The sequence below is a fragment of the Alphaproteobacteria bacterium SS10 genome, assembly GCA_019192455.1.
Lineage (GTDB): Bacteria > Pseudomonadota > Alphaproteobacteria > TMED2 > TMED2 > TMED2.
Window position 1 is genome coordinate 402541 of record JAHCML010000006.1, and the last position, 55122, is coordinate 457662.

Genomic DNA, 55122 nt, shown 5'->3' on the forward strand with positions numbered 1-55122 from the left:
CCAAACCAGCGCTGGCTCGATATCCGGGATATCGACGCCATTGCACCCATGATCCAGGGCCGCCTCGATCGCTGCCGGGATAAGGGTTTTGACGGTGCCCTGGTTGGCAATCTTGAGAATTACCTATTCCGTACCGGCTTCCCGATTGGCGAGCGCCAGCAACAGGCCTTTAACCGCTGGATTGCTGATCAGGCCCATCAACGTGGATTAAGCATTGGCCTGTGGAATAGCCGTTCCCAGATCGCGCCGCTCTCCATGGATTATGATTTCGTGGTTTTGAGCGGCTGCTTTGAGGATGGTTGGTGCAATGAGAGCCAACCATTCCTGGATCAGACCAAACCCGCCTTCCTGGTGGAGTTTGCTGAGTCCAGCCGGTCAGATTTAGAGTTTTGCCGCGCGGCGCAGAGTTTCGGCGCCATGGGCATTATCAAGCGGCAGGTGCTTGATGGTTGGCTGCGGCTATGCCCGCCGCCAGATATCGAATAAGATAATGATTATATGCGGGTACCTGATGCCATAGGCCGTCAACCGGTCGGCGTTTGGTGAACAGGTAGGCGGGAGCAATAAACATGGCAGTAGATCAGCAGCCCCAGCAGGGTGCGCAGGTACCCGAGCCTATGCAGGCGGAGATTATCCGGCTGCTTGAGGATGCGGTGAAGGCCGGTGCCTCCGACGTCCATATCGCGATTGAGAATAAACGGGCTGTCGTCCAATTCCGCGTCCATGGCGTGGTTATTGAGTTCAGCCAGATGGAACCCGGCATGTGTCAGGAACTGATGCAGGCTGTCTTCAACATGTCTGACACCAGTGACGCGACCTACAACGCGTTTGGTTATTCCTCCGGTCGTATCTCTCAGGGCGCCTTGAAGCTGCCGCAGCAGGTTGAAACCGTCCGTCTGCAGTTTAACCCGCTGGCCAATTATGGCCGCTATCTGGTGATGCGGTTGCTTTACCGTAGCCCACCATTTGGCGCCCGCGACCTATCGCGTTTTGGCTTCACCAAGTATCAGCAGCGCCAGATGCGCCGCCTGCGGGCAACGCCGACCGGGCTGATTATCCTCGCTGGCCCAACCGGTTCGGGTAAAAGCACCAGTACCCGCATCAATCTTGAGATGCTGTTCCAAGAACGACGGGGCGAGCAAACGGTTCTTTCTGTTGAGGATCCACCGGAGGCGCCCATCCGTGGCGTGCGCCAGATCCCCGTAACCAGCGCCCGTGGCGCGGAGGATCGCCGAACCAAGTTCGATGAGGCGATCATCGCCGCACTACGCTCCGACCCTGATGTCATCATGATTGGTGAGATCCGGGATTATGAGTCAGGCAACCTCGCTACCCAGGCAGCCATGACCGGCCACCAAGTTTGGTCGACCCTGCACGCACTTGATGCCATGTCGATCCCGAACCGCCTCCGCGATTTGGGCATCGATCCGTATAAGATTTATGACCCGTCGATCATGACCGGCATGTGGGCCCAGCGCCTGGTTAAGAAGCTTTGCCCCCATTGCCGTATCCCGTTTAAGCAAGCGGTGGCCGAGGGGAAGTATGACCCTGACTTCGTCAACATGGTCACAACCATCCTCAACCCGAATGAGTATGAGCTATACGCCCGTGGCCCCGGCTGTGTGAAGTGTACGCGCGGCGTAACCGGACGCATCCCTGTTGCTGAAATTATCATGCCTGATCAACGGCTTATGAATTATCTGCGCGATGGGGACACCGGTACCGCACGGGCCTATTGGACGCAGAAGTTGAGTGGCTTCACCATGCATGACCACGCGCTAACCCATGTGGCGCGCGGGATCATCGCACCGGAAGAGTATGAGGCCCTGCTTGGCCCCATGCGGCCACCAAGCAACCCCGCCTTCATCGCGAAGCTGAAGAAGACCAAGGGCACACCGGACGCCAAACCAGCCGCTGAAAAAGCGGCCGAGCAGGCCGATAGCGATGGTGAGGCCGTTACCGAACCAGCTGAGTAATTATTGCCAAGCAGCCCGCCCTAACCTACCAATTGCCGGGCTGATCACCTGCGTTGCATTGAGATCCTGTCATGAGTAGAGGCGCCGGAAAACGCGGCCATATTGAAGGCCGTTACGATTTCGTTCTGGAACCGGATGGCCGGTTATGGATTGCCATCATGGCCCGCGACACTGATGTCGATCGCCCGATGATGGCGATGAATGACGATGGCACGCTAACCCTTAAGCGGCGCCCCGGTGACCTCGTTCAGCTTACCGATATCCACCCTGAAGCTTTAAAACGCCTACCCAATATGGGTGAGATTGAGGTGGTTGAGGTGGATGAGGAAGACGGCCCAATCCGGACTTACAAAACCGTTATTCGCCGCCGCTAGACGCCTAGTCTTTGGCGCTTTCATCGTTGCGCATCATAAACCTGATTCACGATACCAATGCATCAGGGGATGATGATCGATGAGCACTGCACTACCGAGCGGCCCACGCCGCGATGACCGCACAGAGATTGGCCCTGCTGAGGGCCTTTGGGAATGGGCTAAACGTCGGCCGGGCTTGGCAGGCGCGGCAGTCGGCTTCTTCGCTGGCGGTGTTGGTGCAGTGCCCGGTTTCATTGTTGGCTCATTGGCACCCAGCTTTTCAAAAGACCTTCGCGTCATGCGCGATACGGCCCGGGCCCATTACCATGATCGGCAAGCCAACCGCTTTAGCGAGATGGGCAATGAGCGCCAAGCAGTAAACGCGAACAAGCAAGGCGACAAATATCGTCGGCGCCTAGCTCGGATGTAATTCGATTCAGCTACAAGACAGATAAAAGAGGGCAGTGGTAACAGACCACTGCCCCTTTTCTTTTATAGCCCCCGCTCCATCACCCGCGAGAAGCGGCTGGCGAATGCAGCGGGATCGGGGATCGTCTCGCCCTCCAAAATGCGGGCCTGATCAAGCAGTAGATGGGCGGCATCATTCAGTGCATTGGCCGCATCATCGCCGGCCGCCTGGGCCTGCTCAACGAGCTTTTTAATCAGGGCGTGATCTGGGTTCACTTCCAACACCCGCAATGGATTTTGGTTCAGCTGATTATTCGCCTTCAGCATACGGGCGATGTTCAAATCCAAATCGCCATCATCAGAGACGAGGCAAACCGGGCTATCGGTTAATCGCTTGGAGGCACGCACATCCTTAACCGCCTCACCCAGCGCAACCTTCAGCGTGGCCGCTAGCAGATCGACGGCGCCATCTGTTTTGGTCTCCTCGGCTGGCTTCTCCGCTTCACCCTCTTTCTTCTCAGCATTGATCTGATCAAGATCAGCGCCGGCACGGGTGACCGATTTAAAGGCCTTGTCTTGATACTGAATGACTGTGGGAATCCAGAACTCATCAATCGGATCGGTCATCAACAGCACTTCGACACCCTTGGCATTGAAGCCTTCAAGCTGTGGCGAGCGGCGCAGCGCGTCGTCGTCATCACCGCCGATATAGAAGATGTGATCCTGACCCGGTTTCATCGCATCGATGTAATCCTGGATCGAAATCAGCCCGTCACGAGTGGAAGAGCGGAAGCGCACCGTCTTCATAATCTCGTCGCGGTATTCGGCATCTTCGTAGAGACCTTCTTTCAGGACCGCGCCGAACTGCTCCCAGAACTTTGCGTACTCCTCCGGCTCCTTCTCCGCCTTCTTGGCGAGCTCGCTCAGAATGCGTTTGGTCAGGCCATTGCGGATGCGTTTGACCAATGGGTTGGTCTGCAGCATTTCACGGCTGACATTGAGCGGCAGATCAGCGCTATCCACGATCCCGCGGGTGAAGCGCAGATACGGGGCAACCAGCCCCTCGCAATTGTCGGTGATGAAAACGCGTTTAACGAACAGCTTCACCCGCTGTTCACGCGCCGGGTCGAAGAGGTCATGGGGCCGCGCGGTCGGCACAAAGACCAGCGCGTCATACTCAATCATCCCCTCGGCCTTGTAATGCAAGCGCATCCAAGGCTCATCAAAGGCATGGGAGACGTGGCGATAGAACTCCACATAGTCCGTATCCGAAATCTCAGACTTTGGACGGGTCCAGAGGGCTGACGCCTTATTGACCGTTTCGACCTCTTCAGGTGTGGCGCCATCCTTTGCCATGCCAAGGCGGATTGGTAGGGCGATGTGATCTGAGTATTTGTGGATGATCTCGCGAATACGGGCGTCTTCGGCGAACTCCTCCGCATCCTCACGCAGGGTTAGGGTGATGCGGGTGCCGCGCGGGGTGTCGGTGGCTTCCTTACCGGTCAGCGCTTCTGTCGTGTACTCACCCCGACCATCGGAGACCCAGCGCCAGACCTCATCGCTACCAGCGCGGCGGGACACCACCGCAACCTCTGATGCGACCATGAAGGCAGAGTAGAAACCAACGCCGAATTGTCCGATCAGATTGACGGCAGCATCCTTGTCATCCGCCTTACCGGCAACTTCCTTCATGAAGGCACCGGAGCCAGAGCGGGCAATCGTGCCCAGATTATCGATCAACTCATCCCGGCCCATACCAATGCCGTTATCGGCAATGGTCAGCTGCTGTTGCCCCTTATCAATCGTTACATGGATCTGCAGTTCGGTTTCCTGCCCCAGCAAGCTCTGATCGGTGATGGCCAGATAGCGAAGTCGGTCGCAGGCATCGGCTGCGTTGGAGATCAACTCGCGCAGAAACACCTCACGCTCGGAATAGAGCGAGTGGGCAACGATATCGAGTAGGCGGCTAACCTCCGCCTGGAAGCTATGGGTTTCGGTCGCTTCGGAGGAAGCATCATTCTGTTTTGTGGATGCGGTCATGGTTCAAAATTGGTTTCTATGATCGTCAGTAATGGCGTCCATGGCTTGGCCACAAACTGCCACGGGCGCTCAAAGGCGCCCGTTCGCTGATATGGTTAGATTGTTGGGGAATGCAATTCCAGCAGTAAGCCAGTTTGTAGCGCCTACTGATCCCCAGATGATGGAATGGTCAGCAATGTGGCCAGCAAGGAAGAGATGTTCTGGCGGTTGATGGTCACCCGACCATTGCTCTCAACCTCTAGATTATACTCGCGCGCACTTCGCCCGCCGATCGGGTCACCAACCTCACCCAGACTTTGAATCGTCCGAAGGCCAAGAATGATTGCTTGGCCCAAAGGATCATTGGTGCTGCTCTGCGCAACGCGGTTTAGCATCTCATCCATACCAATCAGGCGGACGTTAGCAGCGGCAACCATCTTATAATCTGCGCCATTATCAAAAAGCGCTGAGCCGGTCGTGCGGAGGTCCATCTCTTGAGAGTCGAGATAACCCTTATTCAAAACGATCTCTGTGCTCGCCTGAGCCAGGGCGTGCCATAGCTTCTCAACGCTGTAATTCACACCAGGCTGATTGCCATAGAGCGACATGTCTTTCGGAATGCCGGTGATGTGTTGCCAAAGCTCAGCATTGGGGATGTTATTCACCTCAATATCAAAAGAGGCGAGACGCGGCGTAACGTCGGGGCCGGAGGGCTCAGGCAAGACGCTGAAACCAGAATGCTCGTAGCCGATCTGAAGACGGCCAACATCTTGGTTAAAATTGCGCCCAACGATTGAGTAGATCAGCTGGTCGAATGAGAAGCCGGTGCTGATTGTCGGGTCATTGCCGACAACATTGTTAAGCGTCACGGCCATCGCGGCATCACCCACCAATGCGGGCAACGCCTGAAGCTCAACCTGCAGCGTGTTCAGCAGGAAATCTGAGGTATTGCGGTCTGGTAGCTCACCATCCGGGCCAGGTAAAAACGCCTCTGCCAGCCCCTGAAACTTTCGGCCAAAATTGTTGTAGGCGACCATATCGAAGCTGCGGACTTCAGATTCCACAAGACCCCGGCCGATGTAGAACAGGCGATTGCCGTTGAAGTCCTTCTGCTCAAACTCTTCAATCGTGATCACCGTTGGGCCGCTAGCGCGAAGCTGCTCATCAAGGGTCATCTGACCGGCTACAGTGATGCTGCCTAGGTTCATCACATCGATAAGCTGCTCACCTTGGTCCACACCGCCAACCATCGATGGCAGCATCCGCAACGCGATGTCTGTGACGCTATAATCCATATCCACCATGCTCTGCAGGCGGGTATCGAACACACCGCGTAGACGCTGGCGACCCAGATCAAGCTCACCAACCGTGCTGCCCTCATCATTCACCATCCGCAGCGGCTCAGGCAGCCTCAAGGCAACCCGATAGGTGACAGGCGTAACTGGTTCTAGGGACAGCGTGATCACACCAATGGGGAGGTACAGCCCCTCCGCCAGGGTCACGATGATGTCCGGCAGGGTAACGGCGAAGCGCTCACCCACCGGCTCAACCACAACCTGACCCTCCAGATAAACCACCTCAGAAAGCGGGCTGCCTGGCGGGATGTAGTCGAGTAGCCATTGCTCAACACCCTGGCGGATGCGGACGGCTTCAGCTTCAGTTGGGGTGGCCACGGCACCGGCGCCGCCAAGCTGCGCTGGAATTAGGCGCGCCTCTTGGGCCCGCGCATCCAAGGTCAGGGCCGACCATGACATGGCCACACCTAGGGCGATGGCACCGGCCCAGCGGCCAAACCGATTGATGATGAGTTGCTGCGAAACGCTCACGCCCGCTCTCCCATACTCGACAGTTGGTTTAATTCTCTTCAATACTGCTTAGCACCAGCATAGCGATAACGCCCATAGCAGTGCCAACAGGCATAATCATGGCGATTGGTATCGCATCCCAGCCCGTTGAGCCTATTTTATAGGGTAGAAGCCGCATTTTTATGCGCTAACCCCGCCGATTTGAGCCCGAAACCCGCCAAACTATGCCGATTTACGACGATCTGGCCAAAATAACCGCGGTATTGGGACCGACCAATACAGGTAAGACGCATTTCGCCATCGAACGCTTGGTTGCACACCACAGTGGGATGATTGGCTTCCCCCTGCGCCTGTTAGCGCGCGAAAACTACGACCGAGTCTGTGAGTTGAAAGGGCGCGCCGCCACCGCCCTGATCACGGGTGAGGAACGGATTATCCCACCTGGGGCCCGCTATTTCCTCTGCACCACTGAATCAATGCCGGTTGATAAACAGCTGGCCTTCGTCGCGCTCGATGAGGTTCAGCTCTGCGCCGATCCGGAGCGGGGGCATATCTTCACCGACCGCCTGCTGCATTGCCGGGGAACAGAGGAAACGATGCTACTGGGTGCCGACACCATGGCCGGCATCATCCGGACCCTGATACCAGATGCAGAGATCATTGGCCGCCCCCGCTTCTCCACCCTGACCCATAGCGGGTTTCAGAAGGTCACCCGCCTGCCCCGCCGGTCAGCGGCGGTCGCCTTCTCAGCCAATGATGTCTACGCGCTAGCCGAGCTGGTGAGACGCCATCGTGGCGGCACGGCAGTGGTCCTCGGCGCCCTTAGCCCACGCACCCGCAACGCCCAGGTTGAGATGTATCAGTCCGGCGAGGTGGATTACCTGGTCGCCACCGACGCGATTGGTATGGGCCTCAACATGGATGTCACCCATGTGGCTTTTGCCAGCCTGCATAAGTTTGATGGGCGGGGCCGACGGCGCCTGCACAATCATGAGATTGCCCAAATTGCCGGCCGTGCCGGGCGCCACATCACTGATGGCACCTTCGGCACCACGGCAAATGCCAAGCCGTTTGAGGAAGAGCAGGTAGAGGCGATTGAGAACCACCGCTTTGACCCCGTGCGCAAGATTGTCTGGCGCAACAACGACCTCGATTTCCGCACCACGGACCGGCTGCTGGCCAGCCTAGACCGCCCAGCCCAGGATGATGTGCTGATCCGCATGCGGGACGCAGAGGATCACCTTGCCCTGAAATCTTTGTCACAAGATAAAGAGATCGCGGATATCGCCTGCGACCCCGAACGGGTTAAGCAGCTTTGGGATGTTTGCCAGATCCCAGATTTCCGAAAAATTATGTCGGATGCCCATCTGCGGCTGTTGGCGCAGGTGTACCGGCATCTGAACGGCCCCGGACATCGGCTGCCCCATGATTGGGTGGCGGATCATTTGAGCAAGCTTGAGCGGACGGATGGCGATATCGATGCGCTAATGTCGCGTATTTCACATGTCCGCACCTGGACCTATATCTCCCACCGGGAGCAATGGTTGGACGATCCGGCACACTGGCAAGGCCGCAGCCGGGCGTTAGAGGACCAGCTCTCAGATGCATTACATGAACGTTTAACCCAACGATTCGTTGATAAACGGTCCGCATCTCTATTACGACACCTGCAATCGGGCGCGCCACTCACCGGCGCGGTCAGGCAAAATGGCGAGGTTATCGTGGAAGGCGAATTCGTCGGAGAGCTGAAAGGCTTCCGCTTCATTGAGGATCAAACGGCCGCGGGTGGTGATGCCCCTGCGATCCAAACCGCTGCGCGCCGGGCATTGACCGATGAGATCCAGCGCCGGGTTCAGGCCTGCGAGAACGATATCGACGGCATGTTCGCCCTCGCCCCCGATGGGTACCTAAGTTGGCGCCAGGCACCGGTTGCCAAGCTGGTTGCCGGTGAGCACGCGCTGAAGCCCAAGATTGAGCTGCTGCCGACCGAGCTGCTCGACGGTGGTCAGCGCGACAAGGTTCAACAGCGCCTTGAGAAGTTCCTCAAGACCCATATCGAAGAAATCCTCGGCCCACTGCTTGCCTGTGAGAGCCTAGAGGGCACCGGCCCTGCCCGCGGTATTGCATTCCAGGTCTTTGAAGGCCTGGGCGCCCAGCCACGCCACCGGGTTGAAGAACTGCTCGGCGGGATGGAGAAGGATGACCGCCGCGCCCTGCATAAGGCTGGCATCCGCCTTGGCCCGCTGCATGTCTTCTTGCCTAAGCTTGGCAAAACCCATGCGGTTAATCTGCGCGCCCTGCTTTGGTCGCTGCATCNGGGCCGCAACCTGCNGGCACCAACCCCCGCTAATGGCCGCACATCGTTGAAGCCGGAAGAGGGCGTGCCGCATGTCTTCTACAACATGATCGGCTACCCCGTTGTTGGCCCACTGGCAGTGCGGATGGAGATCCTGGACCGGGTTATCTCCAACATGCATGACGGCGCCACCGGTGCAGTTGTGACCATGGATAACGCCTGGGCCGAACTGCTTGGCTGCTCGCTCGACGATCTAAAGGCTGTTCTGACCGCACTTGGCTATCAAGAACTGCCACCAGAGACGGAAACACCCGAAGCAGGCGCAGCAGAAGAAGCGGCGGCAACTGAAGCAGCAGCGGCTGAAACCCCGGCCGAGCCCGCCGCCGAAACCCCTGCTGAAACGCCCGCCGAAACGCCTGAAGAAAACACTGGCGAGACCAAAGCTGACGAAGCCGCTGAAGCATCAGCAGAACCCGCCGCTGAGCCAGCCGCAGAACCAACCCCAGAGGTTGCGGCAGAAGAAAAGGCAGAACCAGCGGAGCCCAAAGCACCGCCGGTGCGCTTCCGCCTTACCAAGCCACGCCTCGGCGGAAAACCAAGCCAACGCCGCCAGGGCGGTAGCAAGCCACGGCAGGGCCATGGCAGCGGTGGTCGCCCCGACCAGAAAGCCGGTGGTAAACCCAATAAGGTCAAACGCCGGGATCAGAAGTTCCAAGGCGGTAAGGGTGGTCAACGGCAAGCTGGCGGCGGTAAAGGCGGTAGTAAGGGCGGCGACAGCGCCCCGCTCACCCACTCACCATTTGAGAAGCTGCGCGCCCTTCAGCAACAGACCGGGGACGAGTAAGCCTTGCCCAAGGCAACTGAAGAGCAGGCGCGCATGCGCCTGGATAAATGGCTGTGGCACACCCGCTTTTTTAAGACGCGCAGCCTGGCGGCCAAGCTTTGCCAGGGCGGTAAAGTTCGGGTGAATGGCACCGCCACTAATAAGGCCCATAGCCAGATCACAATCGGTGACACCCTGACCTTTGCCCAAGGGCACCACATCCGTGTGGTGAAGGTGCTAGAGCTGCCGCCAAGACGCGGCCCGGCACCAGAGGCGCAAGCCTGTTACGAGGACCTTGATCCCCCCTCGAAAGAAACGCGACTGCCAAGCGACCGAATTAGCGCTAGAATGCCCAAGGAAACCGCGGCACCACGACCCGAGGGGCGGCCTTCGGCAAAGGATCGAAGGGCTTTGCAGAAATTGCGCGGAAAAGACTGATTTTCCACTTCTGTTCCGCCTTCTATCAGCGCCCGATAATATCTGGTAATGTTACTGAAAAAGAACGAAAAAATTACGATTAGGCCGAACAACTTTCATCATTCGTTCCCATATGCAGGACATGGAAAGAAAAATCGGATGAAAGAAGGAGTAAAACACCGATGGCAAAATACTCGTATTTGGTGAACCGGGTTCGCCAACATGCCCTGCGCGATGCACGGGTAGGCGAGTTTGAGGACACCCAAATGGCCTCAGCTATCCTGTTGGTGAACGCAGCAAAGATGGATGGCCGGATGAGTGAGGCTGAGCGTCAAGCGGTGCTCGGCAATCTGCGGATTAAGTTTGGACTGCAAAAAGATGGCGCCGAACAGCTCATGGGCGCTGCTGAGAAGAAGACTGAGGACCATGTGAACCTCTACGACGTGGCGGACACATTGGAAGAGGGCATGAGCCTACGTCAGCGCCAGGAGCTGATGGCCATGATGCGCGATGTCGTCTTGAGCGACGGCCACTTGGACCCGCTTGAGCAGGCCTTGCTGGCCCAGATGGGCAACATGCTCAATGTGCCTAAGGGCAACCCAGCCCTCGCCCGTCAGCGGGTTGCGGCCGCACTTGGCATCACCCGTATGGCCCAAGACCACCAGAAAGACGTGGAAGCTGAGAAAGAGCTTGAGGAAGAGCAGCGCCTTGCCGCTCAACAAGAGCAGAAGAACCAGCGCAATATGGGGAACACCCTAAACGCCTAAAAACCACGGCCTTAACTGGGTCAGATTGGCCCGCTTCACCTCGAAATCGGCTGAAGCGGGTTGATCACACGCGAAAATATCGGTAACCGCTCCCTCTCAATGAGTTAAAGCCCTCCAAGAATGCGGCGGGCACCCTATATGGGTGATCGCAAGCAACCTTTACCGATTTTGCCCAGACGAGTTTGATCGATGACCTATGTGGTGACCGAAGCCTGCATCAAATGCAAATACACCGATTGCGTGGAAGTTTGCCCGGTGGATTGCTTCTATGAAGGCGAGAATATGCTCGTCATCAGCCCTGATGAATGTATCGATTGCGGTGTCTGCGAACCAGAATGCCCAGCGGAAGCCATCCTGCCCGATACCGATGATAAGGCAGAGCAGTGGCTTGAGCTGAACCGCGAGTATTCTGAGAAATGGCCAAACATCACTGGCCAGAAATCGCCACCTGCTGACGCTGACGAAATGCAGGGCGTCGCGGATAAGTTTAAAAAATTCTTCAGCGATAAGCCTGGTGACGGCGACTAGGGGGCGACTAAAGGCCCACTAGGGAAAGCCCCCGTCACACCGGTTGACGTGCCTAGCCTACGCATTGCACTGCACACATGGCTGGCATGAGCTTTCATTTGTGTTTCAGACTAGTTTCGCACTTTCGGGAAAATCTGCGATTATTAGAACATGGAGTTGGGCGGAAACGCCCGGTTCGCCTGGTCTAGACGCATGGACGGGCGTTGTCATTTTTTTGTAAAAAGCGTATATTCAATTCTGCTTTGGGATTGAAAGAACGTCTGCGAAGGAAGCAACGAACGAATCGTGTCCATGCTGCAGCCTGGTCCATTACCAGCCCTGGTAATCACCACCTGCCCGACCGATGCGAGCCGATCGCGCGTTCAAAGCCGATGCCCATCGCCTAATCGTTTCCAAGCTGGGACGACTGCCGTGACCGATTGATAATCGGACCTAACAAGGTCTTGTCACGACATTCATGCCGGTCTTTTGCGAGAACGCAAGATAGAGACGACGACCGTTATCGCGTGCCGCTAGGCAGTATGCTTAGGCCCCCATTTAGCACGCTCGGTCGACACGGGTTTCGCTTTTCAGCGATGCGCCTTCATGCGCGCAAATGCTGGGAAAAAGCGGGTGGATTAACGGGATGAGGCCCCCATATAGGGGTCGGTGTTGAGCGAGAGAGTTTTAAAATGAGCCAAGATCAAGAATTCAATCAGGGTGATATGGTTGTCTACCCTGCCCACGGCGTCGGTAAGGTCGAGGGTATTGAGACCACCACCATCGGCGGTGAAGCCCTGTCGCTGTACACCATCTCCTTCAAGCAAGAGCGCATGCGCCTCAAGCTTCCAGTGCAGAAGGCCAAAAACTCTGGCCTCCGTCGCCTGAGCTCTAAAGAGCGCCTGAAGACTGCTCTCTCCACCCTGCAAGGTCGCACCCGCGTCCGTCGCACCATGTGGAGCCGTCGTGCCCAGGAGTACGAAGCGAAGATCAACTCTGGCGACCCAGTGTCCATCGCAGAAGTTCTGCGCGACCTGCGCCGCAACGATGATCAGGGCGAGCAGTCCTACAGCGAGCGTCAAATCTATCAAGCAGCACTTGAGCGTCTTGCTCGTGAGCTGGCAGCGGTTGAGCAAATCGACGAAGAAGCTGCAGCGACCAAGCTTGAAAAAGTGCTGATGAAGGCCGCTGCGTAAGCACGACCAAGCGCTTTTAAGCCTAATATTGCCGATACGGCCTGTGAACCTGGGGTGACACCACCCCAGGTTTTCTTGTTTTAGGCTTGCGTGTTTTGCTTGGTCGACTCGCCACCCGTAAACTTAAAGCACTGGCAGAGAAGGTGCGCGGCAGAACCGCCGTGCACTCGCGTGGCGGCGCCGTTTTTCCGTTACGCATCAATGCTTTGGTCGTAAGGGGCACGGCTCTGGGTTTTATGGCAGGTACCGAACGAATCGCACGACTCGGGCGCCCAAAACGTATTTGGGCCATCCCCGCCATTCATGGCGCGGTCGATCGGCTGACCGCGCTACATACCGACCTGGCCGATTGGTTCCAGGCTGGCGACCGCATTGTCTATCTTGGCAATATGATTGGCCAACGCGATGAGAGCGGCCAGGACACCATCGCGACCATCAATGAATTACTGCGCTTCCGCCGCGAGATGATGGCCAAACCCGCCATCTTCAGCACCGACCTCGTTTATCTGCGTGGCGCCCAGGAAGAGATCTGGCACCGGCTGCTGCAGCTTCAGTTCGCCGCCGCACCGAGTGATGTGCTCGAATGGATGTTGAGCCATGGGGCCGCCCCGCTGGTCACCGCCTATGGCAGCGATATCCACGCTGGCCGTAATGCCGCCCGTTGCGGCGCTCAGGCCATCACCCGCTGGACCAATGGCCTGCGCCAAAGCATTGCCCGCCATGATGGCCACCGGCCCCTGCTCTCGGCAATCCAACGCGCTGCGGTGACTGAGTATCCCCATGTAAAGGGCCTGAACACGGTTCTGGTCAGCGCCGGCATCTGCCCCACAACCCCACTTGAAGAGCAAGCTGAGACCCTTTGGTTTGGTGGTCAGCGGTTCGACCAGCTTGATGCGCCGGTCCATGGCTATGGCCGCATTGTTCGCGGCTGGCGCCCACGCCGTGGGTTGGGTGAGCAAGTGTTCCAGCCGGAGATTGGTAAAGTTACGGCCTGCCTCGATGGTGGAAAGACCCTCAATCTCGCGGTGATTGGGCCGGATGGCAAAATCGAGATCGCTGGCCAATACCAAAGCGTGGCGGCCATCCAAGAGCAAAGCGTCGGTCAGCTGACCGCCTAACCGCCATCACCCTCGGTGACCGGCCCTGGCTGATCTGATGCCCGGCGCCCGCCCTGCCCCTCAGGCGACAGACGATCACTCTCCCGACGTGGCCCTTGGCGGCGATCCGGCATATCCGGGGACCAGCCAGCTTGGTCCGCACCCGCCGGCATAGTATCGGCCATCACCTCACTGTCGGCCGTCTTATCATCCCCACGATTAACGAAGTGCCCAATCATCGGTGAGTTGCGCATCAGGGCAACGAAGCGCTGACGTAAGAACACAGGCACCGCATCGCGAACCCGCATCCGCGCCACGACGAAGGCGATGAAGAATAGGTGCAGGACGCCGGTGTAGATAAAGAACACATGCGGTCCGAACATGTTGATCAGGCCAGCAGCGATCAGCGGTCCAATCGCCGCCATCGCACTGAACACCAGAATGAAACCGGCGCTAAGTCGGATGTAATCCTCAGGCTTCGCGAAGTCATAAGCATGGGCGACGGAGAGCGGGTAGAGCGGCATCGCAAACCCGCCAAAGAAGAACACCGCGATCAACGCCCATTCGGCGCTGACAAAGGACATGGTGATACTGGCAATGCCCGCCCCAGCGGTGGCGAACAGCAAGACGTTACGCCGGTCCCCCCGGTCTGAGTACCAGCCAAGCGGATACTGGAAGATTGCCCCGGCCAAGATCGCGGCTGAGATGAAGGAGGCGATGCCGGCGGCACCCAGGCCAATCGCCTCAGCGTAGAGTGGGCCAACGGTCCGGAACGCGCCATTCACCAACGCCACCACCGCCACACCGGTGATCGCCACCGGTGACAGCTTCCAAAGCCAACCGGGCGTGACCATGGCCACCTCAGGTGCCGGTGGGTTGATCAAGCGGGAAAGGGCCAGGGGTACCAGGGCCAAACTGAACAGCATCGCATTGATGATGAAGATATTGGCGCCGGTGGTGCCAAAGATGGGCAGCAGGAACTGCACCCCGGTGATCGAGCCCAGATCGGCAATCCTGTAGATGCTCATCAGGCGGCCACGCTTACCCGGCGTCACGGCCCCCATCATCCAGCTCTCAATCGTCATGGCGATGCCGCCAACGGCAACACCAGCCACCACCCGCATCGCGGCCCACATGATAGGGCTGTCGCTAAGCGCCATTACCATCAGGGAGATAGCGCCGCAGGAGGCAAGCCCAGCAAAGATCCGGATATGCCCGGAATACTTAAACATCGGTGGAATAACGAAGGCAGAGATGAACTGCCCGCTGTAATAGGCCGTGCCCATCAGGCCGATCAGCGTGGCGTCATACCCGGCAGAGATGCCGCCAACCGATGTCAGGGTTAGGGATAAGCCATTGCCCCCCGCCACAAGCGCGGCAGAGATCAGGATCAGGGCAAGGGTAGAAAAGCCGGACATATCCCCGGGGTGTGTTTCGCCACCGCAAAAGCGCAGCGGCACCCAATGACTATGAACCCAGTTTACAGATCGGGGAAGTGTAAGCCTTTGCTAATTAAGCATGGCAGACCGGTGTGGCATTACCGGCCCGACCTACCAATCAGTTGGCGAGATGGCTGGCGAAGTCGCCGACCAGCTTTGCGATCAGGTCCGGCCGCTCAATCTGTGGGAAGTGGGCGAGGCCCGGTAGTTCCTGATACTGCGCACCGGCGATTGCATCAGCGATGGCGCGGGCACCCTCTGGCGGGGTCGCCGGATCCTCGGAGCCGTTGAGCACGAGCGTCGGTAGGGTAAGGCCGCTGGTTGAGGCGGTGAGGTCCGTATCACGCAAAACCTCACAGCAGCCGACATAGCCATCAATTGGACAGCGCAGCAGCATGTTAATCCAGCCGCGCACCGTCTCCGGGCTCTTGGCCTTAAACTCATCAGAGAACCAGCGCTCGGCAGAGGCTTCAGCAACAGCGGCAATACCACCTTCACGCACCATATCGATGCGCTGCTGCCAGAAATCATGGCTGCCGATCCTCATACCTGTGCCGACCAGAACCAGACCAGAGAGCGCACCCGGATGCCGCGCCGCGAAGGATTGGGCAATCAGCCCACCGATTGAGAGGCCGCAAACAAGCGGACGGGTCAGCGCCATGGATTGGATGATTGAGGCGAGATCATCGGCCAGCCCCTCAATCGTGTAAGGGCCCATGGGAACATCGCTCAACCCATGGCCGCGATTATCAAAGCGGACAATGTGGAACCGGTCCTCAAGATACCGGGCGGTGCGGTTCCAAATCCGAAGGTCGGAGCCAAGGGCATTTACAAACACAATGGGCCGCGCCTCGGTAGGTCCGGCCGACATGGTGTTGAACAGGGTGCCGTCGCAATCAATGAATGTAGAGCTGCGCATGGTTAAACTCGGTTTGCCCTTGGTTTTGATCCCTAAACGGCCCGATTGATCACGCGCCGCTGATAATTATTTGTGGCGGCAATCTGGACCAGCGCTGACAAAATGTTAAGACGCATTGCGCATCGAACCCGCGAGCCTTGCCTTATCCATGCTGTTCTTTACCGAATTAACCCAGTCTGACTGGCCCTTAGCCGACGGCACTGTCGCCATCCTCCCGCTCGCCGCGGTTGAGGCACATGGCCCGCATCTGCCGCTCGGCACCGATCAGATGATCGCTGAGGGCATCGTCGATAAGGCGGCACTCGCCCTTGAGCTGATGGACCGGGACCGCGCGGCGGTTATGTTGCCAACCCTATGGCTTGGTGCCTCAGCAGAGCATGGCGATAAGCCCGGCACCCTGTCACAAGACCCGGAGCAGATGGCTGCCCAGATCGTATCGGTGGGCATCAGCCTGGCACAGGCTGGCATCGACAGGCTTGTTCTATTCAGCGCCCATGGCGGCAATCGGGCGGCGGCTGAGATTGCCAGCCTGCGCCTACGGACCGAGGCCGGGATGCTTGTGGCAACCCCGCATTGGTCAAATTTTGGCCTGCCCGAGGGCCTGAACCCACCGGCACCGAAGGCAGGTGACGTCCATGGCGGCTGGCAGGAAACCTCGATCATGCTGGCCCTGCGCCCGGATTTGGTTCAGATGGACAAAGCAGCGGACTTCACCGGTGCGCCACCGGCAAGCCCTCTCTTCCCCGCTGGCCCCATCGGCTGGGGTTGGATGACCAGCGATATCAACGAGACCGGCGCCATTGGCCGCGCTGATCTTGGTACACCGATGTTGGGGGCGGCCCTACTCGACTATTTCGGCCCGCAACTCGCGGATCTGATCGTCGCCATGGCGGATGCAGATTGGAATGGCGAGGCCGTTGAGCCGTGACCCAGCTGGAACAGGATTGGGCACAGCTGATCGATGATATGGCGGATGGCGGGGTTAAAGACGCTAGCGCCTATCCCGGCCTGGAGAGCCTATCGGCATTGATTGATGCCAAGCGTCGGGATGCACCCTTTGTCATTGGGCAACTAGGCCAGTCACTGGATGGCCGGGTCGCAACCGCCAGTGGTGATTCCCATTACATCAACGGCCCGGCAGCGTTAGAGCATCTGCACCGCTTACGCGCCCTGGTCGATGCGGTGATTGTTGGCGCTGGCACAGTGATCAGCGATGACCCGCAGCTGACCGTACGTCGGGTGCCGGGCCCCTCCCCCAGCCGGGTTGTCATCGACCCAAACAACCGAACCCCAAGCGATAGCCGTTGGCGCACCGATGATGGTTGCGGGCATCTGCAGCTGATCCGAGAAGATGATGGTGTTGAGGGGTGTGAGGTCACGATCCCAATTGGCTGTGATGATGATGGCCAGATATCTGTGCCTAAGATCATTGAAGCACTGGGCCAGCGGGGCATGACGCGGTTACTGATTGAGGGTGGCGCCATGACTGTCAGTCATTGGATGCAGGCCGGCGCGATGGATCGGCTGCACCTACTGGTCAGCCCAATCATCTTAGGTGACGGACCTGTCGGCCTAAGCCTTAACCCAAAGGGTGATCGGATCGCCGATGCCTGGCAATTAAACACCCGGCACTTCCCGCTGCCTGGCGGGGACTACCTGATCGATTGTGAGCTGAAGCGAGCCTAAGCCGGATAGGCGAACAGGTCGGTATGGCCGACCGAGAGCAGATCATCCGCCGTCCAATGGGCCTCACGCCAAGCATCAATCACCTGCGCTTCAACGCCCATCTCCGTAGCGACACCGGCCCAACCGGTGATCATCTCATGCCGCATCTGGGTGAAGCCCGGATCTAAATGCCAGGTGCTATCCCCCTCAACCAGCCTATACCCCGCATCAGTCAACCGATCCGACAGATAACGAGCGGCATTCGGGCCAAGCGCTGGACCAAACCCCTTATCCGTCTGTTGGTGTTGGTTAAAGGCATCGATTAGTACCTGATCGCCAGGATGTGCAGGTTCAAAACCCAATCGCCCATCATAGGTCAGCAACGCCAAAAGCGGCTTACCGCTGGCGGTCAGCGCCCCGATGAACTGGTCCAGCCATGCAGCCGATACCAAGTCGAATAGGGCTGACGCGGTGACGAAATCGGTATCCGCAGACCAAGGTGTCGGCTCGGACACCAAATCAGCGGTTCGCATTGAGAGTTCGATACTTGCAGCCACAGCCCCACCGGATTGCCAGGCCGCGGTGCGGTTGGCGGCGACATCCAAATGTGCCTGGTCCTGATCAACCAACACCCATGATTGGTGAGCGGGAAGGTAGGGCGCCACACCGCGCAGGGTTGCGCCGGTGCCAGCACCAAGGTCGGTCACCGAAATGCGCTCACGATCAGTGAAGAAATGCCGAACCGCCTCCAGCACGGGAAGGGAACGCGCGGCCTGATCCGCCGGCGCTCGCAGGTCGAGCCATTCGGTACTGAACTCACTCACATCGCCACCACTTTGTTGAGGACAGCTGCAACCTGGATGGCCGTCTCTGGCCATGTACTGAAACCCTGCCCCCGGGACCAGGCGGCATCGGCCAACTCTTCGCGTTGACTCTGATTATCAAGCAGTGTGGCCAGCGCCTGGGACAGGCCAGAGATATCGCCATCGGCAACCAACAGGCCCCCTGCCCCCACCGTGTCGCCGACAGCCCCGGCCCGGTAACCAATAACAGGCAGGCCGCACCGGACCGCCTCGGCAAAGGCCATCCCGAACCCCTCATATCTGGCGGGTAAGGCGAAGAGATAGGCGCGCTGATAGAGATCTGCCAACGCGTCGGCATCCATAATCCCGCCGAAGCTGAAGCGGTCATCCAGGCCAGCCTCCGAGAGCTGGGCCTGAACCTCAGCGAAATAGTTGGGATCGCGCGCGGTATCACCGCACCAAACAACCTGCCATGCCCGATCTTTTAGGGGCGACAGGGCGGCGATCAGATGGTCCACCGCCTTCCGACGCGTAACCGTGCCAACGGCCAGTATCAGTGGCAACTCACCATCCGGTCGGTTACGGGGTAGCGCCGGGATGCCAGGTTCCGCCACGGTGATTACCCCCGCATCAACACCGTAATCTGTCTCTAGAATGCTAGCCGTATGCGGGCTGGTGGCGATAACCGCCTCGGCGGCCGATAGGGCAACCCGCTCTTGCTCCCGATGCCTCGCCACAGACTCAGTCGATAGCCCCGTCTCTAAAGCCAGGGGATGGTGGACCAGGGCGATGATGGGGGCGACAATAGCGTCGGTTAAAGCCTTTGGAAATGCCCCATAGGCAAGCCCATCAACAATTAACGGCACATCGCCCGGTAAGCTGGAAAGCTTAGCCTGGGTCGCCGCTAGGGCCGTGTCGCTGGGGGTTGGGAAACTGCCATCCAGGGCAATCACCTCGGGCACCCAGCCAGCACCCGGCAATTGATCCAGCAGATGGCGGGCATAGGCATAGCCGCCGGTCTGGCTGTTCAAATCACCGGGGATGGCGACGTAGACATTTGGGGGCATGGGCGGGCTCAGGCCTATTGCGGCACTGGCGCTTCAAACCAACCACGGGCCACATGGCTTTCATTCATGGTGACGCGGATGCGCTCAATACCGCTCGCGTCTTCACCCAGCTTGCCCGCTTTAATCGCGGCACAAAGCTTATCGAACACCCATTTGGCAAGCTTCTCGGTCGTTGAACGACGATCAGTGAAATCCGGATGTTGGTCCAAATCCTGGTAATTGATCTCAGCCAGGATTGCCTTCAACTCATCGCTGGCAAGGCCGATATCGACCACGATGTCATTCTCGGTCAGCTCTGGCCGGAAGAAGGTGGCATCAACAACAAAGGTGGCGCCATGGGTCTTCTGCGCGGGGCCAAAGGCTTCACCGGCGAGGCTATGGGCAATCATGATGTGGTCGCGAACTTCAAGCGCGTACATAAGCAACTCTCAAGCGTTACGGTGGGTTTCAGCTGCCGTAATCGATAACGGTCATCAAGCCGGCGGTATCGCCGGTTAACAGCTGCGGTAGTTCGTTTGGGGCGGCGTCGAATAGCAGATCACCGGTGATCAGGCTATCGAAACGCTCATCAAGCAGCAGGCTCATCGCCTTGGCGATACGGCGGCTGTAGTCCCAGCGTGGGGCACGACCCGGCGGCAGGCTGCCCACCTGTGAGCTAACAATCTGCAATCGCTGGCTGTGGAAGGCGCCGCCGAGGGTAATCGGCACGGCCTTATCGCCGTACCAGCTGGCCTCAACCACCCTTGCTTCTTTACCGGCGAGAGAAAGCGCGGTTTCAAGACCGGCCGGAACCCCGCTGGTATGGATCACCACATCCTGCCCACCCAATGCATCATCTGGTGTTGCGAAGGCGGCGCCGAACAGCTTGGCCATGTTTGCCCGGTCAGTATTCACATCAACCAAGCTGACCTCAGCACCCGGCAGTTGGCTGGCTAATGAGAGCACCAACAACCCAACAACCCCGCCACCGACAACGGTAATCCGATCACCGGCCGAGGCACCGCTGTCCCAGAGAATGTTGAGCGCCGTCTCCATATTCGCTGTCAGGCAGGCACGGCGCGGCGGCAAGCCCGGAGGCAGCGGATTTAGATTATTGGCCGCGACCCGGATTGTAGTTTGGTGCGGGTGGAGCAGGAAGCCGTGCTGGCCAACCAGGTTATCCGGGCCCTCAACGCATTCCGCTACCATGCAGTAGCCATATTTAACCGCCTCACCAAACGCGCCCTCCTGATGCAGGCAGCGCATACGCTCATGCTCGCTGGCCGGTACTTGATTGTTCAGAACCAGCCGCTCGGTGCCCCGGCTGATACCGGAATAGCGTGCCTTCAGCAGTACCTCACCGGCGTTTAAATGGCTTTCCTTCACAGCGACTGAGCCATCGGGCTGATACCAAATCGCCTGGGCCGTGAGGTTAGATTTGCCCGCTAAGCCATTCATCACATTTGCTTTAATTCTACGTGAGGCGCTTGCCGAACCATTAGCAGCGGCGCATGTTACTCAAGATATTTTGCTCTGCACAATTTTTGCGGTATGCCGTCGCCGCCCAGCACGGTAAACCCGCGCGCTCAATCGCTGCCTGGCATTGCTTGATTTGGCCTAACACCCTCGCGGCGCTGAGATTATTGAGATTAGAGAAGCTTTGACAGACCTTTCATCCCGAGAAGCCGGGTCCAGCACAACAGCTGGTACTGCCAAGACAGAGAATGCACCCGTGGTAACCGCCGCTGATTATCGGCGGCGCCGGGTGCTGTTTACCCTTATCAACCTGGTCAGCATGGGCTTGCTGATCACTGCCATGGCCATCCTGCTCAACACGGGCGGGTGGCATTGGACAGATATGGTGATGCTGGGTGCATTCACCCTGACCCTGCCTTGGCTAACCATTGGCTTCTGGAATGCCATGATCGGCTTCGGCCTAACGGTGTTTACCCGTGACCCTGTCGCCCATGTTTCCCCCAGCCTGCTCGTGGATGATGCGACGCGGGTTAAGAGCCGCACCGCAATCGTCATGACCGTGCGGAATGAGGATGCGCAGCGCGCACTGGACCGGTTCCGGGCGGTTCAGCAAAGCGTTGCCCGCACCCAGTTTGCCAACCTGTTTGATTTCCACCTGCTCTCTGACACCGATCAGCCTGAGATTGCGGCTGAGGAAGAGCTGTTGGTTGAGCAATGGCGCGCGACCACCGGGCAGGATGTGGCGATCCACTACCGACGCCGGGACAACAACACCGGCTTTAAGGCCGGCAACGTCATGGCATTCGCGCAAGATTGGCGCGGGAAGTATGACTTCTTTATCCCGCTGGACGCAGACAGCCTGATGTCCGGCGATGCCATCATCCGGCTAGTTCGCAAGATTGAGGCGAACCCACAGATCGGCATCCTGCAAGGCCTGGTGGTTGGCATGCCATCGGATAGTGCCTTTGCCCGCCTGTTCCAGTTTGGCATGCGTCATGGCATGCGCGCCTACACCATGGGTTCGGCCTGGTGGCATGGCGATTGCGGCCCGTTCTGGGGGCATAACGCTGTCGTCCGGATGTCTAGTTTTGTCGACCATGGTGAGATGCCAATACTGCCCGGCAAGGCACCCCTGGGCGGCCATATCCTTAGCCATGATCAGGTTGAGGCAGCCCTGATCCGCCGTGGCGGTTTTGAAGTTCGCGTTTGGCCAATTGAGGATGCGAGCTTTGAGGAAAACCCACCCAGCCTGCCGGATTTCATCAAGCGCGATATCCGCTGGTGTCAGGGCAATATGCAGTATTGGCGGCTGCTTGGCCTGCCAGGGCTTAAGCCAACCAGCCGTGTTCAGCTCGCCCTCGCGATCCAGATGTTCCTGGGCGCCCCGGCTTGGATGTTGTTCGTTCTAACGGGCGCCTATCAGGTGGCGTTTGTTCCAGGCTTTGGCATCTATCCGGTTAATCTGGGCATCGGCCTGTTCTTCACCATCTTGTTCACCAATATGGCGCCGCAAATCATGGGCACGGCCAGCGTGCTATGCAGCCGAGTGCGGCGCGAGCAGTATGGCGGCGGCTGGCGGGTTGCCCTCGGCACCTTCGCGGTCTTCATCGTTATGACCCTATTGGCGCCGATCATCGCCCTGACCCAAACCGTGTTCCAGGCCGGTCTACCCTTTGGTCGAATGATCAAATGGGAAGCGCAGCGCCGCGACGGCCGCCAGGTTAGCTGGCGCGAGGCCACCATCAATTACTGGCCGCATATGCTATTCGGCCTCGCCATTGGTGCGGTCATCGCCTTTAACAATCCGGGCATCCTGCCCTGGGCGGCACCAATGCTGCTCGGCTTCTCCCTCGTCATCCCAATGACCGTGATCACGGCAGCGCCCGCGCTTGGGGCCTGGTGCGTTAAGCATGGTGCCTTTGACATCCCGGAAGACCGGGACATGCCGCATATCCTGCGTACGGTCCGGTGCCGGGGCCGCTCAACACCTGCCCTGGTTCAAGACAGCGATATCGGCGGCATGGTGGAACCCGGCCTAAAACCGAAGACAGAGGCGGCGTAAGCACCGCCTTACCAGCTCATCCTCTTTCGGGTTTTTGCTGCGGCCATCCGCCGGGCTTGCTAGGTTGCGCCTAAGCCCAATATGGCATTGCAACCATTTGCCCGAGAGAGATTTGCCCCATGTCTGCCGTTCCTGAGAGCGCCCCAACCCTCAACACCGTTAAGCCAAGCGACAATGTCCGCCCTGATTTTCAGTGGGAGGACGCGCTTCGCCTCGACGAGCAATTGAGTGAAGAGGAGCGCATGGTGCGTGATAGCGCCCATGCCTACTGTCAGGACAAGCTGATGACCCGCGTGCTGGAAGCAAACCGGCATGAGGTGTTCCACCGCGAAATCATGAATGAGATGGGTGAGCTTGGCTTACTCGGCTGCACCCTGCCTGAGGAGTATGGCGGCGCTGGCCTGAACTATGTCAGCTATGGCCTCGTCGCCCGTGAGGTTGAGCGGGTGGATAGCGGCTATCGCTCGGCCATGTCTGTGCAGTCCTCCCTCGTCATGTACCCAATCCATGCCTATGGCACCGAGGCGGTGAAACGCCGCCTGCTGCCGAAGCTGGCGAGCGGCGAATATGTTGGCTGTTTCGGCCTGACCGAGCCGGATGCCGGTTCTGATCCTGCGGCCATGACCACCCGCGCCCGTAAGGTTGACGGCGGCTACGTTCTCAAAGGCGCGAAGATGTGGATCACCAACTCACCCATCGCTGATGTGTTTGTGGTCTGGGCCAAGGATGATGAGGGCCAGATCCGCGGCTTCGTGCTTGAGAAAGGCATGAAGGGCCTCACCGCCCCGAAGATTGAGGGTAAATTCTCCCTCCGCGCCTCCATCACCGGTGAGATCGTGATGGATGATGTTGAGATCCCAGAAGAAAACGCGTTTCCAGAAGTGCGAGGGCTAAAGGGCCCGTTCTCCTGCCTCAATAACGCCCGCTATGGCATTGCCTGGGGTGCGATGGGTGCGGCGGAATTCTGCTGGCATGCCGCCCGCCAATACGCGATGGAACGTACCATGTTCGGTAAGCCGTTGGCACAAACCCAGCTTATCCAAAAGAAACTCGCCGATATGCAGACCGAGATCGCGCTTGGCTTGCAAGGTGCCCTCCAGCTTGGCCGGATGAAGGATGCCGGCGCTGGCGCGCCAGAGGCGATCAGCCTGATGAAACGGAACAATTGCGGTAAGGCGCTTGATATCGCCCGTGTTGCCCGTGACATCCATGGCGGCAACGGCATCGCAGACGAGTATCACGTGATCCGCCATGTGATGAATTTGGAAGCCGTGAACACCTATGAGGGTACCCACGATATCCATGCCCTGATCCTAGGCCGTGCCCAAACCGGCCTGCAGGCATTTAGCTAAGCCCCGTATCCGCTTGTCCCGGGGCCTTTGACTTACTGCGCCCCTTGGTGCCCAGGCCCATTTCCCGAACCCGCCAGGGGTTTGGGTGACCGCTATCAAGTTCCTTGTGACGGCGTGAGCGGGTGGGCGGCGTGTAGTCGAAATCGATGCCCATCTGGGTTTGGATCGTCTTAACCCGCTGATCGATCGGTGGATGGGTTGAGAACAGCCCCATGAACCGCTTGCTGTTATCAAACAGCATCATCCGCATCTCATCATCGAAATCAGCGATATGGGAGCGGGCCGAAATCTTGCGCAAGGCGCGGATCATCGGCTCACCCTTTTTGGTTAGCTGCACCGCACCGGCATCGGCCATGTACTCCCGGCGACGGGAGATCATCATGCGCAATAAGACCGATAAGAGGTAACCGACCCAAAGCACCACCAAGATGGCCAGGATGGCGGCACCCGCGCCACCCCCACCGCTGCTACTGCTACGGGAACTTCCACGAGAGCGGCTGAGACCGGCCGCCCTACGCACGCGGCGCTGGGGGCGCATCATGGAGCGGCTAAACCCCTCGGCCAGCAGTGCCAGAATGCCGGTGAAGATCGCCGCAATCATCATCAGGCGAACATCGCGATTGATGATATGCGAGAGCTCATGGGCCAGCACGGCCTCCAGCTCCTCATCATCCAGGACCTTCATCAGGCCGCTGGTCAATGTGATGCGAAATGTCTTAGGCGTTAGACCACTGGCGAAAGCATTCAGCTTGCCACTCTCAATCAACCCAAGCTTGGGCATTGGCAGGCCGCGCGAGATGCAAAGGTTTTCAAGCAGGTTATAGGCGCGGGGAAACTCCTTCCGCGTCATTGGCCTGGCATTGGCAAAGCTATCGACCAACCGCTCCTGGAAGAAGAAGGCGAAGATGTACCAAATGGTAACGAGGGCAAACACACCGGCCGCGACGCGTAAGGCCAGAACCTCAAACGCCGTCGGCAGCCCATCGGTCAGGACCTCCACCGGCCCCGGAATTCGCAAGCGCTGACCATCGATCAACAACTCGTTCCAACCGAGGAACTGGGCCCCAACAATCGCAACGATGAACAGCACCACATAGATCAGCACCGGGAACATCAGAAGCATCGCAAAGCTGCGAAGATTGTTGTTCCAGATCGCGGTTTGTAAGCCGACGGTTTGCATGGGTTCCGCTCGCTAGCCTTAGCTAAACGATACCTCGGGCGGCTTGTCGTATTCGGCGCGGCTATCCTCCGGCAGTTCAAAGAACTCGCGCTTGTGGAAGCCAAAGCTCGCGGCAAACAGGACAGCGGGGAATACCTCAACCGCCGTGTTGAATTCAGCCGTCGCGTTGTTGAAGAAGCGGCGGGCAGCGGCGATCTTGTTCTCGATATCGCTCAGCTCATCCTGCAGCTTTTGGAAATTCTCATCCGCCTTCAAATCTGGATAGGCCTCTGCCACGGCCTTAAGGTCGAACAGTGCCCGGCTGACCTGGGCTTCAGCAGCCATTTGCTTCTCCAGGCTGCCACCAGCCATGGCGGCGGCACGGGCCTCGGTCACGCTTTGCAGCACCTTCTCCTCATGCCCGGCATAGCCCTGCACCGTATTCACCAGATTAGGGATCAGATCGCGCCGCTGCTTCAGCTGCACATCAATATCGGCAAAGGCATTCTCACAATTCTGCCGAAGGGCAACCAACCGGTTGTAGATACCGATAACGATAAACGCCAACAGGCCAAGCACGCCGAGCGTGATTAAGATTTCCATGCGATTTATCCCCTAAAAACAAGCACCTAGGAAAGGATGCGGTAAGACTATAAACCTTTCGCATCACCCCATCACCGATGCGCTGGCCGGATGATTTTCCGGCGCGGATCACGGTGCGGATCAGGTACAGTGCCAAGATCACTTGCTAATATGACGTCAAACAGACCATGACTCTTGGCTATGAAGCTGGGGCGGACAGCACAAACCGCTATAACGACAGCCAAATCAAACCGCGTATGGGCCGCAGTTTCTGGGGCGTCTCCCTCTCACGTCACGATTTCGATGTGACTAAGAACGGGGAGCGCATGACCCTGAAGGGCAATGTGTTTGGCACCCTGGCGCTTGGCCTGTTTATGGCCGCATTCCTGGCCTTTCCCGGCTTCATGCATCTGGACCAGATCATGACGAGCGAGGGCAAAGATGGTGCCATCCTCTTCATCTTGCCCGCCATTATCATCACGATAACCGGCATCTTTGCGACCCTTGCCGTCTTTAGACGGGCCGAGGTGACGGTCATGGATAAGGCGCTGGATATTCACTGGCGCAGCATCACGGGCAACCGCCACCGCACCATCTACTTCACAGAGTTCGCCGGCGTTTTAAGCCGGGAATATGTGGTGAAGCGGAAGAACAGCTCGACCACCTATCAGATCCTTGAGCTCGCGCATCTGGAGGAAAAATGGTCGGTGCCCATCAAGGTAAAAACCGGCCGCCGTCCCTTACGTGATGAGGCTGAGGCCCTATCCAAAGAATTGGGCATTCCCCTCCTCCGCCAGGATGGCAACAGCATCACCGCCCGGGCCAGCGACGCGCTTGACCAAACGATTAGTGAACAGGTGGCAAGCGGCGGCCTGGCCGATACTTTCGACCCCAACTCTCAACCACCTAAAGGCTTAACGGTTGAGTATGAGAGAAGCGGCGGCAAACCCCATATCAAGGTGCATGTTGAGGTCTCCCGCCTGCCGCGGGTCTTCCTCTCAATCTTCCCGGTGGTTGGGATCATCGCCGGGGGCGCCGCCCTTATGGAGGGCGATAGCGATGCCTGGTTCGCCGCTGTCTTGATGGGCGTGATGTTCGTCGCCCTGCCGATCTTCATTATGCGGATGGAAGCGAAACACTCACGCCACTTGATGATCACGCCTGAGGGGTTGGAATGGCATGATGCTGTCGGCCAGAACTTTGGGGTGAAAAGCCCTGTTGAACGGCTTCGCATGGGTGATATTGAGGAAGTGCGGGTGCTGACCGATAACTTCATGAACCCGGTCATCATCGCAGGCGATAAGGGCCAGATGAAAATCGCCCATGGCCTTAATAAAAAGGCCGCCGAATGGTTGCGTGGCTATCTAATTTCAGCGATCGCAAACGCACCGAAGGCTGAGAAATCCTAGGACCCAAGAATGAGTGAGAACGGCCTAATCATTGGTGATGACGGCAAGGCGCGGTGCTGGTGGCACGGCGGGCATGCCGATTACATCGAGTATCACGACTATGAATGGGGGCGGCCGACCACCGATGACCGCACCCTGTTTGAGAAGATCTGTCTGGAGGGGTTTCAGTCGGGCTTGAGCTGGCTAACCATCCTGCGCAAGCGGGAGAACTTCCGCGCCGCCTTCGCCAATTTTGAACCGGCTGAGGTGGCCAAGTTTGGTGATGCGGATGTTGAGCGCCTGCTTCAGGATGCCGGAATCATACGCCATCGCGGGAAGATTGAGGCGACGATCAACAACGCACAACGCGCACTTGAGTTGATTGAACAGGAAGGCTCAATCGCTGCCTATGTCTGGCGCTTTGAGCCACCGGCATCCGAACGGCCTAAGCGGTTTGACTACGCGACCCTGTCAAAGATTACCAAAACACCTGCCTCCATCGCGTTATCGAAGGACCTGAAGAAGCGCGGCTGGAAATTCTTTGGCCCCACGACGGCCTATGCCTTCATGCAGGCGATGGGGCTGGTCAATGATCACCTTGAAGGGTGCTGGTGCCGGGAGGTGGTTGAGCGGGAGCGCGCCGCGCTAAAGCGGCCAACCTAACCCTGTTTCGGCACTGTCAGCTGCTTGGCAAAACGCCAGGCAAACTTACTGCGGTGGAAGCTAAGCAGGGCGATACCGCCATAGACCCACCATAGATGGGCAAAGATCATCAGCGTCCCGAAATAGACCTTATACCGGGCTGGCAAGTGGTTATAGGACCCCATATCAACCGCGAGGCGATATCGCTCGCCTTCCCGGTGGAGGACAAACTGCTTACCCCGAAGGTCGAGATCCAGTGCGCCGACAATCTGTGCCTCGGCATGGGTGGCGGTTTCCGATTGTCCGGATTGTAAGCGACCGAAAGCCTGCACGATGGCCTGATTAATGGCGGGATCGGCATTGGCCGGGGGCGGACCCGTCATATCACCCACCACGCAGTTGGTCGCACTGACCGCACAGAGGCGCTCAAAAGTCCCCTCATCCGGCACAGTGGCAATGGCGCTCAGGTGCTGGCGATGGATCATCCGCTCTTGATCAATCGCCGTAACCAAGGCCCCGTCGAGCAGTAGCTGATGGAACAGGGTCGTCGTGCCCAGGGTCGCTGTCATGATCAGCAGCAGGAATATCCGAGAGATACTCCGGCGCGCCTTAATCAAGGCGGATACCACGAGCCCCAGATAGACGATCAGATAGGCAAAGCTGATCGGGATTTGTGAGTTCACCGCCTGGCTTGGGTCGCCGCGCCGCAGAGACAGCGGGTAGAGATCATTCTGATCTAGGAAGCGGTGCAAGATGCCATCGAAGAAGTCGAGGCTGTTCAAGCCAAAGGCAATGGCGGTGGCCAGCAGCAACATCCGCAAGCCAAGGTCGCGGGCGAACAGCGCCAGGAAGCCGAGGACTAAGGGTACGCGGAAGATGAACTCCTCCGCATAGATGACCTCGACACCCAAATCGTAAATGCTACCCGCGTGCAGGGCGCCATAAAGGCCAACCCCATGGACCGCAAAGGCATGACCGGTAATGGCGGCCAGCAGCATCAGCAGCCACGGGCTGTTCCAAACAGCGCCAAGGCTAAAGCCTGGCTTTTTCTGATCCTGGGTAAGCCCAGCAGCGGTTTCAGAGGTGACGGCCATCGCTCGTCCGACATTACGCTTCACAACAACGCTAACCTACCATGTCATCGGCGTGGTTGAGCAGCACTGCGCCGATCGGCTACAACGCGGGCATCATGCGTTGGATTGTTGCCGCCCTTTACCAGTTTACCCGGTTCGAAGACCCGGAAGCCTTACGCGCGCCTATGCTTGAGCTGTGCGAGGCAAATGGCGTCGTCGGCACGCTCTTGCTGGCGCCTGAGGGGATCAACGGCACCATCGCCGGCAGCCGGAAAGGCATCGATGCTGCCATCGCCCATATCCGCACCCTGCCCGGCTGTAATGACCTAATCTGGAAAGAGAGCGGCAGTGCCGATCAACCCTTCCACCGGATGAAGGTGCGGTTGAAGCGTGAGATCGTGACCATGGGTGTTGAGGGCGTGACCCCAGCCGCCCGGGTTGGCCACTATATCGAGCCGAAGGATTGGAACGACTTCATCGCCCAGGATGATGTGGTGCTGATCGATACCCGCAATGATTTCGAAGTCTCAATCGGCAGCTTTGACGGGGCGGTGGACCCAGACACCCAAAGCTTCCGCGAATTCCCCGATTGGTGGCGTGCCAATGCGGAGCGGTTTGAGGGTAAGAAACTCGCCATGTTCTGCACCGGCGGCATCCGGTGTGAGAAGGCGACATCCTGGCTGGTTGATGAGGGGCTCTCAGATGTCTTCCACCTAAAGGGCGGCATCCTGAAATACCTTGAGGATGTACCGGAGGATGAGAGCCGGTGGCATGGCCAATGCTTTGTCTTTGATGAGCGGGTATCCGTCGGCCAGGGGTTAGAGACCGGCGATTACGACATGTGCCGCGCGTGCCGTCGCCCGGTGTCCCAGGCCGATAAACTCCATCCAGCCTATCGGTTGGGTGTCAGCTGCCCGCGATGCATTGATGAGTTCACCGATGAAGACCGCGCACGCTTCGCTGAGCGGCAACGGCAGGTTGAGCTGGCCCAGAAGCGCGGTGATAAGCATATGGGCGTGCCAAAGCCTGATGATGCTGAATTGGCCGATACCGATGGCTAGGCGGTGCGGCTGTCCCATTGCCCTATCACTGATGCTGATCCTGGCGCTGATGCCGGTCAGCAAAGCCCGCGCCCATCCCCATGCCTTTATCGATATTAAGGTTACCGCGGTCTTTAATGCGGCAGGTGAGCTTAGTGCCCTGAAACAACTCTGGTTGTTTGACCCGGCCTATACCGCCTTTGCCCTCTTCGACCTTCGTGGCGCCAGCGCTGACGAGCAGCAGCGGGCCTTGGATGAGATCATGGGCCAAAACCTCTCAGAACTGGCGGCCTTCGACTACTTCACGGAGGTTAGTCAGGGCGACAGGCCGATTGGGATTGGTGAGGCGGTCAAAGGCCAGACCATGCTGATCAACCAGCAAATCCAGATGCAGTTTACCGTCCCGGTCACCGGCGGCGCTGCGGGCCTACCCATGACCTATAAGGTGTTTGATCCAACCTATTACATTCAGATGCGGCACAGCCTAGACGGCGATGCCATCGTGATTGAGGGCCTGGATGATCACTGCCATCACGAGTTGATTGAGCCAACCCCAACGACGGAGCAGATCCTGTTCGCCGCCAGCATCCCACCACAGGTCACCGCCCCGGAAGGCCTCGGCCGGTTGTTCACGGAGACCGTCACCATCACCTGTGACGAGGTCTAAGCGCCCATGTGGCAGGATCTTATCCTCACCGTGTTTGAAGCCCAGCGTGACCTGCATGAGCGGCTGATCGCTGGCTTTCAGCAGGTCAGTGGCGATCCCGCGGCCGCCTGGTGGGTTGTGGGCCTCAGCTTTCTCTACGGGCTTTTCCATGCCGCCGGACCCGGCCATGGCAAAGTGATCATCACCACCTATCTGGCAACCCAGCCCGCCTGGCTGGCCCGTGGTGTCTTACTCGCCAGCCTCGGCGCCATGGTGCAGGGGGCGACGGCCATCATCTTGGTTTACGGCGTCGTTCTGGTGGTTGGGTCCCTGGTTGGTTACACCGATCTCGCGGTGGATTGGAGTGAGCGGGTCAGCTTCGCACTCGTGCTCTGCCTCGGCCTCTGGCTATTGCTACGTGGTGGCCGGTCTTTACGTGGCTCCCTAGCCAAGGCGTCGCCTCACCATCACCATGGTGATGAACATCAGCATCACCACCATGATGGGTGCTGTGACCATCATCATGTCGCCGATGCGGCGCAGGTGGAGAAATCGCGCCAGGGCCTGGGCGCCATGGCACTGGTTATCCTATCCATGGGGTTACGCCCTTGCACCGGTGCCATTCTTGTCCTGGTGTTTGCCAGTGCGATTGGTCAGACAGCGCTCGGCTTCTTTGCCGTGCTCGCCATGTCCAGCGGGACTGCGATTGCGATCTCACTCTTGGCCATTGTGACCATCCTTGCCCGGGATCAAATCGGCCAGTTCGCTAGCCGCCACGGCAGTGCCAACCTCATCGGCCTTGCGAGTGCCACCCTGCTTATCGGTGGTGGCCTACTGCTCACATGGTTTGGGGGTTCGCTGCTCTACTGGTCGTTCAGCGCACCGGCACACCCGCTGCAATTGTAGCGGCCGGCTTAGGCTGGGCTCATCGCCGTTTTAGGGGCGGTGATGGTGATGCCGCGATCTTGGGTGATTGGCCGCTCAAAGCTCGTGCTGACCGTCACGTTCTGGCTGTCATAGCCGCCATGGACCACACCGGCATTACCCTCAATCGTGATGTTGTGACCTGAGGTGTAGCCAGCAATGGTCACCGCCGGGGTCGTGCTATCGGCATCGAACAGGCCTTGCGGGTTCCAATCGACGTTGGTTTGGGGACGCAAGCTGATCGTGGTGCCGCCATTCCCGTTTGGCACCGGGGTCGGCACCATAACGATCGACACGTCTTTCTCGTGAGTTTCTGGCAGGTAGCCCTCAATGGTGAGGTTGCTTGCCTCCACATCGCCGCCGATCTGCACCTGGCCACCCAGCACGCGATTGCCATCACCATAAATGCCACCATGGACAACGATGTCACCACCCAGGCTGACCTTATAGAGGTCGCCATCGATATGCTGTTTATCCAAGCCGAACTGGGTGTTCAGCGTGATGCGGTTACCATCAACCCCGCCATCAAGTGTGATGGCATGACCGTTGAAGGTCAGGTTGTTACCGGCGGCCCAACCAGCCAGGTTGATCTCACCCGCGCGCAGCTCGCTATCCGTGCCGGTTAGATCATTGGCAATATTAATCTGGGTCGTGTGGCGTGAGCCGATACGGCTATCGGTCATCTCAACCCCGCCCTCGACATCAACGGTGCCAAGCCCGGGACGTTCAACCGCGTCTTCTGGTGCTTGGCGGGCTTCCAACACCACGCCGGTGGCGTCGATTGAACCATCGACGATGATCTGGTCAGCACTTAGGCGGAAATTGTCGGTGGTGATGTCACCGGCAATGACCACAATTCCAGGATAGGCATAGCGCCCCTCTTCCAGCTGCCAACCATTGATTTGTAGGACTGCCTCCTCACCTGGCGAGGTATCAATGACCTGCTCATATCGCACCTCACCCTGCATCCAATCAGCGGCGGCCCCCGGACCAAGCTGGGTGGGGCCAAAGTTCACCGTGTTCATCAAAATGGCCAGGCCAGCAATACCGGCAACGGCACCAGCGGCGAGGCGTTGCTTGTTGCGATCAACCCAACGAAGGAAGGGAGAAGCGTAGGGGTCATCGTTCCAGCCCATGGGCAGGTTACCTTTCATATCTAAGACCTAAGGGAGGTCTGGGGGAGATTGGGAGAGTTAAGGCCCGTGGCGTTGCCCAACGGGCGGGCGGGGCGGCTTTACCGCTTAAACCGCCGCAAACCTGCGCGGTGCACCACGGTTTCTACCGTCATGCTGCCACCGGTCATGAGGCCGCTAACCGTCTTATCCAGCTCGGCCTGGCCCAGCGCATGACGGACACCATAGGTAAGCGGGTCGAGGGAGATCAGCTCAGCCTTCGCCGTTTCGCCAAAGCGATCAACGGCGACCGTGATGACGTTCTTAGCCTGGGCAATGATGTTGGCGAGAGCCCCGGTCACCGGCACTTGCTGCGGGCGTTTGCGGGGGTTGGGGTTTGCGAGTTCCAGGGTTACTGACCCGGTGACGCGATCAATATTGACCTTAGTCATCAGCTTCATATCAGCCTCATCACCGAATATGGCTGGAGTCGATCCCGGCCGCCCGACGATGTTAAATGCCATGGTCAATAAACCTCGCTGTTTCATTCGTTCGCTAAGGATTATTGAGCGCCTGTTAATTGAAAGCTGAAAGGAAACAATGAGGCCATATTGTCGATTATTATCAATTAATGCGCGCTTTCAAGCCCATCTAGAAAGCCCAATAACTAAATATTTTCAGAAAGTTACCAAAATTCGGCCATATGTTTGGGCTGGTTGAAAAAATTTTTGCGATTGATCGGGATTTTTTGGATTTCCTTAACCGTTGGGGCGGTATTTTTTGCGATTGGCACCGCCAGGTTTTGCGGCGCTTTATGGCTACTTACTGGACCTGATTGTTCTCGCTTATGGCTTGGTACCCGATCCCCTCGGATGAAACCGAACGCTTGGCCGCGCTTCGCCGTTACCGTGTTTTGGATAGTGAGGCAGAGCAATCCTTCGATCACATCGTCAACCTGGCGAGCCACCAATTCGGTGTGCCCACGGCACTGATCACCCTGGTCGATGCTGAACGGCAGTGGTTTAAGGCGCGCTGTGGTTTGGACGCGACTGAGACTGATCGCGACGTCTCCTTCTGCACCCATGCGCTGATGACTGAGGAGGTGATGGTGGTGCCGGATGCGCGGCGCGACCCACGGTTCAAGACCAACCCCTTTGTCCTGGAGGGGCTAAAGATCCGCTTCTACGCGGGCGCGCCCCTGATTGTGCCCGAGGGGCATGCCATCGGGACCCTCTGCATCATCGATGAACTGCCCCGCCCCTGCTTCAGCCCAGAAGACCGCGCCCTGCTTCGCGCCCTTGCCGATGTGGTCGTCGACTTCCTGGTCGCACGGGGTCAGTTGCTGGACGCACAAACCCTAGCCTTTGCCGCGTCATAGACGGGCGCCGGGAGGAATTTGAATAGGGAAAGTGATTGGAGCGGGTGATGGGATTCGAACCCACGACATTCAGCTTGGGAAGCTGACGCTCTACCCCTGAGCTACACCCGCTTACCGGTGCCGGTCGGCACAGCGGTTATTTAACAGCTGACCGGGGCCTTGGCCAGCTTAGGCAGTTATACACTTTTAAGTTGTATCGTGTTGACAAATTATCGCGTCATGAGAGTATTGGCGCCATGAGGATTATTTTCCTGACACTAGGTCTGGCGCTGATTTGGGTAACGAGCGCATCACAACCGGCAATCGGGGCGGAAAGCCAGATTGCGGCGCTGGTTACCCGTGTCATTGACGGCGATACGATTGAGGTTGAGGCGATGCCATGGCCCGGCATGCGCATCGACGCCCGCATTCGCCTACCGGACATCCAGGCCCCGGAGACATTCCGCCCAGCCTGTGAGGCAGAGCGTCAGCGGGGAGAGGCGGCGACACGCTGGCTGCGCGACCGGGTTGAGGGGCAGACCGTTTGGCTGACTAATGTGCGGCCCGGTAAGTATGGCGGCCGCTTCATCGCCGAGGTTCATGACGGTCGGGGCGACTTGGCCACGGCGCTGGTCACGGCCGGCATTGCCGAGCCATGGGATGGCAGAACCAGCACCAAGCCCCAGTTTTGTCAGGTATCGGCCCGCCACTTGGTGGAGTGAAGCGGCATAGCACCGGCGTGCATTCCCTTGACGTGGATCAATGTGGGGGTGCGGTGATCCGGTCATTATCCTGCCCATGATGCACCAGACACCCTCCTCACAGCCTCCCTCAACCGAGGCCACATCACCTAAGACCCCGTCGCCCGGGGCTTCTGTTGTTGAGGCGCCAAGCACCGCGCCAACGGCGGATATCGCGTCCATGGCCCGGCCCCTGCCCGCCCATTTGATGCACTATGCCGAAGCCCGGGTGCCGCGCTACACGTCCTATCCGACGGCGCCGCATTTCACCGATGCGGTGGGGCCGGACACCTATCATGAGTGGTTGGGTGCGCTGACCCAACAGGATCGGTTGTCGCTCTACCTGCATATCCCGTTTTGTAACAAGCTGTGCTGGTATTGCGGGTGCAACACCAACATCACCACCGATGAAACCCGGGTCGCCGATTACGCCGATCTGGTGACCGAAGAGATTGCCCTTGTCTACCGCACGCTCAACGAACGTGCCCGGGGGGTGGGGCCGGTGGGCCATCTGCATTTTGGCGGTGGCTCACCGAATATGCTGGCGCCGGCCGACCTTGTCTCAATCCTCCGCTGTTTGCAGCTGGGTTTTGATTTTGAGGCGGGTGCCGAGATTGCCTGTGAGTTGGACCCACGTGATCTAACCGATTGCTTCATCAGCGCCCTTGCCGTGGGTGGGATGAACCGGGTTAGTCTGGGCGTGCAGGATTTGAACCCAGCGATCCAAGAGCGGATCAATCGGGTGCAGCCACTATCCCTGATTGAGGAGTCGGTTAATCGCCTCCGCCGCGCCGGGATTAAAGCGATCAATCTCGATTTGATGTACGGCCTGCCTGGGCAAGAGGTGGCCGATGTCCTGCGCACGATTGAGCAGGTGCTGCCGTTACAGCCCGACCGGTTGGCGGTGTTCGGCTATGCCCATGTGCCGTGGTTCAAGAAGCATCAGAAACTGCTCGAAGACCCAACGGTTGAGGATAAGGGCCTGCCCGGTATCGGCGAACGCTTGAGACAGAGTGAGGCGGCACGGCTCGCCATCCTGGCTGCTGGTTATGTTGAGGTGGGGCTCGATCACTACGCCCTGCCCCATGATCCACTTGCTGAAGGTTGGAGCGCTGGTGAGCGGCAACGGAACTTCCAGGGCTATACCTCCGATCAAAGTGAGGTACTGCTCGGCTTCGGTGCGTCATCGATTAGCGCCCTACCCCAGGGTTACACCCAGCACCTCACCCATATTGGCGACTATCGGAAAGCGATCCAGAATGGCCAGCACCCAATCGCGAGAGGTGTGAAATTGNGCCCAGAGGACAAGCTGCGCCGTGGGATTATCACCGCCATTATGTGTGAGCAGACGGTGAACCTGGCCGAGCATTGCCGCAAGGCGGGCCTCGACGCCAACCACTTTGACCGGCTGCTGCCAAGCCTCGACCATTTGGCAGAGGATGGGCTGATCCTGGTCAGTGATAACTGCTTGCGCCTAACGCCAACCGGCCGCCGGTTAAGCCGGAATGTGGCCGCGGTGTTCGATGCTTATCTTGACCCCACCAAGGATAAGCACGCCCCAGCGGCTTAAGCCCTAAATCCCAGCCAGCGCCCGCAGCAGCCCCGCGCTAGCCATACCGACCAGTACGACGAGTGCGGTGTGCAGCTTGATGGCCGCGACCAACACGATGGCGGCCGCAATGGTCTCCGGCCAACCGGTGGCGAGTGCAATCGGTGCGATCACCGCGATCAGGATGGCGCCAGGCATCGCCTCAAGCGCAGTCGCAAGGCGCCCCCGGATCGGCACATATTGGATCAGCAGCACCCCACCAATCCGGGTGAGATAGGTAGCAATGGCCATCAGCAAGATGGCCGCCAGCGCCGCGGTGCTAATCGTCATGATGACACCCCCTCATCCGCAGTGGCTTTGGGCACTGGTGGTTGGATCAGGGCGACGAGTAGGCCAGCGACGGCACCCGCCGCCACATACCAGGGGCCAGGGAAAATCTGATGCACGGCGACGGCCACCAACGCGCTGGTGACCCAGGGCGCTAAACTAATCCGCGGGCCCTGCCAGAAATCCTTCAGCAGGGCGAGGAAGACCGCCGCGAGGGCGAAATCGAGGCCATAATCATGGGCCGCATTCTCCGGCAGGAAGCCACCACCAATTGCCCCGATCACGGTCAGCGCCACCCAGGCGGGACACAACACAATGGCAAGTCCAAACCAATAACCCGGGGTCAGCGTGGCGACCCGACTGCGTCGCAGGGCCAGGGCCCAAAGCTCATCCACCATCAGAAACAGGGCCAGATACCGGGTGCCGGGCGACCAGCCTTTGACCTGCGGGGCAACGGTGGCACCCATTAGAATGTGGCGAGAATTGACGAGTAGGGCCGAGAGGCCAAGCAGTAGGACGGGCAGCGGATCGGCCCAAAGCTCAAGCGCCACGAACTGTGAGCCACCGGCGATCACCAGCCCACTCATCAGCCCAACCTCAAGCGGTGACATGCCGCGATCAGCGGCCAGCGCCCCAAAGACGAGGGCAAATGGCACCAAACCGATGAGGAGGGGCGCCATATCGAGCACGCCCTTACCAAACTCTCGCCAGGTGTTCGGGCTGTCTTGGGTTGTGTTTTGCGCGTGTTGGTCTTCTGCCATTGAACCAGACCTTCAAAACCGGTGGATCATGCCGATCAGCATGTCGTCACCAGAACTTAAGGTCTTGGAAGATATTGCAGGTTATTCAGCGCGAGGCTCGGCCAGCTCGTCACCCTCATCGAGGAGGTCATCATCCCCATCCTCAGCAGCCATCATCGCGGCATCGAGGGCGGCCTCAATCTCATCCAGCAATGCGGCCTCGGTCTCATCAACCACACCGTCAGATTCCATCAGGTCATAGGCGAATTCGACTAAGCGTTCGCAAGCCTCTTCCCCGGCCTCTTCAAGCCCGGCTAGGCAATGCCCCAGCAAGGCTGCACCCGGGCGCTGACGACGGATGAACGCAAACATCGCTGCGTCATCTTCCTCACCCCAGGCCATGCGCAGTAACTCGCATTCAGAGCCAAGATAGTCGGTGATCACGTCGACTTCCCGGTCATCCATAAATCCATCGGCATGGGCAATGGCGGCCAGAATACGCCAGCCATCGGCAAAGCGGCGCCGTGCCTCAACCCCAGCGCCAGCCTTGTCCCCTGTCTCAAGATCAACCTGCAGCGCATTGCGCAGGAACTCTGGTGCGCTTGCCGCCTCTCCGGTTTTCTCAACCACCGCATCAATGGCGGAGACGGGGAAGTAGCGCGTTTCCGCCACTTCAAAACAATGGGCAACGATTACCACCCCATCATCCGGGTGGCGCAGCAGCAGCATGACCCGCACGCGGTGCTGCGCACCATCGGCGAAGCGCAGCATCATCTCCGTGCCGCAAAGGTCACCATCGGTTGCGGTCCAACCATCACTGAGTTGAACATCCACACCATTGATGCCGCACAGATCAACCGCGCCTAAATCGATTGGTGGCTCGGCATAAAGCGCGCCATCAGACATCGGTTTTGCGGCCTGTTGGCCCCAAACCGGTGGCTCATCGGTATGCCCGATTAAGGTCGTGATTTTTGACAGGATGCCCAATCTGGCCTCCAGAGCGCCCATGCTCCCTTGAACGGGCGCAGCATAGACCGAAGCGGCCAGAATACGAAATGCTGAGATTGATCGCGGGTGGCTAGAGTGCCCGATACCGGGCTGGTGTCACACCCACCCGGGCCTTAAAGGCGCGGTTCAGATGGCTTTGGTCATAGAAGCCGCAATCAGTTGCCACATCGGCCGGTGCCTCACCCGCCGCTAGACGCTTACGCGCGGCCCGCACACGGCAGTCGATCAAATAGGCATGAGGCGTAAAACCATACGCCGTCTTGAACCGGCGCAGGATCTGGTACCGGCTAACCCCGGTTGCCTGAGCTAGGTCATCCAACCCGATATCATCGGCGAAATTCGCGTCCATGTAGGCCCGCGCCGTTCGGCTTGCCTTATCTGGGTTGAAGTTTGCCTACCAATCCTCGGTCGCCATTTGCCGATCAATCAGCATGGCGAGCATCTGCTCCAAGGCCTGATCGATCGCCATGCTGTCTGGCTGTGCCTCCAGCCGTTTATGCAGTTCAACCGCGATATCGGCCAGGATTGGATCGTCGATCACCGGGTTGGCAAAGGTTGGCATGTCATCACGACCATCACGCAGCTCATAAGCGCGGTTGGTCCGCAAGCTCACCGACGGATAGAACATTCGGTAGGTGAAGCCACTATCGGCCGGGCCGCCATCATGCACCTGACCTGGATGCACCAGGCAAAGTTGCCCGGGCTTGGCCACATATTCGCGGCCATCGCACATAAATCGCTCAGTCCCCGCGGTGATCACGCCAAAGGCAAAGGTGTCATGGGTGTGCAGATCGTATTGATGATCGGTGAAGTTCGCGCTCAAGCATTCCAGATTGTCGTAATCATGCCGGCGCCAGAAATGCGCTTTCTCACCACCCTGTAGGCGATCGGTATCGACGGTCTCAGATTGAGGAACTGCTTTAGTCATCGTCACAACAGCCTGCCATGACCCGTGCTTTGGGTCTTGGATAAAATTGCACAACCAATTTTAAGAGGTGATGGACAGGGCCGAAATCAAGCGCCTAAAGTGCGCGCCAACATGTCCGACAATCGTACGCTCCAGCAATCAGGCTAGCCGCCCGCATGATTGATTTTACCCCCACCCCCGAACAGCAGGATTTGTTCGACCGTACCCGCGACTTTGTCGTGGAGAAGATCATCCCGTTTGAACGGGATGAGCGTTGGGGCCAGCACGGGCCGAGTGACGATCTACGCCGAGAGATGAATGCCCTGGCAAAACAGGCGGGACTGTTTGCCCCCCATGTCTCAAAGAAGTTTGGTGGCCTTGGCCTAAACCATCGGGGGCAGGCCCTGGTATTTGAGGCGGCGGGTTACTCCCCCCTTGGGCCGACCGCGCTGAATTGCATGGCGCCGGATGAGGGCAACATGGCGATGATGGAGAAGATCGCCACGTCAGAGCAGCAGGCAAATTACCTGAAGCCATTAGCAGCGGGTGAGCAGCGCTCAATCTTCTGCATGACTGAACCCGGCGGTGCCGGTGCCGATCCGGGCCTGCTACAGACCACCGCCGTGCCAGACGGTAATGAATGGGTGATCAACGGCCGCAAATGGTTCATCACCGGTGCTGATGGCGCCGAGATTGGCATCGTTATGGCCATGGTGCCGGAAGGGGTCGCCGACGCCCATGGCGCCACCATGTTCCTATTCGATCCAGCCGATCCGGCTTTCCGGGTTGAGCGGATCATGGATACCATCGATCGCAGCTTCACCGGCGGCCATGGCGAGGTGGTATTCGATAACCTGCGTGTTGGGCCTGAGGCCATCTTAGGTGAGTTGGGTGAGGGCTTTCGCTATGCGCAGGTGCGTCTGGCGCCCGCCCGCCTAACACATTGCATGCGTTGGTTGGGTGCCGCCCAGCGATGCCATGACATTGCCTGCGATTACGCCGCACAACGCAGTGCCTTTGGCCAGAAGCTGGCCGAGCATGGCGGCCTATCATCCCAGATTGCGGATAATGAATTAGACCTTCACCAGGCACGGTTGATGGTCTGGCACACGGCCTGGATCCTCGACCAGGATCGCAAGGGGCGACATGAGAGCAGCATGGCCAAGGTCGCGGTGTCTGAAGCGCTCTACCGCGTTACCGACCGCTCTGTGCAGATCCTTGGTGGGACCGGTGTTAGTGACGATACGGTGGTCGCCAGCATCTTCCAGGATATCCGCGCCTTCCGTATTTATGACGGCCCATCCGAGGTGCATCGCTGGGCCATTGCTAAGCGCGTTATGAAATCACGCCTAGCCGCCGCTTCCGATAAAACTGCCAACAAAAACTAGGGACAAAAACCATGGCGAGTTTTGCCAAGATCAACACGGCCCCCACCTATCGCCGCCTCTATGATGCGATTGAAGGCGAGATCATGAAGGGCCGCCTCAAGCCCGGTGCCAAGCTGCCGACCGAGACCGATTTGGCTGGTCAGTTCGGCGTTAATCGCTCCACGGTTCGTGAGGCTATCCGACTGCTGGAGCAGACCGGCCTGGTTGAGCGGGCGAGCAGCCGCCGCCTGATCGTCAGCACCCCATCGAAAGATCAACTCGCCGCCGGGATGAGCCGCGCGCTCACCATGCATCAAGTCACCTTCATGGAGCTTTGGGGCGCGATGATCACAGTGGAACCAGCGATTGCTGAAGCGGCGGCCACCAACATCTCCGACGATCAGCTGGACGCGCTGGAGGCCAATATCGAAGAGGCGCGCGCCGTGGTCAGCCAACCCAAACAGTCGATTGAGTTGGACCGCAAATTCCATGAGATCATTGGCGAGGCATCAGGCAACCGTGTCCTGATCCTAGCGCGGGAGCCGATCAATCTGATGTTCAACCCGGCGGTCAGCAAGGTGATGAGCCAACTGTCCCAGGCCACCACCCGGAACGTTGAAGCGCATGAGCACATTCTGGGCGCCATGAGACAGCGCGACCCGGGCGAGACCCGCCGCTGGATGCAGAAGCACATCGACGATTTGAAGCGTGGCTATGAACATGCCGGCTTTGACCTGCACGGCCCGGTACAGGTAAGCCGCGCCTAACCTAAAGGATCAGCCCATGACGACGCCGGATGATTATCAACCCGCTGCCCTGCCCGAGGCCCGCAACGCGGTTGAGGAGGCCATCACCTCCCGCCATTCAACCCGCGCGTTCAAATCTGATGCGGTCGATCCCGAGCTGATTAAGCACATCATTGAGGTGGCCGCCCGCTCACCCAGCGGAACCAACACCCAACCCTGGCACTTGCATGTCTGTACCGGTGCCGTGCGCGACGCCCTGGTTGCCGAGCAGCACGCCGCCCATATGGCAGGGCAGAAGCCAGATGCCCCGGAATATGCCTACTACCCCGATGAGCTGGGCGATCCCTGGAAATCCCGGCAGCGGGCGCTCGGTTGGGACCTCTATGGCCTGCTAGGCATCCAGAAGGGTGAGAAAGAGAAGATGATTGCCCAGCATGGGCGCAACTTCCTGCTGTTCGATGCGCCGGTTGGCCTATTCTTCTCAATCCACCAGAAGCTGGAATATGGCTCTTGGATTGATCTTGGCGCGTTTATGCAATCGATTATGGTGGCGGCCCGCAGCCATGGCCTCGACACTTGCCCGCAGCAAAGCTGGTGCAACTACCATTCGATTGTGAAGAAGCATTTGAGTATCTCAGCCGACCACACCTTGGCCTTCGGGATGGCCATGGGCTACGCGGATACAGATGCCATCGCGAACAGGCTGATCAGTCGACGCGAAGGGTTAGACACCTTCGCCAGCTTCCACGGGTTCGACTAGGCGCGGCCTTGATTAGGCACCGGCTCGCCGCCGCGGTATCGCGAGGCCCAGGATAAACAACGTCACCGCCGCCACCACAATGGACGGACCAGAAGGCGTGTCGAAGGTCAGGGAGGCACCAAGGCCACCGGCCACAGACAGGCACCCCAACCCCGCCGCCATCATGGCCATCATCTCAGGGCTTTTGGCGAAGGGTCGTGCCGCGGCCGCCGGGATGATCAGCAGCGATGTGATCAATAGGATGCCCACCAACTTCATGGACAGGGCGATCAAAACGGCAAGGGCCAGCACATAGACAAGTCGCGTGCGCTGGGCGGGCAACCCCTCCGCCGCCGCGACATCAGGGCAGACCGTGATGGCTAACAAGGGCCGCCACAGCTTGATCATAAGCCCCAGCAACAGCGCCGCACCGCCCCAAATGACAACAAGGTCAGACCAGGCAACAGCCAGAATATCCCCGAACAGATAGCTCAACAGATCAATCCGCAGACCCGAGAGCAGCGAGATCGCCACCAAACCAACCGCCAATGCGGAGTGGGAAAGGATACCGAGCAAGGTATCAGTTGCGATTTGCAACCGACCTTGAAGCGCGAACAAGGTCGTGGCCACAACACAGCTGGTGGCCAGAACGCCGAGGGTAAGGTCGACCTCAAGGATCAGGGCCAGACCAACCCCAAGCAGGGATGCGTGGGCGACGGTATCGCCGAAATAGGCCATGCGCCGCCAGACAACGAAACAGCCCATGGGCCCCGCCACCAGGGCAACCCCAATACCAGCCAACAAGGCGCGGATCAGAAAATCATCCATATCCGCTACTCCCCGGCCGCTGCTTGCTTTGATGGTTCATGGCCATGGTCACAGCCATCATGGTGCTGGCCTGCAATTGGCCGACCATCGGCATCATGGTGATGATCATGGGCATGCTGATAGACGGCATAGGCCTCGCGCACCCGATCACCAAACAGACGGTGATACTCGGGATGCACATTCACCTCCCGGGGCTGGCCGGAACAACAAATATGACCGTTCAGGCAGACCACCCGATTGGTTGAGGCCATGACCACATGCAGATCATGGCTAACCATTAAGATACCGCAGCCCAGCTTGTCCCGCTGTGCCCCGATCAATTGGTAGAGCGCGGCCTCCCCCGCGTAATCCACCCCCTGCACCGGTTCATCGAGGATCAGCAGCTTTGGCTTATGGACCAGAGCACGGGCAAGCAGGACCCGTTGTGTCTCACCGCCAGAGAGGGCCTGAACCGGCCGATCAATAAGGTGGGCAACATCAGTTTCGGCCAACGCCGATTCCACCTCTGCGCGGCTTGCGGGGCGCATTAGGGTCATTAGCCGCCGGACAGTAAGCGGCAGCGTCGGGTCAATGGAGAGTTTCTGCGGTACATAGCCAATGGTTAGGCCAGCCTGGCGCTCAATGCTGCCCGCATCGGGCTTCATCAGGCCCAGCAGGGCACGGATCATGGTCGTCTTACCGGCGCCGTTGGGGCCGATCACGGTGACCACTTCACCCGGTTCGATACTCACATCGATATCGTGGATCAGCCAGCGACCGGCAGCCTTGATCCCAAGGCCGGTGGCAGAGATCAACGCGTTGCTCATTACCCGGCATCCCGGCATTTCGGGCAAACGCCCATCAACTCAACCGTCGCCGACCGCATGGCAAAACCCGCGTTCTCGGCGAGGGTCGTAAGTTGCTTGCGCAGTGTGTCGCCGGTGAGTTCGGCCGCACAATTACAGCGCTCACAAATTAGGAAAGCGGTGCCATTGGCACAATCAGAGGCACAATCTTCACCACCATGATCAAGGCCACAGGCCATAAAGGCGTTGAGGCGATCAATGCGGTGCACGACGCCAAGCTCTTGTAGAAACTCAAGGGCACGATAGGCAATTGGTGGGGCTGGTGTACTGCCATCACTATCGGCCATCCGGTCCAGGATCTCATAGGCACCCAGTGGTCGATGATCGGCCAGCAAAATCTCAAGCACGCGACGGCGTTGTGGTGTGAAGCGCTGACCACGTGCCATGGCCCGCGCCTCAGCCAAAGCCATACCGTCAGCGATGCACGCCTTATGGTCGTGATCATGCGCTGGAAAGGCAGTCTGAGAGTGTTCTTGCGCCATACTAGCCGGTCCGAAACGAATTGAATTGTTACAACATAACAATTATCACAGCCGGCACCAGATACCGCCGATCCTGGCAGTAATAATTGGGGATTTAGACCATGGCCGCAGCACGTTTCACAATCACCACCGCATTGGCCTTAAGCTTAAGCGGTCTAGCCGCCACCAGCATGGCCCAGTCAGAGACGCCAAAGCTGGTGACGACCATTCCCCCGCTAGCGGCAATTGCAAGTGATGTTTTTGATGGTGTGGGTGAAACCAGCCTGCTGATCCGCAATGGTGGCTCCCCCCATGCTTATAGCCTGCGCCCATCAGATGCGGCGACCCTGGCCGATGCTGATTATGTGCTGTGGGTTGGTGAAGGCCTTGAAACCTTCCTCGCTGGCAAGCTCGACACCTTGGCGCCAACGGCGGTTCAGATTGAAGCGATGGAACTGCCGGGCCTAACCCTGCTTGAGTACCGGCCAGAGGCCCATGGGCATCACGATGACCACCATGGCGACCATGATGATCACGGGCATGACGATCATGGCCACGACGATCATAAAGACCATGATGACCATGAAAAACATGCCCACGATGACCACGGTCACAATGATCACGGGCACGACGATCATGGGCATGACGATCATGGGCATGACGATCATAAAGACCATCACGATCACGAAGAGCATGCTGGTCACGATCACCATGGCCACAACCATGCCGCCGGAGATGATGACGTCCATATCTGGACGGATCCAGAGAATGCCCTGGCCATCGCCGTGGGTCTGGCCGGTGCCGTTCGCCCAGACCTAGACGCGGATCAACAGGTCAAACTTGATGCCAATCTGGCCGCTGTCCGCGCTGCCTATACCGCACTGGATGAAGAAGTTGCGGCCAAGCTGGCGCCGGTTTCAGACAAGCCGTTCCTGACCTTCCATGATGCCTATCAGTATATGGAAGTGGCTTATGACATGAACTACCAGGGTGCGGTCACCGTCAGCCCTGAGGTGAAGCCAGGTGCCGCAAGCCTTCGCGCCCTGCGCCAGGAAGTGGCCAATGACGGCATCGTTTGCATCTTCGCCGAACCACAGTTTGAGCCGCGGGCGATTAACACCATCGCCGAGGGCCTGGAGGTCAAGAAGGGCATCCTCGACCCGCTCGGCGATGCCGAGTTCGCAACCAAGGGCGGGTATGAGAAATTCATCCGCCAGTTGGTCGCGGGCTACACCGACTGCCTAGGCTAAGAGCTAGGATCGAGATTGGGTTGGGCGTTACTGCCCAACCACCTCGGTAAAGATGCTGAAGATCGCCTTATCCATGCCCTTCAATTGCGGCAGGGTTTCAGGCAGGCGATAGGTCTCTTGGTAATAGGCTGGCTCATTGGTCAGCAGGATCGTCTGACCACTCTCATCCTCCATCACCAAGACCCGCAGAGGCAGATCAAATGCTGCCTTCTGATTGGCAATCATGATCGGCGTACCCAGCTTTGGATTGCCAAAGATGACAGTGGTGGTCGGGCGGAGAGCCTTACCCACACTCTCTGCACCCGCCGCGTGATCAATTACCGCGAACACTTTAGCGCCGCGCTTCTCAATCGCAGCCTTTAGCCGTTGCACGGTGGTTGGCACGTCATGCGGGCTGCTCATCGTCATCTGATGATGGCCATAATCCCGGTTGTGAACATCGTGATCAGCCTGGGCAGCGAGCGGCACAACCATTAGGGCAGCGGCAAGCAAAGCAGCAGAAAGCTTCATCAACTAAATCCTTTTCTAAGCGTCGTTATCGGCAAAGGGATCATTTGCCTGGGTTGTGGTGGTGACGACCGGTGTTTGCGGTCGCTCATCAACATGAAGGCGGAACACATCTGGCCGGGCGTAATGCCCAACCGCATCGAAATCATACTTACCGCGCGCAATCTCATCGAGGTCTAGCTCAGCGGTCAGGATAGTTTCAGGCTCATAAGAAGGCCCGGCGAGAACCTGACCCAGCGGCGAGATAATCATCGACCCACCACGCATCAGCACTGTTGAGGGATCATCCCCCTGGATCGCATCATAATCATCCGGGCACTGCCCACGGGTCAGATGCTGGCACGCGCTTAAGACGAAACACCGTCCCTCCAGCGCGATATGGGTCATGGTTGCGGGCCAGCTATCCCGGTCATCGGCGGTGGGGGCGCAGTAGATGTTCACGCCCTTCGCATACATCGCCATCCGCAAGAGCGGCATATAGTTTTCCCAGCAGATGACACCGCCCAGCTTGCCATGGGGGGTGTCAAACACCGGCAGGGTCGAACCATCGCCGAAACCCCAAACCAGGCGCTCAAGCGCGGTGGGCATCAGCTTCCGGTGTTTACCGAGATAAGTGCCATCGGGTCCGAAGTTTAGGATCGTGCAGTAAAGCGTGCCACCATCGCGTTCGATGACCCCCATGACCAGGTAAACGCCATTATCCTTAGCGATACCCGCCAGCCGGTCGAAATCCGGGCCAGGGACATCAATCGCACTCTCAAAATACCGGCGGAAATCCTCCCGCCCCTCAGGCAGCCGCATGCCCAGCCGAGCCCCAAAATCCAACCCCTTGGGATAGGCCGACACAAAGGCCTCAGGGAACACCACAATCTTAGCGCCCTGCCCCGCCGCCTTAGCGGTTAAATCGGCCGCTTTATCGATGGTTGCGGTTCTGTCGAAAACCACAGGTGCTGCCTGCACAACGGCGGCGGTAACTTTACCGGTAGGGAGTTGGCCAGTTGGAAGATTGGTCATCAGATTGGCTCTGTTTTCAAGTTGTTAGAGCCTATCTGCTGCCTAGCCGGTCACCAAGGGGAATTCGCCCCCGATGACGGTAATGTGGTCGGCAGGTTATCGGGCGATGGGGCCCGGGCGACGATCCGCTGCACGACCGCTTGGCGGGGTGAGGACACCTCCCCCTGCTCAAACGCCACCACTTGAAGCCGCTCACCAAAAGCGGTCAGCAACTCACCCGGCTCCAACAAATAGGCGGGGCTCGAGGGTCGGCCAATCCGTTCATGCCCGACCATGAAGGTTTCATAGATCAGGACACCGCCAGGGCTGATGACATCGATGATGTTGGGAAATAACGGACGGTGCAGATAGTTGGTGATGATCACGCCACCGAACTGTCGGCCCGCCAGCGGCCAATCACTGCCATCCTCAAGGTCGCGCTGTATCAACTCCAACGCGGGTTCACCCAGAATATCGGCAAGGCCGGTTATCCGTTTATCCAATCCCGTTGCCTTATACCCCTGACCGATCAGGAGGCGCAGATGCCGCCCCTCACCACAGGCGAGGTCGAGCACAGGCAGCGGCCCGCGGGGGATGAGTGGCAGGAAACGTTGAACCCAGGGCGAGGCAGCAGCGAACATCAGGCTAGAGCCCTAAAATCAGGCATCTTTGCGGGCGCAGAGGATGTAGTTCACATCCAGATCACGCGGGTTCTCGCTGAAGCTGCGGCTCACAGGGTTGTAGACGAGACCCGTTTTCTCAACCAAGGAGAAGCCGCGCTGGCGCAACTGGCCCACAACCTCAGATGGGCGCATGAATTTCCGCCAATCATGGGTGCCACGTGGCAGCCAGCGAAGGATGTATTCCGCCGCCACAATGCCCAGGGCAAAACCCTTCGGCGTGCGGTTCAGGGTCGACATGAAAATCAGGCCGCCCGGCTTGGTCAGTTTGGATAGGGCGTCAAAGAACAAGTCCCGGCCATCGACATGCTCAACCACCTCAAGGGCGATCACCACATCAAACTGATGACCACTACCGGCCAGGTTCTCTGCAGTGCCGCAACGGTAATCGATCTCAAGCCCCGTCTCACCCGCATGTGCGACGGCAACCTTCACCGTCTCCGGCTCTGCATCAAGGCCGGTGACCTTGGCACCCAGCCGGGTCATGGGTTCGGTGATCAAACCACCACCACAGCCGATATCGACTAGGCTCAGCCCCTTCAGCGCATCATAGGCCTGATGATCCCGGTCAAAACGATCGGCGATGAGGCGCTTAATAAAGCCAAGCCGGATTGGGTTCAGCTTATGCAGCGGGGCAAACTCGCCATTCGGGTCCCACCATTGCGCGGCGATACCGGCGAAATGGTCGATCTCACCCTTGTTGACGGTTGTTGCAGCAGGTTCGGCGATTGCGGCGGTGGCCATTGCTCATCTCATCGGAAAAAGATCAGGCATTTGGGGGTGATAGCCTATTTGCGCGCTCCACGCTTGGCGAAAATTGCCCCCGGGTATCTCTGTCACATGGGTGGTCGTGTTTGGGGTTGGAAGTTCGCCCAACCGAAAAGCATCCCAAAACTTGCGATTTTGGGGGTCACGAATACCTCAACGCATAGCTGCACACCCTTGCATCTTAAGGGTACAAGCCGCTAAACCATCGCGCTCAAGGTCTTGGCCTGGGTTTTGACCCGGCGCTGACCTTTTCACCCGTTACACCACCGCCCATAAGCACACCCGCACATGGCCCGCATCGTGATGAAATTCGGTGGCACCTCTGTCGCCGATCTAGACCGGATCGAAGCCGCCGCCGCCAAGGTTCAAGCCGAGGTTGAGCGGGGCAATCAGGTTGCCGTGACTGTGTCTGCCATGGCCGGTGTGACCAACCAGCTGGTTGAATATTGCCGGGGGGTTAGCCAACTCTTCGACGCCAGGGAGTACGACACCGTTGTCTCCACCGGTGAACAGGTGACCAGCGGCCTCCTCGCCATGGCATTGCAGGCAAGTGGCATCCCCGCCCGCTCCTGGCTTGGTTGGCAGATCCCAATCCTGACCGATGACACCCATACCAAGGCGCGCATCCTCGATATCAATACCGATGAGATGCAGAACCGAATGGAACAGGGTGAGGTTGTCGTCGTCGCCGGTTTCCAAGGGGTGACCGAGCGTAACCGCATCGCGACCCTGGGCCGGGGTGGCACCGACACCTCTGCCGTTGCCCTCGCCGCCGCATTGGAGGCTGAGCGCTGCGATATCTATACCGATGTGGATGGGGTCTACACCACCGACCCCCGCATCGTGCCTCAGGCGCAGAAGATCGATAAAATCTCGTTTGAGGAGATGCTGGAGATGGCATCCCTCGGCGCCAAGGTCCTACAGACCCGATCCGTTGAGATGGCCATGAAGCATGGCGTGCGGGTCCAAGTACTCTCCAGTTTTGAAGACGCCATCGGCAGCGATTTGCCAGGCACCCTGGTCATTGATGAGGAAGAACTCGTGGAACAGGAAATCGTCAGCGGCATCGCCTATAGCCGGGATGAGGCGAAGGTCACCCTGGTGGAAGTGCCGGACCGCCCAGGTGTCGCGGCCAGCATCTTTGGCCCCCTGGCCGAGGCATCAGTGAATGTCGATATGATCGTCCAGAACGTCTCAGATGATGGGACGCTGACCGACCTCACCTTCACCGTGAACCGCAGCGAACTGGACCGCGCCGCTGATGTGCTTGAGAAGGCAGAGCTGGGCTATAAGCGCCTGGATGCCGACGATAAGGTGGTGAAGGTCTCGATCATCGGTATGGGCATGCGCAGCCATGCCGGTGTCGCCCAGCGCATGTTTAAGGCGCTGGCCGATAAGGGCATCAATATCCAGGTGATCTCGACCTCAGAGATCAAGATTAGCGTCCTGATCGCCGAGGAATACGCCGAATTGGCGATCCGTGCCCTGCACACCGCCTATGGGCTGGATGGCGCCTAATTCAGGCCATTTCTTAAATTTATTGTGCTGATAAGCCATGCGAACAGGCCGTTCGTGCTAGAATGGCGCTGTCGCGTTCGCAACGATGAGAAGTGGAAGGGAGAGGATGACGGAAAGGTCCGATCAGTCACGGACACCGCCTTCTTCAAGCCCTGACTCTGCGAGCGACACCCCCAATACCGCCAACACGGGTGATCAGAATCAGCAGCCCGCAAATGACATGCAGGGCGGCTACATCACCTCTGCCCACGAAATGGATTGGGGCAACCGCCCGCGCGGACCGCATGGTGAGCGGCAATTGCTGGCCCGACTGCGTGATGTCATGGCGGGCAGCGGTAGCGCTGAAGAGCGCCTGAACAAGATCGTGCAGGCCATCGCCTATGAGTTGGGGGCGGAGGTTTGCTCCTGCTATGTGCGCCGGGCTGGCGATATTCTTGAACTATTCGCCACCATTGGCCTGAACCCGGATGCGGTGCGCCGCACGCGCCTGCGCATTGGTGAGGGTATTGTTGGTGAGGTGGCGGCCAGTGCCAAACCACTGGCCCTTGCGGACGCCCCAACCCACCCATCCTTCGCCTACCGACCGGAAACGGACGAGGATCCCTACCACTCAATGGTGGGGGTGCCGATCTTGCGTGGTGGCAGGGTACGCGGCGTCTTGGCCATCCAGAATGCCGAACGACGCCATTACAGCGAGGCGACGGTTGAGCTGTTAGAGACCGTGGCCATGATCCTGGCGGAGCTGATTGAGATCGGCGCCATGGTCGACCGGATGGAGGTTTCGGCCGGGGTTAGTGACGCCCTGATGCCGATGCGCCTATCCGGCCAGGCACTGGCACCTGGCATGGCCTTGGGCACGGCCGTCCTCCACAACCCACGCATTATCCCCCGTGAAGTCGTGGCCGAGGACCCAAAGAAAGAGATTGAGCGGCTTGAAGTGGCCCTGGCCCGCATGCTGACGGCCCTCGACACCATGATCGCCTGGACCCGTGATATCGCCGGCGGTGGTGAGCCGCTGGATATCATTGAGAGCTACCGGATGTTCGCCAATGACAATGGCTGGCTGCGCCGTATTCGGGAGGCGATCCAGGCTGGTCTGACCGCTGAATCCGCCGTACAGCGGGTGCAGAATGATATGCGGGTGCGCCTATCCCGGGCCACCGACCCAATCTTCCGGGAACGCCTGTCCGATCTGGATGATCTGGCCAACCGACTGCTGCAGCATCTATCCGGCCGGGACAGCAATGCCAGCACCGCGACCTTGCCCGACTTCGCCATCTTGGTGGCCAAGAATATGGGCCCTGCAGAACTGCTCGATTACGATCACAACAAACTGGTCGGCATCGTGGTTGAGGAGGCATCTGCCGCCAGCCATGTGGCCATCGTTGCCCGTGCCCTCGGCATCCCCGCCATCGGCCAGTGTCGTGGCATCACGGACAATATTGAGGCGCTCGATAACATCATCGTCGATTGCGACCATGATCAGGTGCTGCTGCGCCCGGCGGATGAGGTGCAGGAGCAATTCCTGCGCAACGTTAAGATGCGGGCCAAGCAGCGTGAGCAGCTGAAGGAAATGGCCAATCTGCCGTCGGTAAGTGCGGACGGTCAGGCGATCTCAATCCAGATGAATGCGGGCATGTTAATCGACATGCCGCACCTTCACGCCAGCGGCGCAGATGGGGTTGGCCTCTACCGCACCGAAGTGCCGTTCATGGTGCGTAATGACTACCCCAGTGCCCAGGCACAGGAAGAGATTTACCGCAACGTGCTGGACCATGCCGAGGGTCGGCCCGTTGCCTTCCGCACCCTGGATATTGGTGGCGATAAGCTGCTGCCTTACCTGCCGCCGAGTGAGGAAGATAACCCGGCCATGGGTTGGCGCGCCCTGCGCATTGGCCTGGATCGCCCGGCCATGCTGCGGGCCCAGCTACGCGCCCTGCTTCGTGCCGCGGCGGGACGTGACCTTAAAGTGATGTTCCCGTTCGTTGCGACGGTCGACGAGTTGCGGCGTGCCTGCAGCCTGTTGGATATGGAGCGTGAGAAACTCGCCGCCGCTGGTGAGGCGGTGCCAGAGAAAATTGAACGCGGCCTAATGCTCGAAATCCCGTCGACAATCTTCCAAATCCCGGCGATTGCTGGGCTGGTAGACTTCGTCTCCATCGGCTCAAACGATCTGCTCCAGTATTTCTTTGCGGTTGATCGCACGAATGAGCGGCTGGCCGACCGCTATGATCCGCTAAACCCATCGTTCTTGAAGATGCTCGACCAGGTGCAGCGGGATTGTGCCGCCCAAGACCTTCCGCTTAGCATTTGTGGCGAGATGGCGAGCCGACCGATTGAGGCCATGGCCCTGCTTGGCCTCGGCTACCGGACCCTCTCGGTCTCACCGTTCAATGTGGTGGGGATTAAGCGCCTGATCCGGGCAACGGATATCGCGGGCGTTAGTGAGTATCTGCACGCCCATCTAGACGGGGCACATCAAAGCCTGCGGCAACCGCTTAAAGCCTTTGCCGTTGATCACGGTATTCCGATCAAAACCGATCTTAACTAGAGGGCGCGGTACCCGGCGTCGCCTCGGCGCCTGATAGGCCACCGCCACCGGTAACCTCATCAATATGCTTGCGGAACGCCTGGCGTAGGCTGGACGCTGGGCGCTGCCCGGTCAGGACTTCCCGCCGGTTGCCGTTACCATCCAGCAGAACTAGCGTCACATGCTGAACCCGGTGATAGTTGGCAAAGCGTCCGCCCTCATCGGTGCGAATATTGGCAACCAAGTACTGCACTTCGCTGTCATCAAAATCAGCGAGTGCCGCCCGTACCTCTTTCTGCAAGGCGCGGCAGCTTGGGCATTGCGGATCATGGATCTGCACGATGGTTGGCATGCCATTGCCGATCTGGGAAAGATCATGCTCCTGCGCCCCGGCGACAAAGCTGTCAGCCAGGAAATAGCCTCCGCCACCCAGCACGAGTGCAATCGCACCGTAATCCCGCACCTTCAGCAGCAAGTCACGACGGCTGCTTCCCGGCCCCTGTTCGGGTGGTTGGTTGGGTGTTGCCGCCGCTGGACTTGCCTTGGCTGGCTTTTGTTTCTTTTGCTTCTTCCGCTTCATGCTCGCCCTAGCCCTCACCTGTATTCGAGGTCCCTAAACTAGCGTAGGGGGCTTAGGGTTAGCGTTCACATGACGGTGAGTGGCCGGTTTCGTGGCTAGACCAAGCGTTTCAAGCGCCCGTCCGTTCTATGCGTTTCCAACGCACCAGGGATCGGGGTTCATGTCGACCGGCTCGGTGTTTGAACCCGGCTGATCAAAGCGACGTTTGAAGGTGAACGCCATTTCGGTCGGTCCAAAGCGGTCCAAATGCCATATCTTGGCGAGCCCCTCTTCAACCGTTGGGCGATGACCGGCAGGTACCCACCAAAGTGCCTGGTGTGACCCTTCAAACCGCTCAAACCACTGCCGACGCTTGGCCATCACCGGCGTATGCCCACTTTTGTAGACATAGTTGAACAGCGCCTCGGCATCGCGCCAGACCGAGATGTTGATCAGCAAGGTGGGATCAATCGTTGGCAGAATGTCGGTGGCATCGCCAGCCTCGGTCTGTAAACGCCAGATGAAACCGTCACTCGCCTCTGCCAGCGCATTCACCTCTTCCAGGCGGTCAAAGAGCTCTTGAACGCGCGGGTCGCCCTTGGGACCAATCATCTTACCGATATTAATCTGCGCTAACTCGTATTCAGCCATTGTCATTACCTCGGTTGATTGGTGTTGAATCTGCTTGGGCGTCGCAACAGACCGCCCATCTGCCAGCTAGACGTATAGGTTCGGTGGATATCGATTGGTGGCTTTGCCGGTGTTTTCACCAATGATGTAGATACGGCGCTCGCGGTGCTCTTTATGGAAACCACGATCTGCGACCAACGCCTCGATTGCCGCATAGTCATTGGGCCTCGACTGTCGAAACATTGGCTTGTCATCGTGGGTCTCAAGCAAACTGATGCCGAACCCGGCGGCAACGACGGCCTCTTCCAGCACGCGCGGCGTAAACTCAAAGTGGTGACGATCGGAGCTGCCTGCCTTGAATTTATGAAACACCATGGGGGGCAAACCGTCCGCTCATTTCAGCAACGCTTCGTAGCTGGCGGCATTGGGCGTGGACATGATCAACAGCCCGCCTGGTTTTAGAACCCGACCAGCCTGCAGGAAGAAGAACATCGGGTCGGATGTGAAATGCTCGATGACCTCAAAGCAGGTCACAACATCGAATGATGCATCGTCGAAGGGCATTCGTTCCTTCTCGACGTTTAAGTTACCGACATCATACTCCTGACCATAGAACGAGAACTTGCCAAGCGATGGCTTCCCCTCGGGCCGGTAACGGGTTCCGGCAACAGTTGTGTAGCCCAGCTCTTTCGCGAACCAGTCCAGCATGAACCCCTCTGTTCCCACATCAAGGATCGCCGAACGGTGTTCACTAGCTTTTGGGATCAGCGACAGCGATTTCTCAAAGCGCGGATAGTGCCCCTGAATATAGTTTGGGACCCATTTCCGATTGGTATCGAGAGCCGCGACCTGCAACGACCGATCAATCATCTCTTTGACGGTTGCTGGGGACAGGTACTCATCAGTGTTATCGGCCGTCATAAGACCTCTCAGGCGATTTCCAACTTTGCGCCCATACACAGCCTAATAGGCCCTCACTTGCAACCATGAATCTGGTTGTTGGCCCCAGCATCCCGGTTGCCGTGCGTTAACAGGGCCCTGCGACCCTTTACGTCTGATTTTCAAGGGCATATGGTCGGGC

Annotated in this window: 57 protein-coding genes and 1 tRNA gene (1 of these 58 only partly in view); 28 read left to right on the forward strand and 30 right to left on the reverse strand. The window is 58.6% G+C overall.

Translation table 11 applies throughout. The features are described 5' to 3' along the window. The 4 genes from KI792_11920 to KI792_11935 all read left to right on the forward strand — a co-directional run. Positions 1-486: the 3' portion of an endo alpha-1,4 polygalactosaminidase gene (locus tag KI792_11920; GenBank protein MBV6633724.1), read on the forward strand. 378 nt of this gene lie to the left of the window's left edge; the window shows 486 of its 864 coding nt (coding positions 379-864); the start codon falls outside the window, past its left edge; its stop codon occupies positions 484-486. Positions 487-569: 83 nt separating this feature from the next. Continuing rightward, on the forward strand, positions 570-1976 hold the full coding sequence (gene tadA / locus KI792_11925; GenBank protein ID MBV6633725.1) for a Flp pilus assembly complex ATPase component TadA: 1407 nt from the start codon (positions 570-572) through the stop codon (positions 1974-1976). A gap of 71 nt (positions 1977-2047) precedes the next feature. Then, positions 2048-2350: a hypothetical protein gene (locus tag KI792_11930; GenBank protein ID MBV6633726.1), complete on the forward strand. Its 303-nt coding sequence runs from the start codon at positions 2048-2050 to the stop codon at positions 2348-2350. 79 nt (positions 2351-2429) lie between these two features. Further along, positions 2430-2759: a hypothetical protein gene (locus KI792_11935; protein ID MBV6633727.1), complete on the forward strand. Its 330-nt coding sequence runs from the start codon at positions 2430-2432 to the stop codon at positions 2757-2759. 62 nt (positions 2760-2821) lie between these two features. Here KI792_11935 and htpG read toward each other — a convergent pair whose 3' ends face one another. Both htpG and KI792_11945 read right to left on the reverse strand, forming a co-directional pair. Next, positions 2822-4777, reverse strand: a complete 1956-nt coding sequence (htpG, locus tag KI792_11940) for a molecular chaperone HtpG (GenBank protein MBV6633728.1) — start codon at positions 4775-4777, stop codon at positions 2822-2824. Between the two features lie 143 nt (positions 4778-4920). Then, positions 4921-6582, reverse strand: a complete 1662-nt coding sequence (locus KI792_11945; GenBank protein ID MBV6633729.1) for a hypothetical protein — start codon at positions 6580-6582, stop codon at positions 4921-4923. A 203-nt stretch (positions 6583-6785) separates the two neighbouring features. On the opposite strand from KI792_11945, the gene KI792_11950 reads away from it, so the two are divergent. The 6 genes from KI792_11950 to KI792_11975 all read left to right on the forward strand — a co-directional run bounded on the left by KI792_11950 (position 6786) and on the right by KI792_11975 (position 13685). After that, on the forward strand, positions 6786-9701 hold the full coding sequence (locus KI792_11950) for a DEAD/DEAH box helicase (protein ID MBV6633730.1): 2916 nt from the start codon (positions 6786-6788) through the stop codon (positions 9699-9701). Between the two features lie 33 nt (positions 9702-9734). Continuing rightward, complete coding sequence (locus tag KI792_11955; GenBank protein MBV6633731.1) at positions 9735-10118, forward strand: RNA-binding S4 domain-containing protein; 384 nt, start codon at positions 9735-9737, stop codon at positions 10116-10118. A gap of 161 nt (positions 10119-10279) precedes the next feature. After that, positions 10280-10864, forward strand: a complete 585-nt coding sequence (locus tag KI792_11960; protein ID MBV6633732.1) for a TerB family tellurite resistance protein — start codon at positions 10280-10282, stop codon at positions 10862-10864. Between the two features lie 189 nt (positions 10865-11053). Continuing rightward, entirely contained in the window at positions 11054-11392 is a 339-nt protein-coding gene (locus tag KI792_11965) for a ferredoxin family protein (protein ID MBV6633733.1), read from the forward strand. 671 nt (positions 11393-12063) lie between these two features. Continuing rightward, positions 12064-12567 (forward strand): CarD family transcriptional regulator, encoded by a 504-nt coding sequence (locus tag KI792_11970; GenBank protein ID MBV6633734.1) that lies wholly within the window; start codon positions 12064-12066, stop codon positions 12565-12567. Positions 12568-12803: 236 nt separating this feature from the next. Next, on the forward strand, positions 12804-13685 hold the full coding sequence (locus KI792_11975) for a hypothetical protein (protein MBV6633735.1): 882 nt from the start codon (positions 12804-12806) through the stop codon (positions 13683-13685). Here the strand turns inward: KI792_11975 and KI792_11980 are convergent. Beyond that, positions 13682-15082, reverse strand: coding sequence for an MFS transporter (locus tag KI792_11980; GenBank protein ID MBV6633736.1), 1401 nt, complete (start codon positions 15080-15082; stop codon positions 13682-13684). The genes KI792_11975 and KI792_11980 overlap by 4 nt on opposite strands. 139 nt (positions 15083-15221) lie before the next feature. Beyond that, on the reverse strand, positions 15222-16022 hold the full coding sequence (pcaD, locus tag KI792_11985) for a 3-oxoadipate enol-lactonase (protein ID MBV6633737.1): 801 nt from the start codon (positions 16020-16022) through the stop codon (positions 15222-15224). Between the two features lie 115 nt (positions 16023-16137). On the opposite strand from pcaD, the gene KI792_11990 reads away from it, so the two are divergent. Both KI792_11990 and KI792_11995 read left to right on the forward strand, forming a co-directional pair. Beyond that, entirely contained in the window at positions 16138-16950 is an 813-nt protein-coding gene (locus KI792_11990; protein ID MBV6633738.1) for a creatininase family protein, read from the forward strand. Between the two features lie 38 nt (positions 16951-16988). Continuing rightward, entirely contained in the window at positions 16989-17708 is a 720-nt protein-coding gene (locus KI792_11995; GenBank protein MBV6633739.1) for a RibD family protein, read from the forward strand. Here the strand turns inward: KI792_11995 and KI792_12000 are convergent. From KI792_12000 to KI792_12015, 4 genes are read right to left on the reverse strand one after another with little or no spacing between them, the layout of a single operon-like run. Continuing rightward, positions 17705-18511, reverse strand: a complete 807-nt coding sequence (locus tag KI792_12000) for a class I SAM-dependent methyltransferase (protein MBV6633740.1) — start codon at positions 18509-18511, stop codon at positions 17705-17707. The genes KI792_11995 and KI792_12000 overlap by 4 nt on opposite strands. Then, a complete protein-coding gene (locus KI792_12005; GenBank protein MBV6633741.1) occupies positions 18508-19557 on the reverse strand; it encodes a glycosyltransferase family 4 protein in 1050 nt (349 codons plus the stop codon). The genes KI792_12000 and KI792_12005 overlap by 4 nt, the downstream gene beginning before the upstream one ends. 14 nt (positions 19558-19571) lie before the next feature. Continuing rightward, positions 19572-19976, reverse strand: a complete 405-nt coding sequence (locus KI792_12010) for a 6-carboxytetrahydropterin synthase (GenBank protein ID MBV6633742.1) — start codon at positions 19974-19976, stop codon at positions 19572-19574. Between the two features lie 28 nt (positions 19977-20004). Further along, positions 20005-20952 carry a zinc-binding alcohol dehydrogenase gene (locus KI792_12015; GenBank protein MBV6633743.1) on the reverse strand — a complete coding sequence of 316 codons (948 nt, stop codon included), beginning with the start codon at positions 20950-20952 and terminating at the stop codon, positions 20005-20007. Positions 20953-21196: 244 nt separating this feature from the next. On the opposite strand from KI792_12015, the gene mdoH reads away from it, so the two are divergent. Continuing rightward, the gene (mdoH, locus tag KI792_12020) at positions 21197-23074 is read left to right on the forward strand and encodes a glucans biosynthesis glucosyltransferase MdoH (protein MBV6633744.1); all 1878 of its coding nucleotides are present in this window, start codon (positions 21197-21199) and stop codon (positions 23072-23074) included. Between the two features lie 119 nt (positions 23075-23193). Next, positions 23194-24426: an acyl-CoA dehydrogenase gene (locus KI792_12025; protein ID MBV6633745.1), complete on the forward strand. Its 1233-nt coding sequence runs from the start codon at positions 23194-23196 to the stop codon at positions 24424-24426. Here the strand turns inward: KI792_12025 and KI792_12030 are convergent. Both KI792_12030 and KI792_12035 read right to left on the reverse strand, forming a co-directional pair. After that, a complete protein-coding gene (locus KI792_12030) occupies positions 24419-25606 on the reverse strand; it encodes a M48 family metallopeptidase (protein ID MBV6633746.1) in 1188 nt (395 codons plus the stop codon). The genes KI792_12025 and KI792_12030 overlap by 8 nt on opposite strands. Before the next feature lie 18 nt (positions 25607-25624). After that, entirely contained in the window at positions 25625-26188 is a 564-nt protein-coding gene (locus KI792_12035; protein ID MBV6633747.1) for a LemA family protein, read from the reverse strand. A 167-nt stretch (positions 26189-26355) separates the two neighbouring features. On the opposite strand from KI792_12035, the gene KI792_12040 reads away from it, so the two are divergent. Further along, the gene (locus KI792_12040) at positions 26356-27576 is read left to right on the forward strand and encodes a hypothetical protein (GenBank protein ID MBV6633748.1); all 1221 of its coding nucleotides are present in this window, start codon (positions 26356-26358) and stop codon (positions 27574-27576) included. A 9-nt stretch (positions 27577-27585) separates the two neighbouring features. Beyond that, positions 27586-28218, forward strand: coding sequence for a DNA-3-methyladenine glycosylase I (locus KI792_12045; GenBank protein MBV6633749.1), 633 nt, complete (start codon positions 27586-27588; stop codon positions 28216-28218). Here the strand turns inward: KI792_12045 and KI792_12050 are convergent. Then, the gene (locus KI792_12050; protein MBV6633750.1) at positions 28215-29315 is read right to left on the reverse strand and encodes a hypothetical protein; all 1101 of its coding nucleotides are present in this window, start codon (positions 29313-29315) and stop codon (positions 28215-28217) included. The genes KI792_12045 and KI792_12050 overlap by 4 nt on opposite strands. A 71-nt stretch (positions 29316-29386) precedes the next feature. Between KI792_12050 and KI792_12055 the strand changes: the two genes are divergently transcribed. From KI792_12055 to KI792_12065, 3 genes are read left to right on the forward strand one after another with little or no spacing between them, the layout of a single operon-like run. After that, the gene (locus tag KI792_12055; GenBank protein MBV6633751.1) at positions 29387-30331 is read left to right on the forward strand and encodes a rhodanese-related sulfurtransferase; all 945 of its coding nucleotides are present in this window, start codon (positions 29387-29389) and stop codon (positions 30329-30331) included. Beyond that, positions 30324-30977 carry a DUF1007 family protein gene (locus KI792_12060; protein ID MBV6633752.1) on the forward strand — a complete coding sequence of 218 codons (654 nt, stop codon included), beginning with the start codon at positions 30324-30326 and terminating at the stop codon, positions 30975-30977. The genes KI792_12055 and KI792_12060 overlap by 8 nt, the downstream gene beginning before the upstream one ends. Before the next feature lie 6 nt (positions 30978-30983). After that, positions 30984-31862: a high frequency lysogenization protein HflD gene (locus tag KI792_12065; protein ID MBV6633753.1), complete on the forward strand. Its 879-nt coding sequence runs from the start codon at positions 30984-30986 to the stop codon at positions 31860-31862. A gap of 8 nt (positions 31863-31870) precedes the next feature. On the opposite strand, the gene KI792_12070 is transcribed toward KI792_12065, so the two are convergent. Continuing rightward, positions 31871-33016 carry a hypothetical protein gene (locus KI792_12070; protein MBV6633754.1) on the reverse strand — a complete coding sequence of 382 codons (1146 nt, stop codon included), beginning with the start codon at positions 33014-33016 and terminating at the stop codon, positions 31871-31873. Between the two features lie 98 nt (positions 33017-33114). Then, positions 33115-33516: a hypothetical protein gene (locus KI792_12075; protein MBV6633755.1), complete on the reverse strand. Its 402-nt coding sequence runs from the start codon at positions 33514-33516 to the stop codon at positions 33115-33117. 323 nt (positions 33517-33839) lie between these two features. Here KI792_12075 and KI792_12080 point away from each other — a divergent pair, with 323 nt between their 5' ends. Further along, positions 33840-34370: a GAF domain-containing protein gene (locus KI792_12080; GenBank protein MBV6633756.1), complete on the forward strand. Its 531-nt coding sequence runs from the start codon at positions 33840-33842 to the stop codon at positions 34368-34370. 36 nt (positions 34371-34406) lie between these two features. Here the strand turns inward: KI792_12080 and KI792_12085 are convergent. Continuing rightward, positions 34407-34481, reverse strand: a tRNA-Gly gene (locus KI792_12085). Positions 34482-34606: 125 nt separating this feature from the next. Here KI792_12085 and KI792_12090 point away from each other — a divergent pair. Then, a complete protein-coding gene (locus KI792_12090) occupies positions 34607-35071 on the forward strand; it encodes a thermonuclease family protein (GenBank protein ID MBV6633757.1) in 465 nt (154 codons plus the stop codon). A 226-nt stretch (positions 35072-35297) separates the two neighbouring features. Beyond that, on the forward strand, positions 35298-36659 hold the full coding sequence (hemN, locus tag KI792_12095) for an oxygen-independent coproporphyrinogen III oxidase (GenBank protein MBV6633758.1): 1362 nt from the start codon (positions 35298-35300) through the stop codon (positions 36657-36659). 3 nt (positions 36660-36662) lie between these two features. Here hemN and KI792_12100 read toward each other — a convergent pair whose 3' ends face one another. The 5 genes from KI792_12100 to KI792_12120 form a co-directional block, all read right to left on the reverse strand. Next, positions 36663-36968 carry an AzlD domain-containing protein gene (locus KI792_12100; protein ID MBV6633759.1) on the reverse strand — a complete coding sequence of 102 codons (306 nt, stop codon included), beginning with the start codon at positions 36966-36968 and terminating at the stop codon, positions 36663-36665. Continuing rightward, positions 36965-37726 carry an AzlC family ABC transporter permease gene (locus tag KI792_12105; protein MBV6633760.1) on the reverse strand — a complete coding sequence of 254 codons (762 nt, stop codon included), beginning with the start codon at positions 37724-37726 and terminating at the stop codon, positions 36965-36967. Before KI792_12105 ends, KI792_12100 begins: the two co-directional genes overlap by 4 nt. A gap of 81 nt (positions 37727-37807) precedes the next feature. Then, on the reverse strand, positions 37808-38713 hold the full coding sequence (locus KI792_12110; protein MBV6633761.1) for a TerB family tellurite resistance protein: 906 nt from the start codon (positions 38711-38713) through the stop codon (positions 37808-37810). Positions 38714-38783: 70 nt separating this feature from the next. Next, the gene (locus tag KI792_12115; protein ID MBV6633762.1) at positions 38784-39062 is read right to left on the reverse strand and encodes a helix-turn-helix transcriptional regulator; all 279 of its coding nucleotides are present in this window, start codon (positions 39060-39062) and stop codon (positions 38784-38786) included. A gap of 45 nt (positions 39063-39107) precedes the next feature. Then, positions 39108-39641 (reverse strand): AraC family ligand binding domain-containing protein, encoded by a 534-nt coding sequence (locus tag KI792_12120; protein MBV6633763.1) that lies wholly within the window; start codon positions 39639-39641, stop codon positions 39108-39110. Positions 39642-39799: 158 nt separating this feature from the next. Between KI792_12120 and KI792_12125 the strand changes: the two genes are divergently transcribed. Genes KI792_12125 through KI792_12135 form a run of 3 tightly spaced genes read left to right on the forward strand, consistent with a single transcriptional unit; the run spans position 39800 to position 42493 of the window. Continuing rightward, complete coding sequence (locus KI792_12125; protein ID MBV6633764.1) at positions 39800-41008, forward strand: acyl-CoA dehydrogenase family protein; 1209 nt, start codon at positions 39800-39802, stop codon at positions 41006-41008. A gap of 11 nt (positions 41009-41019) precedes the next feature. Then, positions 41020-41754, forward strand: a complete 735-nt coding sequence (locus KI792_12130) for a FadR family transcriptional regulator (GenBank protein MBV6633765.1) — start codon at positions 41020-41022, stop codon at positions 41752-41754. 16 nt (positions 41755-41770) lie between these two features. Then, positions 41771-42493: a nitroreductase gene (locus KI792_12135; GenBank protein MBV6633766.1), complete on the forward strand. Its 723-nt coding sequence runs from the start codon at positions 41771-41773 to the stop codon at positions 42491-42493. Positions 42494-42505: 12 nt separating this feature from the next. On the opposite strand, the gene KI792_12140 is transcribed toward KI792_12135, so the two are convergent. The 3 genes from KI792_12140 to KI792_12150 are packed head-to-tail and all read right to left on the reverse strand — an operon-like array spanning position 42506 to position 44531. Then, positions 42506-43300: a metal ABC transporter permease gene (locus KI792_12140; protein ID MBV6633767.1), complete on the reverse strand. Its 795-nt coding sequence runs from the start codon at positions 43298-43300 to the stop codon at positions 42506-42508. 5 nt (positions 43301-43305) lie between these two features. Beyond that, positions 43306-44106: a zinc ABC transporter ATP-binding protein ZnuC gene (gene znuC / locus KI792_12145; protein MBV6633768.1), complete on the reverse strand. Its 801-nt coding sequence runs from the start codon at positions 44104-44106 to the stop codon at positions 43306-43308. After that, a complete protein-coding gene (locus tag KI792_12150; GenBank protein MBV6633769.1) occupies positions 44106-44531 on the reverse strand; it encodes a transcriptional repressor in 426 nt (141 codons plus the stop codon). Before KI792_12150 ends, znuC begins: the two co-directional genes overlap by 1 nt. A 197-nt stretch (positions 44532-44728) precedes the next feature. Between KI792_12150 and KI792_12155 the strand changes: the two genes are divergently transcribed. Beyond that, positions 44729-45856, forward strand: coding sequence for a zinc ABC transporter substrate-binding protein (locus KI792_12155; GenBank protein ID MBV6633770.1), 1128 nt, complete (start codon positions 44729-44731; stop codon positions 45854-45856). A 27-nt stretch (positions 45857-45883) separates the two neighbouring features. On the opposite strand, the gene KI792_12160 is transcribed toward KI792_12155, so the two are convergent. The 4 genes from KI792_12160 to ubiG are packed head-to-tail and all read right to left on the reverse strand — an operon-like array spanning position 45884 to position 48765. After that, complete coding sequence (locus KI792_12160) at positions 45884-46330, reverse strand: DUF302 domain-containing protein (GenBank protein ID MBV6633771.1); 447 nt, start codon at positions 46328-46330, stop codon at positions 45884-45886. A gap of 51 nt (positions 46331-46381) precedes the next feature. Further along, positions 46382-47377, reverse strand: coding sequence for a nitrilase (locus KI792_12165; GenBank protein ID MBV6633772.1), 996 nt, complete (start codon positions 47375-47377; stop codon positions 46382-46384). 50 nt (positions 47378-47427) lie between these two features. After that, complete coding sequence (locus KI792_12170; GenBank protein MBV6633773.1) at positions 47428-47997, reverse strand: class I SAM-dependent methyltransferase; 570 nt, start codon at positions 47995-47997, stop codon at positions 47428-47430. A gap of 18 nt (positions 47998-48015) precedes the next feature. Further along, on the reverse strand, positions 48016-48765 hold the full coding sequence (ubiG, locus tag KI792_12175) for a bifunctional 2-polyprenyl-6-hydroxyphenol methylase/3-demethylubiquinol 3-O-methyltransferase UbiG (protein ID MBV6633774.1): 750 nt from the start codon (positions 48763-48765) through the stop codon (positions 48016-48018). 327 nt (positions 48766-49092) lie between these two features. On the opposite strand from ubiG, the gene KI792_12180 reads away from it, so the two are divergent. Beyond that, a complete protein-coding gene (locus KI792_12180; protein ID MBV6633775.1) occupies positions 49093-50322 on the forward strand; it encodes an aspartate kinase in 1230 nt (409 codons plus the stop codon). Between the two features lie 322 nt (positions 50323-50644). Then, positions 50645-52873, forward strand: coding sequence for a phosphoenolpyruvate--protein phosphotransferase (gene ptsP, locus KI792_12185; protein MBV6633776.1), 2229 nt, complete (start codon positions 50645-50647; stop codon positions 52871-52873). Here ptsP and KI792_12190 read toward each other — a convergent pair. The 4 genes from KI792_12190 to KI792_12205 form a co-directional block, all read right to left on the reverse strand. Continuing rightward, on the reverse strand, positions 52866-53432 hold the full coding sequence (locus tag KI792_12190; protein MBV6633777.1) for a thioredoxin family protein: 567 nt from the start codon (positions 53430-53432) through the stop codon (positions 52866-52868). The genes ptsP and KI792_12190 overlap by 8 nt on opposite strands. A 126-nt stretch (positions 53433-53558) precedes the next feature. Next, the gene (locus KI792_12195; protein MBV6633778.1) at positions 53559-54062 is read right to left on the reverse strand and encodes a DUF3291 domain-containing protein; all 504 of its coding nucleotides are present in this window, start codon (positions 54060-54062) and stop codon (positions 53559-53561) included. A 66-nt stretch (positions 54063-54128) separates the two neighbouring features. Further along, a complete protein-coding gene (locus tag KI792_12200) occupies positions 54129-54416 on the reverse strand; it encodes a hypothetical protein (GenBank protein MBV6633779.1) in 288 nt (95 codons plus the stop codon). 18 nt (positions 54417-54434) lie between these two features. Further along, on the reverse strand, positions 54435-54962 hold the full coding sequence (locus tag KI792_12205; protein MBV6633780.1) for a class I SAM-dependent methyltransferase: 528 nt from the start codon (positions 54960-54962) through the stop codon (positions 54435-54437). Positions 54963-55122: the final 160 nt, after the last annotated feature.

Bases quoted from the DNA above. Each gene is read 5' to 3' on its own strand.
- tadA (MBV6633725.1), top strand. From the start codon at position 570: ATGGCAGTAGATCAGCAGCCCCAGCAGGGTGCGCAGGTACCCGAGCCT.
- KI792_11930 (MBV6633726.1), top strand. From the start codon at position 2,048: ATGAGTAGAGGCGCCGGAAAACGCGGCCATATTGAAGGCCGTTACGAT.
- KI792_11935 (MBV6633727.1), top strand. From the start codon at position 2,430: ATGAGCACTGCACTACCGAGCGGCCCACGCCGCGATGACCGCACAGAG.
- htpG (MBV6633728.1), bottom strand. From the start codon at position 4,777: ATGACCGCATCCACAAAACAGAATGATGCTTCCTCCGAAGCGACCGAA.
- KI792_11955 (MBV6633731.1), top strand. From the start codon at position 9,735: ATGCGCCTGGATAAATGGCTGTGGCACACCCGCTTTTTTAAGACGCGC.
- KI792_11960 (MBV6633732.1), top strand. From the start codon at position 10,280: ATGGCAAAATACTCGTATTTGGTGAACCGGGTTCGCCAACATGCCCTG.
- KI792_11965 (MBV6633733.1), top strand. From the start codon at position 11,054: ATGACCTATGTGGTGACCGAAGCCTGCATCAAATGCAAATACACCGAT.
- KI792_11970 (MBV6633734.1), top strand. From the start codon at position 12,064: ATGAGCCAAGATCAAGAATTCAATCAGGGTGATATGGTTGTCTACCCT.
- KI792_11975 (MBV6633735.1), top strand. From the start codon at position 12,804: ATGGCAGGTACCGAACGAATCGCACGACTCGGGCGCCCAAAACGTATT.
- KI792_11980 (MBV6633736.1), bottom strand. From the start codon at position 15,082: ATGTCCGGCTTTTCTACCCTTGCCCTGATCCTGATCTCTGCCGCGCTT.
- pcaD (MBV6633737.1), bottom strand. From the start codon at position 16,022: ATGCGCAGCTCTACATTCATTGATTGCGACGGCACCCTGTTCAACACC.
- KI792_11995 (MBV6633739.1), top strand. From the start codon at position 16,989: ATGGCGGATGGCGGGGTTAAAGACGCTAGCGCCTATCCCGGCCTGGAG.
- KI792_12005 (MBV6633741.1), bottom strand. From the start codon at position 19,557: ATGCCCCCAAATGTCTACGTCGCCATCCCCGGTGATTTGAACAGCCAG.
- KI792_12010 (MBV6633742.1), bottom strand. From the start codon at position 19,976: ATGTACGCGCTTGAAGTTCGCGACCACATCATGATTGCCCATAGCCTC.
- KI792_12025 (MBV6633745.1), top strand. From the start codon at position 23,194: ATGTCTGCCGTTCCTGAGAGCGCCCCAACCCTCAACACCGTTAAGCCA.
- KI792_12030 (MBV6633746.1), bottom strand. From the start codon at position 25,606: ATGCAAACCGTCGGCTTACAAACCGCGATCTGGAACAACAATCTTCGC.
- KI792_12035 (MBV6633747.1), bottom strand. From the start codon at position 26,188: ATGGAAATCTTAATCACGCTCGGCGTGCTTGGCCTGTTGGCGTTTATC.
- KI792_12040 (MBV6633748.1), top strand. From the start codon at position 26,356: ATGACTCTTGGCTATGAAGCTGGGGCGGACAGCACAAACCGCTATAAC.
- KI792_12045 (MBV6633749.1), top strand. From the start codon at position 27,586: ATGAGTGAGAACGGCCTAATCATTGGTGATGACGGCAAGGCGCGGTGC.
- KI792_12055 (MBV6633751.1), top strand. From the start codon at position 29,387: ATGCGTTGGATTGTTGCCGCCCTTTACCAGTTTACCCGGTTCGAAGAC.
- KI792_12060 (MBV6633752.1), top strand. From the start codon at position 30,324: ATGGCTAGGCGGTGCGGCTGTCCCATTGCCCTATCACTGATGCTGATC.
- KI792_12065 (MBV6633753.1), top strand. From the start codon at position 30,984: ATGTGGCAGGATCTTATCCTCACCGTGTTTGAAGCCCAGCGTGACCTG.
- KI792_12070 (MBV6633754.1), bottom strand. From the start codon at position 33,016: ATGGGCTGGAACGATGACCCCTACGCTTCTCCCTTCCTTCGTTGGGTT.
- KI792_12075 (MBV6633755.1), bottom strand. From the start codon at position 33,516: ATGGCATTTAACATCGTCGGGCGGCCGGGATCGACTCCAGCCATATTC.
- KI792_12080 (MBV6633756.1), top strand. From the start codon at position 33,840: ATGGCTTGGTACCCGATCCCCTCGGATGAAACCGAACGCTTGGCCGCG.
- KI792_12090 (MBV6633757.1), top strand. From the start codon at position 34,607: ATGAGGATTATTTTCCTGACACTAGGTCTGGCGCTGATTTGGGTAACG.
- KI792_12100 (MBV6633759.1), bottom strand. From the start codon at position 36,968: ATGACGATTAGCACCGCGGCGCTGGCGGCCATCTTGCTGATGGCCATT.
- KI792_12105 (MBV6633760.1), bottom strand. From the start codon at position 37,726: ATGGCAGAAGACCAACACGCGCAAAACACAACCCAAGACAGCCCGAAC.
- KI792_12110 (MBV6633761.1), bottom strand. From the start codon at position 38,713: ATGGGCGCTCTGGAGGCCAGATTGGGCATCCTGTCAAAAATCACGACC.
- KI792_12115 (MBV6633762.1), bottom strand. From the start codon at position 39,062: ATGGACGCGAATTTCGCCGATGATATCGGGTTGGATGACCTAGCTCAG.
- KI792_12120 (MBV6633763.1), bottom strand. From the start codon at position 39,641: ATGACTAAAGCAGTTCCTCAATCTGAGACCGTCGATACCGATCGCCTA.
- KI792_12130 (MBV6633765.1), top strand. From the start codon at position 41,020: ATGGCGAGTTTTGCCAAGATCAACACGGCCCCCACCTATCGCCGCCTC.
- KI792_12135 (MBV6633766.1), top strand. From the start codon at position 41,771: ATGACGACGCCGGATGATTATCAACCCGCTGCCCTGCCCGAGGCCCGC.
- KI792_12140 (MBV6633767.1), bottom strand. From the start codon at position 43,300: ATGGATGATTTTCTGATCCGCGCCTTGTTGGCTGGTATTGGGGTTGCC.
- znuC (MBV6633768.1), bottom strand. From the start codon at position 44,106: ATGAGCAACGCGTTGATCTCTGCCACCGGCCTTGGGATCAAGGCTGCC.
- KI792_12150 (MBV6633769.1), bottom strand. From the start codon at position 44,531: ATGGCACGTGGTCAGCGCTTCACACCACAACGCCGTCGCGTGCTTGAG.
- KI792_12155 (MBV6633770.1), top strand. From the start codon at position 44,729: ATGGCCGCAGCACGTTTCACAATCACCACCGCATTGGCCTTAAGCTTA.
- KI792_12160 (MBV6633771.1), bottom strand. From the start codon at position 46,330: ATGGTTGTGCCGCTCGCTGCCCAGGCTGATCACGATGTTCACAACCGG.
- KI792_12165 (MBV6633772.1), bottom strand. From the start codon at position 47,377: ATGACCAATCTTCCAACTGGCCAACTCCCTACCGGTAAAGTTACCGCC.
- KI792_12170 (MBV6633773.1), bottom strand. From the start codon at position 47,997: ATGTTCGCTGCTGCCTCGCCCTGGGTTCAACGTTTCCTGCCACTCATC.
- KI792_12180 (MBV6633775.1), top strand. From the start codon at position 49,093: ATGGCCCGCATCGTGATGAAATTCGGTGGCACCTCTGTCGCCGATCTA.
- ptsP (MBV6633776.1), top strand. From the start codon at position 50,645: ATGGCGGGCAGCGGTAGCGCTGAAGAGCGCCTGAACAAGATCGTGCAG.
- KI792_12190 (MBV6633777.1), bottom strand. From the start codon at position 53,432: ATGAAGCGGAAGAAGCAAAAGAAACAAAAGCCAGCCAAGGCAAGTCCA.
- KI792_12195 (MBV6633778.1), bottom strand. From the start codon at position 54,062: ATGGCTGAATACGAGTTAGCGCAGATTAATATCGGTAAGATGATTGGT.
- KI792_12200 (MBV6633779.1), bottom strand. From the start codon at position 54,416: ATGGTGTTTCATAAATTCAAGGCAGGCAGCTCCGATCGTCACCACTTT.
- KI792_12205 (MBV6633780.1), bottom strand. From the start codon at position 54,962: ATGACGGCCGATAACACTGATGAGTACCTGTCCCCAGCAACCGTCAAA.